The sequence below is a fragment of the Thioclava kandeliae genome (assembly GCF_040297545.1).
In the GTDB taxonomy this organism is placed as follows: domain Bacteria; phylum Pseudomonadota; class Alphaproteobacteria; order Rhodobacterales; family Rhodobacteraceae; genus Thioclava; species Thioclava kandeliae.
The window spans coordinates 172,016-228,246 of sequence record NZ_JAYWLC010000004.1; the positions used below are offsets into that span (position 1 = coordinate 172,016).

56 protein-coding genes and 1 other RNA gene (1 of these 57 cut by a window edge) are annotated in these 56,231 nt (G+C 61.2%); 31 read left to right on the plus strand and 26 right to left on the minus strand.

Annotated features, from left to right (window positions below; genetic code table 11):
- Positions 1–392, plus strand: partial view of a DMT family transporter gene (locus tag VSX56_RS06945; RefSeq protein ID WP_350935903.1) — the 3' end only. It extends 523 nt beyond the left edge of the window; only the last 392 of its 915 coding nucleotides appear in the window; its start codon lies beyond the left edge, outside the window; its stop codon occupies positions 390–392.
- Positions 389–814 (plus strand): cupin domain-containing protein, encoded by a 426-nt coding sequence (locus VSX56_RS06950; protein WP_350935905.1) that lies wholly within the window; start codon positions 389–391, stop codon positions 812–814. Before VSX56_RS06945 ends, VSX56_RS06950 begins: the two co-directional genes overlap by 4 nt.
- Here the strand turns inward: VSX56_RS06950 and VSX56_RS06955 are convergent, their stop codons facing one another.
- Together VSX56_RS06955 and VSX56_RS06960 are read right to left on the minus strand one after the other, a co-directional pair.
- On the minus strand, positions 815–1,132 hold the full coding sequence (locus VSX56_RS06955; RefSeq protein ID WP_350935907.1) for a hypothetical protein: 318 nt from the start codon (positions 1,130–1,132) through the stop codon (positions 815–817).
- Between the two features lie 124 nt (positions 1,133–1,256).
- Positions 1,257–2,354 (minus strand): anhydro-N-acetylmuramic acid kinase, encoded by a 1,098-nt coding sequence (locus tag VSX56_RS06960; RefSeq protein ID WP_350935909.1) that lies wholly within the window; start codon positions 2,352–2,354, stop codon positions 1,257–1,259.
- Between the two features lie 59 nt (positions 2,355–2,413).
- Here VSX56_RS06960 and tyrS point away from each other — a divergent pair, with 59 nt between their 5' ends.
- Entirely contained in the window at positions 2,414–3,664 is a 1,251-nt protein-coding gene (gene tyrS, locus VSX56_RS06965; RefSeq protein WP_339112712.1) for a tyrosine--tRNA ligase, read from the plus strand.
- Positions 3,665–3,868: 204 nt separating this feature from the next.
- On the opposite strand, the gene VSX56_RS06970 is transcribed toward tyrS, so the two are convergent.
- A complete protein-coding gene (locus tag VSX56_RS06970) occupies positions 3,869–4,771 on the minus strand; it encodes a fructose bisphosphate aldolase (RefSeq protein ID WP_339112713.1) in 903 nt (300 codons plus the stop codon).
- A 218-nt stretch (positions 4,772–4,989) separates the two neighbouring features.
- Positions 4,990–6,180: a phosphoglycerate kinase gene (locus tag VSX56_RS06975; protein ID WP_350935913.1), complete on the minus strand. Its 1,191-nt coding sequence runs from the start codon at positions 6,178–6,180 to the stop codon at positions 4,990–4,992.
- Positions 6,181–6,393: 213 nt separating this feature from the next.
- Between VSX56_RS06975 and VSX56_RS06980 the strand changes: the two genes are divergently transcribed.
- From VSX56_RS06980 to VSX56_RS07010, 7 genes are all read left to right on the plus strand, one after another.
- Entirely contained in the window at positions 6,394–6,900 is a 507-nt protein-coding gene (locus VSX56_RS06980) for a peptidylprolyl isomerase (RefSeq protein ID WP_339112715.1), read from the plus strand.
- Positions 6,893–7,486 carry a peptidylprolyl isomerase gene (locus VSX56_RS06985; protein ID WP_434096013.1) on the plus strand — a complete coding sequence of 198 codons (594 nt, stop codon included), beginning with the start codon at positions 6,893–6,895 and terminating at the stop codon, positions 7,484–7,486. The genes VSX56_RS06980 and VSX56_RS06985 overlap by 8 nt, the downstream gene beginning before the upstream one ends.
- Before the next feature lie 199 nt (positions 7,487–7,685).
- The gene (locus VSX56_RS06990) at positions 7,686–7,982 is read left to right on the plus strand and encodes an FtsB family cell division protein (RefSeq protein WP_339112716.1); all 297 of its coding nucleotides are present in this window, start codon (positions 7,686–7,688) and stop codon (positions 7,980–7,982) included.
- A 186-nt stretch (positions 7,983–8,168) separates the two neighbouring features.
- Positions 8,169–9,194, plus strand: coding sequence for a pyruvate dehydrogenase (acetyl-transferring) E1 component subunit alpha (gene pdhA / locus VSX56_RS06995; protein WP_339112717.1), 1,026 nt, complete (start codon positions 8,169–8,171; stop codon positions 9,192–9,194).
- A 14-nt stretch (positions 9,195–9,208) separates the two neighbouring features.
- Positions 9,209–10,582: a pyruvate dehydrogenase complex E1 component subunit beta gene (locus VSX56_RS07000; protein WP_350935916.1), complete on the plus strand. Its 1,374-nt coding sequence runs from the start codon at positions 9,209–9,211 to the stop codon at positions 10,580–10,582.
- Positions 10,583–10,594: 12 nt separating this feature from the next.
- Entirely contained in the window at positions 10,595–11,896 is a 1,302-nt protein-coding gene (locus VSX56_RS07005; RefSeq protein WP_350935919.1) for a pyruvate dehydrogenase complex dihydrolipoamide acetyltransferase, read from the plus strand.
- Between the two features lie 273 nt (positions 11,897–12,169).
- A complete protein-coding gene (locus VSX56_RS07010; protein ID WP_350935921.1) occupies positions 12,170–13,936 on the plus strand; it encodes a purine-cytosine permease family protein in 1,767 nt (588 codons plus the stop codon).
- A gap of 599 nt (positions 13,937–14,535) precedes the next feature.
- On the opposite strand, the gene guaA is transcribed toward VSX56_RS07010, so the two are convergent.
- The 3 genes from guaA to VSX56_RS07025 form a co-directional block, all read right to left on the minus strand.
- Positions 14,536–16,098, minus strand: a complete 1,563-nt coding sequence (gene guaA, locus VSX56_RS07015) for a glutamine-hydrolyzing GMP synthase (protein WP_339112721.1) — start codon at positions 16,096–16,098, stop codon at positions 14,536–14,538.
- Positions 16,099–16,248: 150 nt separating this feature from the next.
- Complete coding sequence (aroB, locus tag VSX56_RS07020) at positions 16,249–17,358, minus strand: 3-dehydroquinate synthase (protein ID WP_350935924.1); 1,110 nt, start codon at positions 17,356–17,358, stop codon at positions 16,249–16,251.
- Positions 17,351–17,869, minus strand: coding sequence for a shikimate kinase (locus VSX56_RS07025; protein WP_406871147.1), 519 nt, complete (start codon positions 17,867–17,869; stop codon positions 17,351–17,353). The genes aroB and VSX56_RS07025 overlap by 8 nt, the downstream gene beginning before the upstream one ends.
- Positions 17,870–18,183: 314 nt before the next feature.
- On the opposite strand from VSX56_RS07025, the gene VSX56_RS07030 reads away from it, so the two are divergent.
- From VSX56_RS07030 to VSX56_RS07045, 4 genes are read left to right on the plus strand one after another with little or no spacing between them, the layout of a single operon-like run.
- The gene (locus tag VSX56_RS07030; RefSeq protein WP_339112723.1) at positions 18,184–18,333 is read left to right on the plus strand and encodes a hypothetical protein; all 150 of its coding nucleotides are present in this window, start codon (positions 18,184–18,186) and stop codon (positions 18,331–18,333) included.
- Between the two features lie 22 nt (positions 18,334–18,355).
- The gene (locus VSX56_RS07035) at positions 18,356–19,972 is read left to right on the plus strand and encodes a hypothetical protein (protein WP_350935929.1); all 1,617 of its coding nucleotides are present in this window, start codon (positions 18,356–18,358) and stop codon (positions 19,970–19,972) included.
- Positions 19,969–20,916: a site-specific tyrosine recombinase XerD gene (locus tag VSX56_RS07040; RefSeq protein WP_339112725.1), complete on the plus strand. Its 948-nt coding sequence runs from the start codon at positions 19,969–19,971 to the stop codon at positions 20,914–20,916. Before VSX56_RS07035 ends, VSX56_RS07040 begins: the two co-directional genes overlap by 4 nt.
- 30 nt (positions 20,917–20,946) lie before the next feature.
- Positions 20,947–22,272, plus strand: a complete 1,326-nt coding sequence (locus VSX56_RS07045; RefSeq protein ID WP_339112726.1) for an HlyC/CorC family transporter — start codon at positions 20,947–20,949, stop codon at positions 22,270–22,272.
- Positions 22,273–22,327: 55 nt separating this feature from the next.
- Here the strand turns inward: VSX56_RS07045 and VSX56_RS07050 are convergent, their stop codons facing one another.
- Together VSX56_RS07050 and VSX56_RS07055 are read right to left on the minus strand one after the other, a co-directional pair.
- Complete coding sequence (locus tag VSX56_RS07050; RefSeq protein ID WP_350935932.1) at positions 22,328–23,806, minus strand: trimethylamine methyltransferase family protein; 1,479 nt, start codon at positions 23,804–23,806, stop codon at positions 22,328–22,330.
- A gap of 78 nt (positions 23,807–23,884) precedes the next feature.
- Positions 23,885–25,516 (minus strand): alpha-amylase family glycosyl hydrolase, encoded by a 1,632-nt coding sequence (locus VSX56_RS07055; protein ID WP_350935934.1) that lies wholly within the window; start codon positions 25,514–25,516, stop codon positions 23,885–23,887.
- 234 nt (positions 25,517–25,750) lie between these two features.
- Here VSX56_RS07055 and VSX56_RS07060 point away from each other — a divergent pair, with 234 nt between their 5' ends.
- The 9 genes from VSX56_RS07060 to VSX56_RS07100 all read left to right on the plus strand — a co-directional run bounded on the left by VSX56_RS07060 (position 25,751) and on the right by VSX56_RS07100 (position 32,896).
- A complete protein-coding gene (locus VSX56_RS07060; protein WP_350935937.1) occupies positions 25,751–26,776 on the plus strand; it encodes a LacI family DNA-binding transcriptional regulator in 1,026 nt (341 codons plus the stop codon).
- An 81-nt stretch (positions 26,777–26,857) separates the two neighbouring features.
- The gene (locus VSX56_RS07065) at positions 26,858–27,835 is read left to right on the plus strand and encodes a glucokinase (RefSeq protein ID WP_350935939.1); all 978 of its coding nucleotides are present in this window, start codon (positions 26,858–26,860) and stop codon (positions 27,833–27,835) included.
- Positions 27,836–27,957: 122 nt separating this feature from the next.
- Positions 27,958–28,233, plus strand: coding sequence for an STAS domain-containing protein (locus VSX56_RS07070; RefSeq protein WP_339112731.1), 276 nt, complete (start codon positions 27,958–27,960; stop codon positions 28,231–28,233).
- Positions 28,230–28,595, plus strand: a complete 366-nt coding sequence (locus tag VSX56_RS07075) for a response regulator (RefSeq protein ID WP_339112732.1) — start codon at positions 28,230–28,232, stop codon at positions 28,593–28,595. Before VSX56_RS07070 ends, VSX56_RS07075 begins: the two co-directional genes overlap by 4 nt.
- Before the next feature lie 11 nt (positions 28,596–28,606).
- Positions 28,607–30,793: a chemotaxis protein CheA gene (locus VSX56_RS07080; protein ID WP_350935942.1), complete on the plus strand. Its 2,187-nt coding sequence runs from the start codon at positions 28,607–28,609 to the stop codon at positions 30,791–30,793.
- Positions 30,794–30,798: 5 nt separating this feature from the next.
- Positions 30,799–31,266, plus strand: coding sequence for a chemotaxis protein CheW (locus VSX56_RS07085; protein ID WP_339112734.1), 468 nt, complete (start codon positions 30,799–30,801; stop codon positions 31,264–31,266).
- Positions 31,263–32,108 carry a CheR family methyltransferase gene (locus VSX56_RS07090; RefSeq protein WP_350935944.1) on the plus strand — a complete coding sequence of 282 codons (846 nt, stop codon included), beginning with the start codon at positions 31,263–31,265 and terminating at the stop codon, positions 32,106–32,108. Before VSX56_RS07085 ends, VSX56_RS07090 begins: the two co-directional genes overlap by 4 nt.
- Before the next feature lie 12 nt (positions 32,109–32,120).
- Positions 32,121–32,507 carry a response regulator gene (locus tag VSX56_RS07095; RefSeq protein WP_339112736.1) on the plus strand — a complete coding sequence of 129 codons (387 nt, stop codon included), beginning with the start codon at positions 32,121–32,123 and terminating at the stop codon, positions 32,505–32,507.
- Entirely contained in the window at positions 32,504–32,896 is a 393-nt protein-coding gene (locus tag VSX56_RS07100) for a DUF8776 family protein (protein ID WP_339112737.1), read from the plus strand. The genes VSX56_RS07095 and VSX56_RS07100 overlap by 4 nt, the downstream gene beginning before the upstream one ends.
- 28 nt (positions 32,897–32,924) lie before the next feature.
- On the opposite strand, the gene VSX56_RS07105 is transcribed toward VSX56_RS07100, so the two are convergent.
- The 5 genes from VSX56_RS07105 to speB form a co-directional block, all read right to left on the minus strand.
- On the minus strand, positions 32,925–35,240 hold the full coding sequence (locus VSX56_RS07105) for a Tex family protein (RefSeq protein WP_350935947.1): 2,316 nt from the start codon (positions 35,238–35,240) through the stop codon (positions 32,925–32,927).
- Positions 35,241–35,367: 127 nt separating this feature from the next.
- Positions 35,368–35,763, minus strand: coding sequence for a VOC family protein (locus VSX56_RS07110; RefSeq protein WP_350935950.1), 396 nt, complete (start codon positions 35,761–35,763; stop codon positions 35,368–35,370).
- Between the two features lie 121 nt (positions 35,764–35,884).
- Positions 35,885–37,114, minus strand: coding sequence for an MFS transporter (locus VSX56_RS07115; protein ID WP_350935952.1), 1,230 nt, complete (start codon positions 37,112–37,114; stop codon positions 35,885–35,887).
- Positions 37,115–37,348: 234 nt separating this feature from the next.
- Complete coding sequence (locus VSX56_RS07120; RefSeq protein ID WP_339112741.1) at positions 37,349–38,965, minus strand: FMN-binding glutamate synthase family protein; 1,617 nt, start codon at positions 38,963–38,965, stop codon at positions 37,349–37,351.
- Positions 38,966–39,045: 80 nt separating this feature from the next.
- Positions 39,046–40,017 carry an agmatinase gene (gene speB / locus VSX56_RS07125; protein ID WP_350935955.1) on the minus strand — a complete coding sequence of 324 codons (972 nt, stop codon included), beginning with the start codon at positions 40,015–40,017 and terminating at the stop codon, positions 39,046–39,048.
- 170 nt (positions 40,018–40,187) lie between these two features.
- Here speB and VSX56_RS07130 point away from each other — a divergent pair, with 170 nt between their 5' ends.
- Positions 40,188–40,673 carry an RrF2 family transcriptional regulator gene (locus tag VSX56_RS07130; RefSeq protein ID WP_339112743.1) on the plus strand — a complete coding sequence of 162 codons (486 nt, stop codon included), beginning with the start codon at positions 40,188–40,190 and terminating at the stop codon, positions 40,671–40,673.
- A gap of 79 nt (positions 40,674–40,752) precedes the next feature.
- Here the strand turns inward: VSX56_RS07130 and ndk are convergent, their stop codons facing one another.
- Positions 40,753–41,175, minus strand: a complete 423-nt coding sequence (gene ndk, locus VSX56_RS07135) for a nucleoside-diphosphate kinase (protein ID WP_339112744.1) — start codon at positions 41,173–41,175, stop codon at positions 40,753–40,755.
- Between the two features lie 170 nt (positions 41,176–41,345).
- Between ndk and ssrA the strand changes: the two genes are divergently transcribed.
- The 4 genes from ssrA to fumC all read left to right on the plus strand — a co-directional run bounded on the left by ssrA (position 41,346) and on the right by fumC (position 44,444).
- Positions 41,346–41,701, plus strand: a transfer-messenger RNA (tmRNA) gene (gene ssrA, locus VSX56_RS07140).
- Between the two features lie 182 nt (positions 41,702–41,883).
- Positions 41,884–42,312 (plus strand): nuclear transport factor 2 family protein, encoded by a 429-nt coding sequence (locus VSX56_RS07145; protein ID WP_350935958.1) that lies wholly within the window; start codon positions 41,884–41,886, stop codon positions 42,310–42,312.
- Between the two features lie 104 nt (positions 42,313–42,416).
- Positions 42,417–42,890 carry an SspB family protein gene (locus VSX56_RS07150; RefSeq protein ID WP_339112746.1) on the plus strand — a complete coding sequence of 158 codons (474 nt, stop codon included), beginning with the start codon at positions 42,417–42,419 and terminating at the stop codon, positions 42,888–42,890.
- Between the two features lie 159 nt (positions 42,891–43,049).
- On the plus strand, positions 43,050–44,444 hold the full coding sequence (fumC, locus tag VSX56_RS07155) for a class II fumarate hydratase (protein ID WP_350935960.1): 1,395 nt from the start codon (positions 43,050–43,052) through the stop codon (positions 44,442–44,444).
- Between the two features lie 49 nt (positions 44,445–44,493).
- On the opposite strand, the gene VSX56_RS07160 is transcribed toward fumC, so the two are convergent.
- From VSX56_RS07160 to VSX56_RS07185, 6 genes are all read right to left on the minus strand, one after another.
- Positions 44,494–44,952 carry an NUDIX hydrolase gene (locus VSX56_RS07160; RefSeq protein ID WP_339112748.1) on the minus strand — a complete coding sequence of 153 codons (459 nt, stop codon included), beginning with the start codon at positions 44,950–44,952 and terminating at the stop codon, positions 44,494–44,496.
- A gap of 92 nt (positions 44,953–45,044) precedes the next feature.
- Positions 45,045–45,155: a cytochrome bd-I oxidase subunit CydX gene (gene cydX / locus VSX56_RS07165; protein ID WP_339112749.1), complete on the minus strand. Its 111-nt coding sequence runs from the start codon at positions 45,153–45,155 to the stop codon at positions 45,045–45,047.
- Between the two features lie 15 nt (positions 45,156–45,170).
- A complete protein-coding gene (gene cydB, locus VSX56_RS07170) occupies positions 45,171–46,331 on the minus strand; it encodes a cytochrome d ubiquinol oxidase subunit II (protein ID WP_350935963.1) in 1,161 nt (386 codons plus the stop codon).
- A gap of 6 nt (positions 46,332–46,337) precedes the next feature.
- Positions 46,338–47,948 carry a cytochrome ubiquinol oxidase subunit I gene (locus tag VSX56_RS07175; RefSeq protein WP_350935965.1) on the minus strand — a complete coding sequence of 537 codons (1,611 nt, stop codon included), beginning with the start codon at positions 47,946–47,948 and terminating at the stop codon, positions 46,338–46,340.
- 120 nt (positions 47,949–48,068) lie between these two features.
- Positions 48,069–49,709, minus strand: a complete 1,641-nt coding sequence (locus VSX56_RS07180; protein WP_350935967.1) for an amino acid ABC transporter ATP-binding/permease protein — start codon at positions 49,707–49,709, stop codon at positions 48,069–48,071.
- Between the two features lies 1 nt (position 49,710).
- On the minus strand, positions 49,711–51,396 hold the full coding sequence (locus tag VSX56_RS07185) for an ABC transporter ATP-binding protein/permease (protein WP_350935969.1): 1,686 nt from the start codon (positions 51,394–51,396) through the stop codon (positions 49,711–49,713).
- 151 nt (positions 51,397–51,547) lie between these two features.
- Between VSX56_RS07185 and VSX56_RS07190 the strand changes: the two genes are divergently transcribed.
- Positions 51,548–51,748, plus strand: coding sequence for a DUF4169 family protein (locus VSX56_RS07190; RefSeq protein WP_350935971.1), 201 nt, complete (start codon positions 51,548–51,550; stop codon positions 51,746–51,748).
- The gene (locus VSX56_RS07195) at positions 51,745–51,972 is read left to right on the plus strand and encodes a ribbon-helix-helix domain-containing protein (RefSeq protein ID WP_350935973.1); all 228 of its coding nucleotides are present in this window, start codon (positions 51,745–51,747) and stop codon (positions 51,970–51,972) included. Before VSX56_RS07190 ends, VSX56_RS07195 begins: the two co-directional genes overlap by 4 nt.
- On the opposite strand, the gene olsA is transcribed toward VSX56_RS07195, so the two are convergent.
- From olsA to VSX56_RS07210, 3 genes are all read right to left on the minus strand, one after another.
- Positions 51,961–52,797 (minus strand): lyso-ornithine lipid O-acyltransferase, encoded by an 837-nt coding sequence (gene olsA / locus VSX56_RS07200; RefSeq protein WP_350935975.1) that lies wholly within the window; start codon positions 52,795–52,797, stop codon positions 51,961–51,963. The two genes, VSX56_RS07195 and olsA, sit on opposite strands and share 12 nt — an antisense overlap.
- Positions 52,794–53,561 carry an L-ornithine N(alpha)-acyltransferase gene (olsB, locus tag VSX56_RS07205; protein ID WP_350935977.1) on the minus strand — a complete coding sequence of 256 codons (768 nt, stop codon included), beginning with the start codon at positions 53,559–53,561 and terminating at the stop codon, positions 52,794–52,796. The genes olsA and olsB overlap by 4 nt, the downstream gene beginning before the upstream one ends.
- A 135-nt stretch (positions 53,562–53,696) precedes the next feature.
- A complete protein-coding gene (locus VSX56_RS07210; RefSeq protein ID WP_339112758.1) occupies positions 53,697–53,870 on the minus strand; it encodes a DUF3553 domain-containing protein in 174 nt (57 codons plus the stop codon).
- Here VSX56_RS07210 and VSX56_RS07215 point away from each other — a divergent pair.
- Positions 53,869–54,507, plus strand: coding sequence for a histidine phosphotransferase family protein (locus VSX56_RS07215; protein ID WP_350935979.1), 639 nt, complete (start codon positions 53,869–53,871; stop codon positions 54,505–54,507). The two genes, VSX56_RS07210 and VSX56_RS07215, sit on opposite strands and share 2 nt — an antisense overlap.
- A 77-nt stretch (positions 54,508–54,584) precedes the next feature.
- Here VSX56_RS07215 and VSX56_RS07220 read toward each other — a convergent pair whose 3' ends face one another.
- Together VSX56_RS07220 and VSX56_RS07225 are read right to left on the minus strand one after the other, a co-directional pair.
- Complete coding sequence (locus tag VSX56_RS07220) at positions 54,585–54,818, minus strand: putative antibiotic biosynthesis monooxygenase (protein ID WP_339112760.1); 234 nt, start codon at positions 54,816–54,818, stop codon at positions 54,585–54,587.
- A 122-nt stretch (positions 54,819–54,940) separates the two neighbouring features.
- Positions 54,941–56,206, minus strand: a complete 1,266-nt coding sequence (locus VSX56_RS07225) for a glutamate-5-semialdehyde dehydrogenase (protein WP_339112761.1) — start codon at positions 56,204–56,206, stop codon at positions 54,941–54,943.
- Between the last annotated feature and the right edge of the window lie 25 nt (positions 56,207–56,231).

Consider the following 56,231-nt stretch of genomic DNA (forward strand, 5'->3'; position numbering starts at 1 on the left):
GGGGCTCCTCCCCGCTTGCCACAACAAGCTGGACGATGGTTTTCGGCACCCTCGCCCTGATCGGAACGAGCCTCCATGAGGGCAATCTTGTCACCCTCGCACGCGCCGCGACGCCGCCCAGCCTGATCGCCTCTCTGTGGATGGGTATCCTCGGCTCAATGCTGGCCTATATCTTCTGGACGGCGGCGATCGCCGCGCGCGGCGTGGCAAAGACCGCCATCCTGTTCAATCTCGTGCCGGTCTTTGCGGTGCTGATCGGCTGGGCGCTCGGACAGACACCTGCCCTCCTGCAGATCATCGGCACGGCTCTGACACTCCTCGGGGTCAGCCTGTCCCAGATCACCAGTCCACGCTTGACACTGCGCCGCCAACCAACGCTCAATGCGCCATGAGCACTGCAGATGATATCATCGAAACACTCCAGCTGGCCCCCCATCCCGAAGGGGGCCACTATCGCCAGACATGGATCGCCGAAGGCGAAGGCCGCACAGCGGGCACCTGCATCTATTTCCTTCTGAAAGCAGGTGAAGCCAGCCATTGGCACAAGGTCGATTCGACCGAGATCTGGCTCTGGCATGCCGGCGCGCCGCTGACCCTGTCGCTTGCACCAAGCGATACGGGGCCGGCTAAGGACTACCGGCTCGGCCCCGATATCCTCGCCGGAGAGCGCCCGCAGGTGATCGTGCCGCCCCATCACTGGCAGGCAGCCTGTAGCACGGGGGAGTATAGCCTCGTCAGCTGCACCGTCTCGCCCGGCTTCCGGTTCGAGGGCTTTACCCTTGCACCGAAAGGCTTCGACATTCCGCGCGGCTGATCAGTTGCTACAGAAGAAGCGCTGACCGTTTTCGGTTACGCCCCAATATTCAACAAAATCAAAGCCGTGATCCGTGCAGACACCCTGCGCCTGCGCGTAATTACGCCCAGCAGGCGCATCATCGTCAAAGGTCGGATCAACCTGCGTGAAAGTAATCATCTGGCCGTTATAGGTGTAATCGGGTGCCTTCTGGCGCATCAGAGCCGCGGGAGAGGGCAGATCCGGGACGAATTGGATCGCAGGCAGCCGTGACGCGATGTCGGGCGTATGACCACAGCCCGCCATCATCAGGGGCAGGACAAGAATAAGCGCTTTCATGATGCTCGGCCTCGTTTTTATCGTTATCGGCATGAGCGAAATTACGCGCACCGCCAGACATCACAAAGTTGCGAGCGCCAAAAGGTTAACAATTGATTAATGCTGTTGCGGAAAGAACGCGATGTCAGGCAGGCCGGCTGATCTGCCCCCCGCCCACCTGCGCAGCCACACCCGTGGTCGACGGTCCCGAGGTGGGCAATCCACGCGCCACCCGCACTGCCAGATAGGCGAATGCCTGCGCCTCCAGCATATCGCCATCAAGCCCGATATCCTCGACAAGCTCCACGGGGCACGGCACGCGTTTTGCGATCTCGGCCACGAGTGCTGCATTGAGCCGGCCACCCCCACAAAGATAGAGCCTCTCGGGCGGGGTCGCAAAATGCTCGAACCCGCGCGCCACCGACGCCGCCGAACAGGCGGTCAGCGTTGCCGCCGCATCGGCATCTCCCATGCCGGAGACCAGTTCGAGCACCCCGTGGAAATCGTTCCGGTCCAATGATTTGGGCGGCATTTTCAGGAAATAGCGATGCTCCAGAAACCGCGCGACCACAGCCTCGTCGACATTCCCCTGCAACGCCAGCGCGCCTCCCTCATCCTGCGAGAGATTGAACCGCAGACGCATCAGATCGTTGATCGGTGCATTGGCCGGACCTGTGTCAAAGGCCAGAACCGCCCCGTCGGCCTCTGGTCCGGTCAGACGCGGATCGACCCATGTCACATTGCCGACCCCGCCGAGATTGAGAAAAACGCAAGGCGCGGTGAGCCCCGCCCATCTGGCACAGGCGAAATGGAAATAGGGCGCAAGCGGCGCGCCCTGCCCGCCAAGTGCGACATCCGCCGTGCGGAAATCCCAGACCACAGGCTTGCCCAGCACCTCCGCCAGCACCGCGCCATCGCCCGCCTGATGGGTGCCGCGCCCGCCCGGATCATGCGCCAGTGTCTGACCATGGAAGCCCACAATCTCGGCCTCGGAAAAGCCCGAGAGGATTTCGGCATGCACCGTCTCGACGACCTCCGCCGCAGGCTCGACCGCAGGCTCGCCCTGCCACAGCCCGAGTGCCGCATGCAGGATACCGCGCTCCTCGTCACTATAGCCACGATAATCCACGCGCCCGAAATCGAGAATCCGCTCACCATCCGTCAGCACGACAGCCGCATCCACGCCATCGAGCGAGGTGCCCGACATCGCGCCAACTGCCCAGACAGGTCCTGCTTTCAACATGGCTTCCCCTTTACCTGACCAAGCGATATACGCATGCCTATCAGAAAGGAACAAGCCAGATGACATACCATCCCAAATCGGATTTCCTGCGCATCATCACCGAGCGCGGATTCCTGGCCGACTGCACCGACCTGCAGGAGCTGGACCAGAAACTCTATTCCGGGACGGTCACTGCCTATATCGGCTATGACGCGACGGCCGCCTCGCTGCATGTGGGTCACCTGCTCAACATCATGCTGCTGCGCTGGTTCCAGAAATGTGGCCATAAGCCGGTCACGCTCATGGGTGGCGGCACGACCAAGGTGGGCGATCCCTCCTTCCGTTCGGATGAGCGCCCGCTTTTGGGACCCGAGCAGATCCAGTCGAATATCGACGGCATGCAGCAAGTCTTCGACCGCTATCTCGACTATAGCGAGGGCGGCAATGGCGCGCTCATGCTCAATAATGCCGAATGGCTCGACAGCCTGAACTATCTCGACTTCCTGCGCGATATCGGGCGGCATTTCTCGGTCAACCGGATGCTCTCCTTCGAGAGCGTGAAATCGCGTCTGGACCGCGAACAGTCGCTGTCCTTCCTCGAATTCAACTACATGATCTTGCAGGCCTATGACTTCCTCGAGCTGAACCGCCGCTATGGCTGTGCGCTCCAGATGGGTGGCTCGGACCAATGGGGCAATATCATCAACGGGATCGACCTGACCCGTCGTGTGCTCGATAACGAGATCTATGGCCTGACCACGCCACTGCTGACCACCTCGGATGGCCGCAAGATGGGCAAGTCCCAAGGCGGCGCGATGTGGCTCAATGCCGAGATGCTCAGCCCCTACGAGTTCTGGCAGTTCTGGCGCAACACCACGGATGCCGATGTAGGCCGCTTCCTCAAACTCTATACCGAACTGCCGGTCGAGGAATGCGACCGCCTCGCAGCCCTTCAGGGCTCGGAGATCAACGAGGGCAAAATCATCCTCGCCCGCGAGGTCACCACGCTTCTGCATGGTGCCGAGGCGGCCGCCGCCGCCGAGGCCACCGCGCGTGAGGTCTTCGAAAAAGGCGGCACCGGCGAGGATCTTCCGACCCTCAGCCTCTCGGCCGAAGAATTGGGCGATGGCATCAGCCTGGCCCAACTCGTAACCCGTTCGGGCCTTGCCAAAACCGGTAAGGATGGCAAACGCCTGATCGGTGAAGGCGGGCTGAAAGTGAATGACGAAACCTGCACCGAAGCGGGCCGTATGTTCACCGCCACCGATTTCGAGACACCGGTCAAACTCTCAGCTGGCAAGAAACGCCACGCGCTCGTGCAACTGGGTTGATCCCCACAACGCCAGATCCGAGCCATATCCATCTTGAAGGGGCGCCCTCACCGGCGCCCTTTTGCAATTCCAGCGTCTCTAAATATCCTCGGGGGTGAATTTGCGCGCAGCGCAAAGAGGGGGCGCGAGCGTCCCCTTACCCCGCATGCCAAAAGGAAAAGGCGGAGCAAACGCCCCGCCTTCCCAACTCAGTTCCGGATACAATCAGGCGGGCTCATGCGCCAGGGACGCCGCATGGATATCGTCGATCGCCTTCGCCAGTGCCGCATCGAATTCCTCGTCCGTCTGCTTGTCCGACATGCCTTCGGTCAGCGCGCGGGAGAAGGAGGCGATCATGCCATCATTCTTTGCCAAGATCGCATTGGCCTCGTCACGCGAGTAGCCGCCCGACAGGGCCACCAGCTTCAGCACACGCGGGTGATCGACCAGCGGCTTGTAGAAATTCGGCACGCTCGGCAGCGAGAGCTTCAGCATCACCTGCTGGTCTTCCGGCAGGGCGTCGAGCTGCTTGAGGATCTCCTCGCGCAGGATCGCTTCAGCCTCGACCTTATCGGCGATCGAGATGGTCACTTCCGGCTCGATGATCGGCATCAGACCGTGCTTGATGACAATCGCGCCCAGCTCGAACTGTTGTGCCACCACGGCGGCAATCCCCTCGGGGTTGGCGGCCGAGACGACCGAGCGCATCTTGGTGCCGAAGATACCGGCAGCCGCCGCGCGGTCCAGAAGATCCTCGAAGCCCGGGATCGGCTTGAGAAGCTGGCAACCGTTCTCCTCGTCGAGCATCCCCTTATCGGTCTTCAGGAAGGGCACCACACCGCATTTCTCGGCCAGATAGGTGGCGGTCGGGATGCCGTCGATCTCGCGATCCATGGTCTGCTCGAACAGGATCGCCCCGATCACCTTGCCGTTGGAGAAGGCCGGCGATTTGATGATCCGCGTCCGCATCTTGTGGATCAGGTCGAACATTTCGGCATCGTTGGAATATTCGCTCTCCTCGATACCGTAAAGGCGCAGCGCCTTCGGAGTCGAACCGCCCGATTGGTCAAGCGCGGCGATAAACCCGTCACCTTTTGAAATCTGTTCGGTTTGTTGCGCGTTCGGCATATGTCTCTCCCTCCAGCACGGAGTATGAATAATGGGCTAAGTCCAGACCTAGCGCGACGGAGGGGCTTAGACAATCTTGATGGCGCTAACCTTTTCGGATTCTTTCATTTTGTCATGAAGCTTGGCGCAATGCTGCCAGTATTCGGGCATCTTTCACGCCAGATGGCAAAAGGGGCAGCCCTCAGGCCGCCCCTTCGCGTCATGTTTACAAGGACCTGTTACGCGCCAAGCGCTGCCACGCCGGGCAGGGTTTTACCTTCCATCCATTCGAGGAAAGCACCGCCTGCGGTTGAGATATAGCTGAAGGTCTCTGCAGCGCCCGCCTTGTTGAGCGCCGCAACCGTATCCCCGCCACCGGCGACCGAAATCAGCCGGCCCTCCGCCGTCAGTTCGGCGGCCTTGGCGGCGGCGGCATTGGTGGCCGCATCGAACGGCGCGATCTCGAAGGCCCCAAGCGGTCCGTTCCAGATCAGCGTGCGCGAGCCCTCGAAGGCCTTGACGATCTGCGCCACGGCCTCGGGACCGGCATCAAGGATCATCGCATCCTCGGGGCAGGCATCCGCCGCCACGGTCTCGCTCTCGGCATTGACCTTGAACTCGCGCGCCACCACCACATCCGCAGGCAGGATGATGGTGCAGCCTGCCGCTTTTGCCTTCTCGAGAATCTCAAGCGCGGTGTCGGCCATATCCCGTTCCGCGAGCGATTTGCCGACATCGATGCCTTGCGCCACGAGGAAGGTATTGGCCATGCCCCCGCCGATCACCAGATTATCGACCTTGCTGACAAGATTGCCCAAGAGGTCCAGCTTGGTCGAGACCTTCGCCCCACCCACGACCGCCGTGACCGGACGTTCAGGCTCGCCAAGTGCCGCCTCGAGCGCCCTCAGTTCGGCCTCCATCAGCCGACCCGCCGCGCAGGGCAACACATGGGCTAGCGCTTCAGTCGAGGCATGGGCACGGTGCGCGGCCGAGAAGGCATCATTGATATAGACAGACCCGAGCGCGCCCATGGCAGCGGCCAGCTCGCGGTCGTTCTTTTCCTCGCCCTCGTGGAAGCGGGTGTTTTCCAGCAGCAAAACCTCGCCCTCGGGCAGTGCCGCCACCGCGCGTTTGGCCGGACCGCCGATGCAATCCTCGGCGAAATGCACCGGCACGCCGAAGGCTTCGGCCAATGCGGGCACCAGCGGCTTGAGGCTCATCTCCGGCACGATTTTGCCCTTGGGGCGGCCGAAATGCGCCAACAGAACGGGTTTTCCGCCTTTGGCCAAGATGTCCTTCACGGTCGGCACGATCTTGTCGATGCGCGTGGTATCGGTCACGCGCCCGTCCTCGACGGGGACATTGATGTCGACGCGAACCAGAGCAACCTTGCCCTCCAGGTCCAGATCATCAAGGGTTTTCCAAGCCATAGGGTGTCTCCTCATTCCGGCGCCTTGGCTCATATAGACGGCGCCTCTTTGGCGGCAACTTGCACTGCGGATCGGGGGCCGTCAACAGAGGCGATCACCCGCCCTGAACACCCCGTGACGGGCTGTGACAGGCTGTGAGAGCGAAAAACTCAGGTTTCGGCTTTCCATGGCGGCATGGTCGTGTAGATTGCAGGCCAGATTCAGGAGGACCTTATGGCCGAATATAAAGATCCCGAAAACACCATCATCATCGAGCTGAAGGATGGTCCGGTTGTCATCGAACTGATGCCCGAGATCGCGCCGAAACATGCCGAGCGCATGAAGCAGCTGGCCCGCGACGGAGCCTATGACAACGTGGCCTTCCACCGCGTGATCGACGGCTTCATGGCGCAGACCGGCGACGTGGAAAACGCGAATATGGAAAAAGACTACAATCCGGGCCGCGCAGGCACCGGCGGGTCGCAATATGATGATCTTCCCGCAGAATTCTCGCGCATCCCGCATGATCGCGGCACGCTGGGTGCTGCGCGTTCGATGAACCCGAACTCGGCCAACTCGCAGTTCTTCATCAACTTCTCGGACAACCACTTCCTCAACGGCCAATACACCGTTTATGGCCGCGTGATCGCAGGTATGGACAATGTCGACAAGATCGTGCGCGGCGAGCCCCCGAAAAACCCCGACCGTATGATCAAGGTCACGGTGGCTGCCGATGCGTAATCTTGTTGCGGCAGCCCTGTTTGCAATGGGCGCCGGGGCGATGACCACCGGAGCCTGTGCTCAGGACACGGCCCCTGACGGGCCCGGTCCGAATCTTGTGCTCGAGATCGGCGGATCGGTTCAAGGCGAGGTGGTCATCGACCTCCTCCCTGATGTGGCTCCCAAAGCCGCCGAACGTCTGGAAGAGCTGGCCGAGAAAGGCGAGTATAATGACGTAGTCTTCCACCGCGTCATCGACGGATTCATGGCACAGACCGGTGACGTGCAGTTCGGAAAGCGCGGATCATCGCAGATTTCGATGGCCGGCATGGGCGGTTCGACCGAACCAGACCTTCCGGCAGAATTCTCGAACCGGAAATTCGTGCGCGGCATCGTCGGCATGGCCCGCTCGCAAAACCCGGATTCGGCCAATTCGCAATTCTTCATCATGTTCGCCGATGCGCCCCATCTGAATGGCCAATACACCGTTGTGGGTCATGTCGTAAAAGGCATGGACATCGTCGACCAGATCAAGAAGGGCGACAGCGCCAAGAATGGTCTGGTGGATGAGCCCGATTATATCGTCTCGGCCAAGGTCGAGAAGTAATCCGGCCTCTGGCTTCCATAAAAGGCGCCCCCGCGGGCGCCTTTTTCATTTTCGGCCCTCGGCCCCGCCAGAAATAGCTAGGCGTAAAGCTCCCTTCATGCCATAATTCGTCCATTGCCCGACAAGAGGCATCGCGAGTTTCGCACCATATTTGGCAGAGCAGTGAGGCGCGTGTCCCCGCGCCCGACATAGGCAGAACATGCAGCAGAAAAACCGGGCGGTCGGGCCGCTGATCTTCTTTTCCATCGCCTTTGTGCTTGCGGCGTATTTCACCTTTGCGGCTGTGCAGGGGTCTTACGGGATCTTCAAGCGCGTCCAGATCGAGGCGGAGATCACCGATATGACCCAGAAGCGCGACACGCTGCGCGACGAGGTGACGAGGATGGCGAATCTCACGCACCGGCTTTCGGATGACTATCTCGATCTCGACCTCCTCGACCAGCAGGCCCGCAATATTCTCGGGCTGGTGCGCGGCGACGAGGTCGTCATCCGCTGAGCCTTTCCACAGTGGCGCCACATCCGGACCCGCAGGCAAGGCTTGCGGGTTTTTGCATTACCCTGTCTGACATAATCGTGTCGCTCGCCCTTTTTTCATTGGCAGGCAATGCGGTGATTGTGTTCCTGAAAGCTTTCCGCTAGAGATGGTTTAATACTGAACTATCCGCTTTTAGGGAGGATGCCTATGGCTGCTCGCAAGAGTTCGGGGACTGCACCGAAGGCCGGTGCCAACGTCTCCAAGGACGAGCTACTCAGCTACTACCGTGACATGCTGCTGATCCGCCGCTTCGAAGAGAAGGCAGGCCAGCTTTATGGTATGGGTCTGATCGGTGGTTTCTGCCACCTCTATATTGGTCAGGAGGCTGTTGTTGTCGGTCTCGAGGCCGCCGCGAAAGAGGGCGACAAGCGCGTCACCTCCTATCGCGATCACGGGCATATGCTTGCCTGCGGCATGGACGCCAAAGGCGTGATGGCCGAGCTGACGGGCCGCGAGGGCGGCTATTCGAAAGGTAAAGGCGGCTCCATGCACATGTTCTCGAAAGAGAAACATTTCTATGGTGGCCATGGCATCGTGGGCGCACAGGTACCGATCGGTGCGGGTCTGGCCTTTGCCGACAAATACAAGGGCAATGACAATGTGACCTTCGCCTATTTCGGCGATGGCGCGGCCAACCAGGGCCAGGTCTATGAGACCTATAACATGGCGCAGCTATGGGATCTTCCGGTCGTCTTCGTGATCGAGAACAACCAGTATGCGATGGGCACGAGCGTCCAGCGTTCGACCAAATCCCCGGCGCTCTGGAAGCGCGGCGAGGCCTATGGCATCGCGGGTGAGGAAGTTGACGGGATGGATGTTCTGGCCGTGAAAGCCGCAGGCGAAAAAGCCGTGGCGCACTGCCGTGCGGGCAAAGGCCCCTATATCCTCGAAGTTAAGACCTATCGTTACCGCGGTCACTCGATGTCGGACCCCGCGAAATACCGGACCCGCGACGAGGTGCAGAAGATGCGCGAAGAGCGTGATGCCATCGAGCATGTGCGCCAGCTCCTGCTGACCGGCGAGCACGCAACCGAAGATGACCTGAAGGCCATCGACAAGGATATCAAGGCGATCGTCAACGAGTCGGCCGAATTCGCGAAAGAAAGCCCCGAGCCCGCGCTCGAAGAGCTCTGGACCGATATCTACGCCGAAGTCGCACCGCAGAACGCCTGAGAGGGAATACACGAATGGCAACTGAAATCCTGATGCCCGCCCTGTCGCCCACCATGGAAGAGGGCACTCTGGCGCGCTGGCTAAAGAAAGAAGGCGATACCGTCTCCGCAGGAGACATTATCGCCGAGATCGAAACCGATAAGGCGACGATGGAGTTCGAAGCGGTCGACGAGGGCACGCTGGGCAAGATCCTGATCGAGGAAGGCACCGAGGGCGTAAAGGTCAACACGCCCATCGCCGTGCTGCTCGAGGAAGGCGAATCCGCCGATGATATCGAGACGGCTTCGGCACCTGCCGCAGAGGCCGCCCCTGCCCCCGCATCGGTTCCTGCAACCGCCAAATCCGATGAGCCCCCCGAGGCACCGCTGGCGCCGAATACCGCCGCAGACTGGCCCGAAGGCACCGAGATGAAGACCCAGACGGTCCGCGAAGCCCTGCGCGACGCGATGGCCGAAGAGATGCGCGGCGACGAGAACGTGTATCTGATGGGTGAGGAAGTGGCCGAATACCAGGGCGCTTACAAGATCTCCCAAGGCCTTCTGGACGAGTTCGGCTCGAAGCGCGTGATCGACACGCCGATCACCGAGCATGGCTTCGCCGGTATCGCGGTCGGCGCGGCCTTTGGCGGCCTGCGTCCGATCGTCGAGTTCATGACCTTCAACTTCGCCATGCAGGCGATCGACCAGATCATCAACTCGGCTGCCAAGACCCTCTACATGTCGGGCGGCCAGATGGGCGCACCGATGGTGTTCCGTGGCCCGAACGGCGCCGCCGCCCGTGTGGGCGCGCAGCACAGCCAGGATTACGCCGCATGGTATGCGCAGATCCCGGGCCTCAAGGTCGTGCAGCCCTACTCGGCAGCCGATGCGAAGGGTCTCTTGAAATCGGCAATCCGTGATCCGAACCCCGTCATCTTCCTCGAAAACGAGATCCTCTACGGGAAATCCTTCGAAGTGCCGGTGATGGACGATTTCACGGTTCCGATCGGCAAGGCAAAAGTCTGGCGCGAAGGCACCGATGTGACCATCGTCTCCTTCGGGATCGGCATGACCTATGCGCTGGAAGCGGCCGAGAAGCTCGCGGCAGATGGCATCTCGGCAGAGGTCATCGACCTGCGCTCAATCCGTCCGCTCGATTATGACACCGTGCTGGCTTCGGTCATGAAGACCAACCGCTGCGTCACCGTCGAAGAAGGCTTCCCCGTCTGCTCCATCGGCAACCACCTCTCGGCTGTCATCATGGAACGCGCCTTCGACTATCTCGACGCGCCCGTGATCAACTGCACCGGTAAAGACGTGCCGATGCCCTATGCCGCCAACCTCGAGAAACTGGCTCTTGTCACCACCGATGAAGTCATCGCTGCGGTGAAAAAAGTCACCTATCGCTAAGGAGATCCAGAGATGGCAACTGAAATCCTGATGCCGGCCCTTTCTCCGACGATGGAAGAAGGCACGCTGGCGCGCTGGCTTAAGAAGGAAGGCGACACCGTCGCCTCCGGCGACATCATCGCGGAAATCGAGACCGATAAGGCGACGATGGAATTCGAGGCGGTGGATGAAGGTGTTCTGGGCAAGATCCTGATCGCCGAAGGCACCGAGGGCGTGAAGGTCAACACGCCCATCGCTGTTATGCTCGAAGAGGGCGAGGATGCCTCGGCCATCGAGACTGCCTCTAATCCGGCAGCGCCCGCGAAATCCGAGGCGCCCGCAGAGGCGCCCAAGGCAGAGGCCGCGCCTGCTGCCGCAGCCCCTGCCCCCGCTGCGCCCTCCAAGGATGGCAAGCGTCTCTTCGCCTCGCCTTTGGCCCGCCGTATCGCGGCCCAGAAAGGCCTGGATCTGGCGACCATCGCAGGCTCCGGGCCTCGTGGCCGGATCGTGAAGGCCGATGTCGAAGGTGCAAGCGCAGCTCCCAAAGCCGCGGCTGCAGCTCCGGCCAAAACCGACGCGCCTGTCGCCAAAGCTGCACTTGCTGGCCCCTCGGCCGATGCCGTCATCAAGATGTATGAGGGCCGCGAGTTCGAAGAGGTCAAGCTGGACGGGATGCGCAAGACGATTGCCGCGCGCCTCTCGGAAGCCAAGCAGACGATCCCGCATTTCTACCTGCGCCGCGACATCAAGCTGGATGCGCTGCTGAAGTTCCGCTCGCAGCTGAACAAGCAGCTGGAAGGCCGTGGGGTCAAACTGTCGGTGAACGACTTCATCATCAAGGCCGTGGCGCAAGCGCTGCAGGCCGTGCCGGACGCTAATGCCGTCTGGGCGGGCGACCGGGTGCTGAAGCTGAAACCGTCGGATGTGGCCGTGGCCGTGGCGATCGAGGGCGGCCTCTTCACGCCGGTGTTGAAAGACGCCGATATGAAGTCGCTTTCCGCGCTCTCTTCCGAGATGAAGGATCTGGCCAAACGTGCCCGCGATCGCAAACTCGCGCCGCATGAATATCAGGGCGGCTCCTTCGCAATCTCCAACCTCGGCATGTTCGGTATCGACAATTTCGATGCCATCGTGAACCCGCCCCATGCTGGTATCCTTGCCGTCGGTGGTGGTGTGAAAAAGCCGGTGGTGAATGCCGAAGGCGAGATCGAAGTGGCCACCGTGATGTCGGTCACCATGTCGGTCGATCACCGTGTGATCGACGGGGCGCTTGGTGCGGACCTTCTGAAGGTTATCGTCGAGAACCTCGAGAACCCGATGACCATGCTGGCGTAATTGCCTCTCGAACCGGTTTGAAAGGCGCCCGGCACCGGGCGCCTTTTTCTATTTACCCTCGGGAGATAGGTCACGCAGCTTGCTGCGCTTCAAGATTGCTTCATGATTTTTGCACTCGCGACAACATCCTGCAAAACGCCGTCGGATTCACGTCATTTTGAGGTAAACTCACAAAAGCTCACGGATCTGCGAAACCTTGTCATGCTCTAAGGGTTTAGTTGCATGGGATGGTCTGAAAGGCTGTCCGCTCCATGCAACAACATCTGGAAAAAGATGACACTCTCGAACGACCAGAGCCTGGCTTCCTCCGTTCCCTCGCCCCAAAAACATCGTAAACACCTGCGCGGTGCCATTCCGCCTGCGGCTCGCCATGTGCGCGGCTGGCGCTACTTCGCCGGCCTTTTCGGCGGTGAGCATATCGCCGCGACCGAATTCGTCATCGGCGTCACCTTCGTGATGATGGGGGTCGGCGCCAAGGAAGTCCTGATCGGCCTCCTGATCGGCAACGCGCTGGCGGTGGCCAGCTGGACGCTGGTGACCACGCCGATCGCTGTCGAGACACGCCGCTCTCTCTTCTCCTATCTCGAACATATCGCGGGGCCCTACTTCACCAAGGTCTACAATATTGCGATCTTGCTGTTTTACGGCTCTCTTGCAGCGGCGATGATCACTATCTCTGCCTATGCGGTACGCTTCGCTTTCGGTCTGCCGGTGCAGACGGAATGGTATCCGACCTCCGGAACCTTCGTTCTGATCACGCTTCTGGTGGGCGCGGTCGTTGTGGCCGTGGCGGCCATCGGTTTCGAGGCCATGGCGAATTTTGCAACGATCTGTGCGCCCTGGATGCTGGCCTGTTTCATCTGCGGCGGAGCCATTGCCCTGCCGATCCTTGCCTATAACGCCACCGGTTCGGTGGACTTCGGCGGTTTCAGCGGCTTCCTGCAAGCAGCACAGGACACGATCTGGACCGGTCGCACCCCTACTGGAGATCCCGGGATCAGCGTTTGGGAAGTGGCAGCCTTTGCCTGGGCGAATGGCGCAATGGTCCATCTGGGCCTCATCGACATGGCGATCTTCCGCTTCGCCAAACACAAGAGCTATGGCCTCTTCTCGGGGATCGGGATGTTCCTCGGCCATTATATTGGCTGGATCTCGGCAGGTCTGATGGGCGCCGGTGCCGCTTTGATTGTCAGCGCCAGCCTGACCAGCCTCGATAGCGCCGATGTGGCCTTCGCGACACTGGGCGTCATCGGCATCCTTGTTGTGGTGTGTGCCGGTTGGACAACGGCCAATGCCTGCCTCTACCGTGCAGGGCTTGCAGCAACCTCCCTTTTCCCGGGCAAATCGCGGGCAAAGGTCACGCTCGGCGTTGGTATCTTCATTGCGATTGCCGCGTGTTTCCCCTTCGTGGCGCAATCCATCATGCCACTGACCGTATACGGCGCGATGCTCCTCTCACCGATCGGCGCAATCGTGGTGGCTGAACACTGGTTCTTCCCCAAATTGGGCCTGACCCGCTACTGGTCACGCTATCTGGGCAAAAAGCTGAACCCTGCCGCGCTGGTGACATGGATGATCGCTCTCGCTTTCGCCATCACCCTGCTGGTGACCGAAGCCATCAGCTTCTACTTCATCTTCCTGCCGGAATATATTCTGGCGCTGGTCTCCTACCCGATCCTCGCCTCCTTCATGGGCGCGAAAGGAAACTGGCCCAAGCGAGAAGCCCAGCAGGCCGAGCGCGAGGAATATCTCGCGGCCTTCGAGGAGCGCCGTGATGCGCAAGCCCAGATGGATGACGAGGAAGAGGATCCATCGAACGAGCACACGGCCAAGATCGCCAAATGGCTGCTGGGCGGTGCAGGAATTATGCTCCTGTCGATGTTGGGACTGGCACTGCAACTGGCCTTTACGGCACCCGATCTCGGGGCCTATGAGCTTTTGCGCACCAATTTCCACTCGATCGCAATGGCGCTGACGCTGTGCTATTTCATCCTTGCCGCGCTTGCGATGCGTGTCACGGATGCCAATCAGAGCAACTGACGACCCGCGATCCGGGAAGTGAGCACCAGACCTGCCGCGCCATGCGTGGCGGGTCTTTTCTGCGCAGATGCCAGACTGTCCCAACACGACGGGGCGCTATTGCCGGAAAACTCCGTCGAAGCAGCCGACGTTGATACTCTTTGTCGCCGAGCGGATTCGCTGCATTCGAGCGTTCGTCCGTCTCTCTGCCTCAAGAGGATGAGGGCGCCGTTCAGCGCGTGGCGGAGCGTCATTTTGAATAGTTCGCTGTCAATCAGGCGCTGGTTCCGCAGGTCGCTAGGGCTTCGCGTTCACAACGTGACCTTGGCGCTAAAACTGCCCGGGCGATCACAGCATATATTGGCGGTAAGGTTGACTGATCCAGAAAGCTTCTGGGACAAAGGTTCCGGTGTATCGCCTTTTCAAATCCTGTGAACTGATCTGCATCGTGGTCAAGTGCACGGTCGGACGCCAGCATCGGAACTCGAACAACCACCGTTCCGACGATCAGCGCCAGACCATCCCGGTCGATACAGCACCAAAATACAAAAAAGCCCGCAGTGACGCGGGCTTAGATGTGGTTTTCTGCCGCTGGCTACCGGTCGGTTCCAGACCTCAAGTCATTCCCACTCGATCGTGCCCGGGGGCTTCGAAGTGATGTCATAGGTCACACGGTTGATGCCTTTGACTTCATTGATGATCCGCGTGGCCGTCTCGCCGAGGAACTCGTGGGTGAAGGGATAGTAATCCGCCGTCATCCCGTCCACCGAAGTGACCGCACGCAGCGCGCAGGCGAAATCATAGGTGCGGCCATCGCCCATCACACCTACGGTGCGCACCGGAAGGATCGCAACGAATGCCTGCCAGATCTCGTCATAGAGCCCGTGCTTGCGGATCTGGTCGATATAGACCGCATCTGCCTTGCGCAGGATCTCGAGCTTCTCGCGGGTGATCTCGCCGGGGCAGCGGATCGCCAGACCCGGACCAGGGAACGGATGACGACCGATGAAGCTGTCGGGAAGACCGAGTTCGCGGCCAAGCTCGCGGACCTCGTCCTTGAACAGCTCGCGCAGCGGCTCGACCAGTTTCAGGCCCATTTTCTCCGGCAGACCGCCCACATTGTGGTGCGATTTGATGGTGACCGAAGGACCGCCCGAGAAACTCACGCTCTCGATCACGTCGGGGTAAAGCGTGCCCTGAGCGAGGAATTCGGCGCCTTCGATTTCATTAGCGTATTTCTGGAACACATCGATGAAGAGCTTGCCGATGGTCTTGCGCTTGACCTCGGGGTCCGACACGCCTTCCAGCGCACCGATAAAGAGATCGGATTCATCTGCCGCGATCAGTTTGATATTGTAGTTCTCGCGGAACATGGTCTTGACCTGTTCGGCCTCGTCGAGGCGCAGGAGGCCGTGATCGACGAAGACGCAGGTCAGCTGGTCACCGATGGCTTCGTGCAGGAGGATCGCGGTGACCGAGCTGTCGACGCCACCCGAAAGACCGCAGATGACCTGCTTGTCGCCCACTTGCTCGCGGATCGTCTTGATCGCTTCCTCGCGATAGGCCGCCATGGTCCAGTCGCCGGTGAAGCCTGCCTTGCGCAGGAAGTTCTCGATCAGCGCCTTGCCATTGGGCGTGTGGTGCACCTCGGGATGGAACTGCACGGCGTAGAACTGGCGGCTCTCGTCGGCGGTGATCGCATAGGGCGCGTTGGGCGAGGTGCCGATCACCTCGAAGCCCGGAGCCAATGCGGTCACGCGGTCGCCATGGCTCATCCAGACCTGCTCGCGGCCGTCATCGAGGAAGAGACCGGCGAAGATGCCATCGAGCTTGTGGCCATCGGCGGGAGTGACGAAGGCGCGGCCATATTCGGCATGGTGGCCCGCTTCGACGCGGCCGCCGAGCTGTTCCATCATGACCTGCTGGCCATAGCAGATACCGAAGACGGGAAGGCCCATCTCGAAAAGGGCTTGCGGCGCGCGGGGGGAGCCTTCGCGCGTCACGCTGTCAGGACCGCCCGACAGGATCACGGCCAGAGGCGCGATCTCGCGGATCACCTCTTCGGTGACGGACTGGTAGGGACGGATTTCGCAATAGACGTTCAGCTCGCGCAGGCGGCGCGCGATCAGCTGCGTCACCTGGGATCCGAAGTCGATGATAAGGAGGGTCTGATGCTGTGCCATATGCGAGCCTTTAAGGGGGCAGGATTACAAAGGCAATAACTTTGCAGCCCTGCCCGATGCAAGAGTGGAGATGGGGATGGGGGCGCTGCCCCCTCTTGTGCCTCTGGCACAATTCACCCCCGGGATATTTGGGGACGCTGGAAGCGGATCTCAGGCTCTGCTGGCCAGCGCATCCTGCAGGAGGGTTTTCAGGGTGTCGGCGGGCACCTCGGAGGTCACGAAGGCCTGGCCGATGCCGCGGGCGAGGATGAAACGCAGCTTGCCGTCGAGCACTTTCTTGTCCTGTGCCATGAGGGCTACGAGACCATCGGCATCGGGCAGATCGCCCGCAATATCGGAGAGGTCGGTTTTCATGCCCATGGCGCGCAGATGCGCGCGCACCCGCGAGGGGGCTTCTTGCGCGCACAGGCCCAGACGCTGGCTGAGCTCGAACGCCAATGCGCAGCCGATCGAGACGCCCTCCCCATGGAGAAGCCGGTCGGAATAGCCGGTTGCGGATTCAAGCGCATGGCCGAAGGTATGGCCGAGATTGAGAAGCGCGCGGTCGCCTTCCTCTGTCTCGTCACGCTCGACGATATCGGCTTTCATCTGTACCGAGCGGCGCACGGCCTCCTGGCGCAGGGCCGTGTCGCCTTGCGCCAGTGCAGGACCATTGCGCTCGAGCCAGTCGAAGAAACTGGCAGATCCGAGAAGCCCGTATTTGGCCACCTCGCCATAGCCTGCCAGAAAATCGCGCGGCGCGAGCGTGCCCAGAAGATCGATATCGGCCAGCACCCGGGTGGGTTGGTGGAAGGCGCCGATCAGGTTCTTGCCCACCACGGAGTTGATCCCCGTCTTGCCGCCGACCGAACTGTCGACCTGTGCCAGAAGCGTCGTCGGGATCTGCACGAAACGTACGCCGCGACGCAGGACCGAGGCCGCGAAGCCCACCAGATCCCCGATCACTCCGCCCCCGAAGGCGATGACGATATCCTTACGCTCGACTTTCTGTTCCAGAAGCCATTCGACCGTGCGGGTAAAGTGCGGCCAGCTTTTGGTCGATTCGCCCGCAGGCAGGGTCAGCGAGACCATTTCGATCTGCCCGAGCCCTGCGCGCAGCGCGTCGAGATGCAGCGGGCCCACTGTCTCGTCGGTGACGACCGCCACGCGGGGGCGGCGCAACAAAGGCGCGATCTGGGCCTCGGCACGGGCCAGAAGCCCCGTCCCGATACAGACCTCATAGGATCGCGCACCTAGATTGACGGAAACGATATCATCCATTCTGGCACTCCGTTCTGAACAGTCCCGGCTGTTGGTGAAGCGCGGCGATCACGCGGTCGGTCATCGCATGCACGCCGGTCTGGGGGCCCGCTTCGACATGGACCTGCGCCATGGCATAAACCGGCAGGCGGGTCTCGAGCATGTGACGCAGGGTCGCTTTGGGATCGGCGGTTTTCAGTAACGGACGGTTGCTTTTGGCTTTTACCCGCGTCCAGAGCGTTTCCACATCGGCCTTCAGCCAGACCGACATGCCACGCTCGGCGATCATGCGACGATTGGCCTCGGAGAGAAACGCCCCGCCACCGGTGGAGATGACCGCAGGTGCCCCGCGCAGCAGCCGCTCGATGATCTCGGATTCGCGGGCACGGAAGAACGCCTCGCCATCACGGGCGAAGATTTCCGTCACACTCATCTGCGCGGCCTCCTCGATGGCCTCGTCACTGTCCAGAAACGGCACGCCCAAAGCCTGTGCCAGCGACTGACCGATCGTGGTCTTGCCGCATCCCATCATACCCACCAGCACGATGCTCTTCTGAAGCCGCTCTCTTGCTCGTCCGCCCACGCGTTCCTCTTGCCTTTTCCTGCATCACTTCTGTGCGCAATCGCACCAAATGGCGCAATTCTCCAGAGAAGCTGCTTGCTTGGCGCAATCGTGAAGATTTCCCCCCTCAATGGCGTGAACTTCCCAAAAATGCCAGTTATAATGTGCAGGATTTCGCGGGGGCCGTGGGGTTTTGCAGCAAACCGACCGCTTGCACCTTGCATCTGCCCCATGCGCGATCATACGAGCAGAACGAGAAAAACACTAAGCAGACGTGGGGATCCATGGGGCGCATCTTCAAGGTAATTCTGATCCTTCTGGTATTGGGCGCATTGGGCGTGATCGGCTATGCCTATATCGGCGATATGGCACCGCGGCAGGAACCGGCCTCGGTCGAGGTCACCCTGCCCGACCAACCCGCCGCGCAACAGTAACGGGGCGCTGATGGTGGGAGGCGTGGGCGACAAGCGTGTCATCGTGGCGGCCGGTCTGTGGGCTGTCACCGTCTCGGGCGCGCTTGCGCAGGGGGCGGCCCCGATCTCTGCCATCGACTGGCTTTCGAATTCCATTGTCACGCCCTCGGCCATGCCGGCCAATCCGACCTTCGGGACGGCGCGTCCTGTTGTGCCCGGTAGCACGCTCTCGGTGATGCCACCCGTGCCGGGCGAGCCGCCGGTGAGCAAGGGTGTGGGCACGGAAGATATCAGCGTGCTGGATCTGGGCGGTCCGGACCCCAATGGGATCGGGCTCCTGCCTGCCAAGCGTGCGGGCCTTCCGAAAGCGCTTTGGGGCAAAACGCCCGAAACCGAGTTGATCGATCTGCTGCGTCAGGCGCAGGTCGTGAACGCCCTGCCCGCGATCCAGCAACTGATGCAGAAACTGATGCTGGCCGAGCTGGACCCGCCCGAGATCTCGGATCCGAGCCGGACCGACAGCCTGTTTCTGGCGCGGATCGACAAGCTGCTCGATCAAGGCGCGCTGGAACCCGCGCTGGCCATGCTCGAGCAGGACCATAGCGATGATCCGCAGGTCTTCCGCCGCCGTTTCGATGTGGCGCTGCTTTTGGGGGAGGAAGATACCGCCTGCAAGCTGATGGACGAGATGCCGGATGTGGCGCCGTCTTTTAGCGCGCGGATCTTCTGTTTCGCGCGCAATGGTGATTGGGATGCGGCGGCGCTTTCACTCGGGAGCGGCGAGGCACTGGGCCAGTTCGACCCCGAGACGGCGACCCTTCTGGAACGGTTCCTCGAACCGGAGCTGGGCGAGGATGCGGATGATCTGCCTCCGCCCACCCGCGTGACACCGCTGAATTTCCGTATGATGGAGGCGATCGGCCAGCCGCTGCCCACAACGGGGCTGCCGTTGGCCTTTGCCCATGCCGATCTGCGCTCGAATAATGGCTGGAAGGCGCAGATTGAGGCGGCCGAGCGGCTGGCCCCGCATGGCGCCATCGACCCCAACCAGTTGCTTGGCCTCTATACCGAGCGGCGCGCCGCCGCCTCGGGCAGCCTGTGGGACAGGGTTTCGGCGGTATCGGCGCTGGATCGGGCAATTACCGATAACGATATCGACACAATCGAGACCGACCTTCCCGAAGCCTATCAGGCCATGGAACGGGCGGAGCTGGAACCGGTTCTGGCAGAGCTTTACGGGCCGGTGCTGGCAGCGATGGATCTCAAGGGGGCGGCCAAGGAGGCCGCTTTCCGGCTGGGGCTGCTGTCGCAGGATTACGAGAATGTCGCTCGCAATGCCGATGACGAGGCGCCTGATGACGCGCTGCTCATCGCTATCGCTCTGGGCAATACCGAGGCAGTGCCTGCCCAGGACCAGCTGGGACTGGCGCTTAAACGGGTTTTCGATGCGCCCCAGACAGCGACGCCCGCCCCCTATCGCGAGCTGCTGCCCGACCAGCTGGGTGCGGCGATCCTGCAGGCGGTAAACGATATCGACAATGGCGCGCGGGGGGATTATCCGCGTATGGTGAACGGGTTGAACCTGCTTCGTTTCGTCGGACTGGAAACCGTCGCGCGGCGCACGGCGCTCGAAATGATCATACTGGAGCGGCGCGGATGAACGATCCGGTCCCGAGCGACCCCAACTGGCTGTCCATCTTTCTCGAAGCACAGGCCGCCGAAGCCGGTGCCGCGCGCAATACCGTGCTGAGCTACGGACGGGATCTGAGCGACTTCATGGGCTTTGTCACAGCAAAGAACCTCGCCTTCGGCACGCTTACGCAAGACGATATCGAGACCTATCTCATCCGCTGCGAGGCGGAGGGGCTGGCGCAATCGACCCGCGCGCGCAGGCTCTCGGCGATCCGCCAGCTTTACCGCTTTGCCTATGAGGAAGGCTGGCGCGAGGATAACCCCGCGCTGCGGATCTCGGGCCCCGGCCGTGTGAAGGCGCTCCCCAAAGTGCTAAGCATCGAGGAGGTGGACCGGCTGCTGGCGGTTGCGCCGCATTACGGGCGCACCGCTCTCGATCACGGGCGCAACCGCTGTCTTATGGAGCTGCTTTATGCCACAGGCATGCGCGTGACCGAGTTGGTCACCCTGCCCGTCTCCGGGGCGCGCGGCAATCCGGCGATGCTTCTCGTCAATGGCAAGGGCGGCAAGGACCGGATGGTGCCCTTGTCGGACCATGCCCGTCAGGCATTGGCGGACTGGATCGTGCTGCGGGACGCCGCCGAGGACGAGGCCCATACCAAGAAGCGCAAACCACTCTCGCGCTTCCTGTTTCCCTCCTCGGGCAAGGACGGGCATCTGACGCGGCAGGCTTTCCATCGACTTCTGAAGGAATTCGCGGTCGAGGCGGGGATCAGCCCCGCAAAGGTCACGCCCCATGTGCTGCGCCACGCCTTTGCCACCCATCTGCTGCAAGGGGGCGCGGATTTGCGCGCGATCCAGATGCTTCTTGGGCATGCGGATCTTTCAACGACAGAGATCTATACCCATGTGCTTGACGAGCGGCTGAAAACTCTGGTCATGCAGCACCATCCGCTCGCAAAACGGTCTTGAAGCACGGCGAAAGCGATATAGAACACGGTTATGGACAGCAATTTTCTCGATGCGGCCTTTTTCGGCTCGGCAATCACCATCCTGATCCTTCTGGCCTTCTCGGCCTTTTTCTCGGGCTCCGAAACGGCGCTGACCGGCTCGAGCCGCGCCAAGCTGCGCTCGCGAGCCGATAAGGGCGACAAGGGCGCTGATATCGCCCTCGATGTCACCGAGGATAGCGAGAAGCTGATCGGCGCGATCCTTCTGGGCAATAACGTGGTCAATATTCTGGCGACCTCGCTGGCCACCGCCCTGCTCACGCGGGTCTTCGGCGATTCCGGTGTGGCACTGGCAACGCTGGCGATGACCGTCCTAGTGCTGATTTTCTCGGAAGTGCTGCCCAAGACCTATTCGATCAACAATCCCGAAACCGTGGCGAGCAAAGTCGCGCGTCCGATCAAGCTGATCACCATTTTGCTCGCCCCTGTCGTGTCGGTGGTGCGTCTTCTGGTGCGCGGCATCCTCCGGCTTTTCGGCCAGCATACCAATGCGGACACCCATATGTTCTCGATCCACGAGGAGATTGCGGGAGCTCTGGCACTGGGGCAATCGGAAGGCACGGTAGATAAGGAAGACCGCGACCGACTTCTGGGCGCGCTCGATCTGGGCAACCGCACGGTTGAAGAAATCATGCTCCACCGCAGCCATATCGAGATGATTGATGTGAAGGCGGATCCGAGCGAAATCCTGACCGCCGTGCTCTCCTCTCCCTATACCCGTCTGCCGCTTTATGACGGCGAGCGCGAGAATGTGGTGGGCATCATTCACTCGAAAGACCTGCTGCGCGCGGTGGAGAAACTCCTGCGTCAGGAAGGCTCGACGCTGGAAAGCATCGCCAAGCTGGATGTGACGCAGGTGATGATGAAGCCCTATTTCATCCCCGAGACCTCGCCGCTCGACGAACAGATGCGCGAATTTCTCAAGCGCCGGACCCATTTCGCGCTGGTGGTGGATGAATATGGCGACCTGCGCGGGCTGCTGACACTGGAAGACATCCTCGAGGAAATCGTGGGCGAGATCACCGACGAGCACGATCCGACCGCGCCCTCGCGTCTTCTGCCGAATGCGGCGGGCGATTACATCGTCGATGGTGGCATGACGATCCGCGACCTCAATCGCGAGACGGACTGGCAATTGCCCGATGACGAGGCCCATACGATCGCCGGTCTGGTGATCCACGAGGCCCAGACCATCCCGACCACGGGTCAGGTCTTCAGCTTCCACAACTTCCGCTTCGAGGTTCTGGCGCGCAAGGACAACCGGATCACGCGGCTGAAGATCCGGCAGCTGCGTCCTGTAACAGGCGAAGAGGAATAACAAAAAGCCGGTCGGGCTCTCCCGACCGGCTTTCTTCTGGCAAAGCCTCCGGCGTTCAGAGGCCCGCGATCTCTTTTTTCCGGCGGGCGACAAAGGCCTCGAGCGCCGCGCGGCGTTCGGGCGCAAGGCTCGGCGGCTGGGAAGCGTCGAGCAGCCTGTTCACGCATTGGCGCGCATGCCAGACCGTATCGGGACGATTGGCCGCCTCCCAGGCATCATGGGTCCTGTCCTCCAGCACAGCGCTTTTCCAGAGCCGCGCCTCGCCCTCACGCAGCGTTTCCTCGGCGCCGAGGAAATGCCCTCCCGGCCCGACCTCGCGCAGGCTGGCCAGCGGATCGCCCGAAGCACTTTGAAGGCCGTCATACTGGCGCAGGGTCGCCGAGATCTGGTCGGTATCGAGGACGAATTTCTCGGGCGAGGCCACAAGCCCGCTCTCCAGCCAGCCTGCCCCGTGCAGCATGAAATCGACGCCCGCCAGCTGGCTGGCCCAAAGCGAATTGGCCGCCTCGTATCCGGCATGGGCATTGGGTTCGAATGCCGCCGTCAGACAGCCGCCCGCGCGGTAGGGCAGCCCCATGCGGCGCGCGAGCTGCCCTGCGGCCAGCGTCAGCTGCGTCATCTCGGGAGAGGAAAAGATCGACGCGCCGGTCTTGGTGTCGAGAGCATTGGCGTAGAGCCCAAAGACCACCGGCGCGCCGGGCCGCACGAGCTGGGCGTAGGCCGTGCCCGCCATCACCTCGGCCAGCGCCTGCGCGAGCGTCCCGATCACCGTCACCGGCGCCGTGGCCCCCATGATCGCATAGGCCGAGATCACGCAGGCCTGCCCCGCGCCGGCATAGACTTCCAGACACTCGCTCATCGTCGCGTCGAAACTCAGCGGCGAACCGATATTGATCAGCGCGCTCAGCAGCACCGGCAGGTCATCCCCCTCGAGCCCGAAGAGCGTTCTGGCAAAGGCGACAGAGTCACGGGCACGCTCGGGGTCGGTGGTCGAGCCCATGAAGGGCTTGTCCGACAACAGCGCATGCGCCATCAGCATATCCAGATGACGCGTCTCGAGCGGCAGATCGGTCGGCTCGCAGAGCGTGCCACCGGCATGGGAGATGGCCTCGCTCGCATGCGCCAGCCGCACCAGCATCTGGAAATCGCCAAACCGCGCGGCACGGCGGCCCTCCACCGGATCGAGCACGAAGGGCGGTCCATAGACCGGTGCGATCACGGGTTTGCCACCGCCGATCGTCACGCTACGGGCCGGATTGACGGCCTGCTGCACGAAGGAGGCGGGTGCTGTGGCGCAGAGCCTGCGCGCGAGACCACGCGGGATATAGACCCGCTCGCCCTGCACTTCGGCCCCCGCCTCCTGCCAGCGCGCCAGTGCGGCGGGGTTGTCGGTGAAATTCACACCGATCTCGGCAAGGATGGTTTCTGCCAGCCCCTCGATCTCTGCCGCGCGCGCCTCGCTGAGGATCGTGCAGGGAGGTATCCGCCCTATCGACTGCGCGGCAATCTGATGCGAAAGAACGGATGAAGGCATTTATATCTCCGTGGGTGGGGCATTGGGGGGCGATCTTGCCCCTGATCGGGGCAGGAAGGCAACCACCTGCCCCGAGTTTCACGCCTGCAGGATCAGGATGCTTGCCTGCCACGGCCCCAGATGGAGACTATGATCGGGATCAGGCCGGATCGATCCCAGTTCGCCCGCGATGGTGACCCAGCGCCCCGCAGGCACCGTGACCCGCGCAGGGTGCCCGGAAAGATTGAAGTAGCACTGGATCTGCTCCCCGTTGCCGCTACGCTTGAACGACAGGACCTGTTCGCCCGCCGCGATCTCGTTCATATCCCCCTTGCGCAGGGCAAGATGCGCGCGACGGAAGGCCAGCGCACGGCGATAGTGATGCAATAGCGCGGCAGGATCACGCTCGGCCGCATCCACCGCGAGCCGCGCATGGGCCCGCGGGACCGGAAGCCAGGGCTTGGCCTGCGAGAACCCCGCATAGGGCGCCTCCTCTTCCCAGACCATCGGCGTGCGCGCGCCGTCGCGGCCCTTGAATTCGGGCCAGAATTCGATCCCGTAGGGATCCTGCAGATCCTCGTAATCGAGATCGGCCTCCGGGAGGCCCAACTCCTCCCCCTGATAGAGGCAAAGCGAGCCGCGCAAACAGACCATCAATGTTGTATAGACCCGCGCGGCCTGCGGGCTCAGGCCCCAACGGCTGATATGGCGAGCCACATCATGGTTGCTGAAGGCCCAGCAGGCCCAGCCATCGGCAGCCACTTCGGCCACCTTGTCGAGCACCGTCTTGAACGTCTGCGGCGAGAGCGGCGCATGCCCTGCCAGAAACTCGAAGGCATAGGACATCTGCACCTTGTCCTCGCCCGAGGTATATTCGCCCAGGAGTTCCAGCCCGCGCTGAGCGTCTCCCACCTCGCCCACCGCGGCGGCATTATAGCCGTTCATCAGGGTGCGCAGCTTGCGCAGGAATTCCAGATTGCGCGGATGGTTCCTGTCATAGAGATGCAGCTGATAGTTATAGGGATTCACCTTGGGCGCGGCGACATCATTGCGATCTGCCAGTGGCAGCGCGGGGTTGTCGCGCAGCTTCTCGTCATGCATGTAGTAGTTGATCACATCCAGCCGGAACCCGTCGACCCCGCGATCGAGCCAGAATTTCGACACATCCAGAAGCGCCTGCTGCACCTCGGCGCTGTGGTGGTTGAGATCGGGCTGCTGGGTCAGGAAGTTGTGCAGGTAATACTGCTCGCGGCGGGTGTCCCATTGCCATGCCGAGCCGCCAAACATTCCCAGCCAGTTATTGGGTGCCGTGCCATCGGGTTTGGGATCGGCCCAGACATACCAGTCGGTTTTCGGATTGTCGCGGCTCGCACGGCTTTCCTTGAACCACGGATGCTGGTCGGATGTATGGGAGAAGACCAGATCGATCATCACCTTGATCCCCAGCGCATGGGCGGTCTCGATCACCTGATCGAAATCGGCTAGCGTGCCGAACATCGGATCGACATCGCAGTAATCGGCCACATCATAGCCGAAATCCTTCATCGGGCTGGTGAAAAAAGGGGAGATCCAGATGGCATCCGCCCCGAGCCGTGCAATATGGGGGAGCCTGCGCACGATCCCCAGAAGATCGCCCACACCGTCGCCATTGCTGTCCTGATAGCTGCGCGGATAGATCTGGTAGATGACAGCGCCACGCCACCAGTCGGGGTCTTTTCGCATCACGCTCATGCGTCGGTCTCCTTCTGATCGGTATACCCTTTGCCTGCCCCGAGGATAGGAGGGGATACCCCCGAGCGAAACCCCGATGACAAAAAGCTGAAACCGGGGACGGGCGACGCGCGATTGCAACAGCCCGCGCCCCTCGGCCTTTACCCTCTCCGAAATCGGTTTGGAACCGGACCAAAGCGTTCTAGCGTTATCCTTCTATCGCAAAGACTTTCAGGTAGGATCTCAGGTAACCCGATGACGCTCAAAGAACTTGCCCGCCAGCTTGGGCTCTCTCCGACCACCGTCAGCCGTGCATTGAACGGGTTCCCCGAAGTATCCGAAGCCACGCGGATCAAGGTCCGCGAGGCGGCGCAGGCCAGCGGATACCACCCCAATCTGCAGGCCCGCAGGCTGGCGACGGGCCGCGCCATGGCAATCGGGCATATCCTGCCAATGGCGCCTTCCCATGATCTGGTGAACCCGATCTTTGCCGATTTCATTGCCGGCGCGGGCGAGATCTATGCCCTGCGCGGCTACGACCTGATCATGACCTTGGTGAAAGAGGGCGACGAGGACGCCGCTTACCGTGCGATGGCGGCCAAGCGCAATGTAGACGGCGTCATACTGCATGGCGCGCGCGATCTGGATCTGCGCCCCGACCTGTGCCGCGAACTGGGCCTGCCCTTTGTGATCCACGGTCGTGTCGAGACGCCTGCATCGGGGGATCTGTGGATCGACACCAGCCACGAGAGCGCCTTCGAACAGCTGGTGCTGCTCTTGATCGATCAGGGGCATCGCGACATCGCGTTGATCAACGGCCCCGAGGGATTGCGCGCCTCGGCCCACCGTCGCGCGGGGTTCGAGAGAGCATTTCTGGCGCGCGGGCTGGAAGTGCCGCGGCTCTACATGGTGTCGGGCGAGGTTTCGGACGAGACGGGACGCGATGCCGCAGCCGAGATGCTGAGCTGGCGAAGCCGCCCCAGTGCCTTTGTGACCGCCTCACTGATGGGGGCGATGGGCGTGCGTCGGGCCGTCGAGGATGCGGGGCTTGCATTGGGGCGCGATATTTCTCTGGTGACATGGGATGACGGGCTGTCCTTCGTGACCAACCGCGGCCTGAACCCGATCTATACCGCAATGAAATCTCCGGTCCGCGAGGCGGGCCAGCGCGCCGCACAGATGCTGATCGACCGGATCGAGACGCCCGATATCGCGCAGACCCCACTTCTTCTGGAGCCCGCCCTGCTCATGGGCCAGTCCCTTGGCCCGCTGAAAATGTGAGAGCGGTCAGGTGTACCCTGCCCTTGCCCAAGCCCTCGGGCCAATCTATCAGGGAGACCGAGCACTGTGGAGGAGACAGAGATGACCATGACCAGCCGCTATACCCTACTGGCCGATATCGGCGGGACCAATACACGGGTCGCTCTGGCACAAGGTGCGCAGCTGGTGCCTGCCTCCATCGCGCGTTTCCCCAATAAAGGGCGCGCCACGCTCGAGGAAATCATTCGCGAATACATGGTGGCCGAACGGATCAGTGATCTGGTGGGTGTCTGCGTGGCCGTGGCAGGTCCGGTGTCCGTTGACGGGACCCATGCGCGGATGACCAATCTCGACTGGACGATCCGTGCGGAGGCGCTGGCCGAGGTGACGGGCGCGGCGCATGTATCGCTCCTCAACGATCTGCAGGCGCAAGGCCATGCACTCGCTGGGCTCTCGCCGGAAGTGCTGCGCGAGGTGCAGGCGGGCGAACCCGCGCCTGCCTTGTCGCCCAAGCTGGTGGTCGGTGTCGGGACCGGTTTCAATGCGGCTCCCGTCCATCACGCGCCCGGCGGGCTGATGGTTGTGCCTGCCTCGGAATGCGGCCATATCACCATGCCCGTCCGCTCCGAGATCCACACCGAGGTCAAGCGCTATTTCGAGCGTAAACACCGCTTTGCGAGCGTCGAACATGCCTGTGCGGGTCGGGGCCTCGAGCGAATCTATGCGTTCGTGACCGGGCGCGAGGACGCCACTGTAACCGGCGAAGAGATTCTTTCGCTAATGCACGGTAAAGATGAGGACGCTCTGAAGGCGGCCCAGATCTTCGTAACTCTCCTTGGGGGTGCATTGGGCGATCTGGCCCTAACCCATCTTCCATTTGGCGGAATTTATTTGATCGGGGGGGCGGCGCGCGCGGTCGAGCCTTGGCTCGAACAGATGAATTTCAAGCAAGCCTTTATGGATAAAGGATCTTTCTCTGATTACATGACGAAATTCCCGATCCATGTAGTTGAGGATGACTTCGCCGCACTCGCGGGATGCGCGAATTATATCGCCACCCACAAGCTCGGTCTGTCGTAAACCTCTCACGGCCCCTGCGCCGTCAAGTCTATGTTAATAGACCTGCGCTAAACCCGTTTCATTACCGAATGAAAGGGGAACTAGGTGCAGTTTTCTCACTCAGACATCCCTGGGGGCAGCCAATGACGGTTTTGCCTCTGGACCCGAAGCTGGACCTGACCAAGGTCGCGGCTCTTACAGATACCATCCGCTCCCATAAAGGAAGCGATCTGGTGATTGACGCGACAGAAGTGACCCATCTGGGGGCCCTTGGCCTGCAGGTGCTAGTCTCTGCCGCAAAGAGCTGGCGTGACAGCGGTCACTCGCTGACGATTTCGCCCCGCTCCGAAGCCTTCGATGAAGCGCTTGGGCTCTACGGGGTTTCCCTCGACGATTTACAATCCACGGAGGCCGCATGAGCCTGACAGTTCTGGCCGTCGATGACAGCCGCACCATTCGCGACATGCTCAAACTTGCATTGAAAGACGCGGGCATGGAACTCCACGTTGCCGAAGACGGCGTGCATGGGCTGGAGGTGCTGGAAGGCATCGAACCCGACGCCATCATTTCCGACATCAATATGCCGCGCCTTGACGGTTTCGGCTTCATCGAGGCCGTTCGCGGTCAGGAAAAGCACCGGGCGACCCCGATCCTTGTCCTGACCACCGAATCCGCCCCCGAGCTGAAAGCACGGGCACGTGCCGCAGGGGCCAGCGGCTGGATCGTCAAACCGTTTGATCCGCCGAAGCTGGTCAAGGCATTGCAGATGGTTGCTGGCTAAGGGAGGGATCTATGTCTGATCCGATGGCAGAAATCAGAGCCAGTTTCTTCGTTGAATGCGAGGAATTGCTCGAAAGTCTTCAGGATGCCCTCATCGAAATGGATGAAGGCGCCTATGATAACGAAACGATCAACGTCGTTTTCCGGGCGGTGCATTCCATCAAGGGCGGCGCTGGTGCCTTCGGACTGGACGCGCTCGTCGCTTTTGCACACCGTTATGAAACGGTCATGGACGAGGTCCGCTCCGGAAAATTGCAGCTGTCTCCGGAGGCAGTGAAACAGTTCTTCCAATGCGCCGATTTCCTATCGGATCATGTTCGTGCAGCCCAGGCCGGCGACCCGCCTCCCGAGGGTGCAGAGCAGGCGCTGTGCGAGCTGGAAGCCCTAATGGGAATGGCTCCGGGCGGAGCGACAGAAGAGAGTGAAGAAGTCTCGGCGGACGACTTCCAGCCGATGGGTCTGAGCTTCGATCTGGATCTCGGGACGACCGATGACGTCAGCGAGACCCGCATTGAGATCAAATTCGCGCCCAAAGCGGAACTTTTTGCGTCAGGCAACGAGCCTTTGCATCTCTTCCGTGCGCTTCATGAACTCTGTCCCGAAATCGAAGTCTCTCTCGATCTGGATGCGGTTCCTGCGCTCGATGACCTCAGCCCCGAAATTCCCTACCTTTCGTGGCATGCCGTTCTGACTGGCGATGTAAACGAGATGGATGTTCGCGAGATCTTCGATTTTGTCGAAGATGTTAGCGAGCTCGAGATCCATCAGGACTCTGATGCCGAAAATAGTTTTCTCCCTTTTGCCAATGACGGTGCGGAGGCATCTTCTGACGCCGTCATGAACAGTGATTTCATGGATGCCCCGCACCACATAGCCGCACCGGCGACTCAGGTCGCACAAGCACCGATGCCGAGCGCCGCAGGCGCGGACATTCCGGCACCGAAGGAGACCGAGGGAGGTGCGGCCAATACAGGCGGCGCGGCCAAACATGGCAGTGATCCATCGCCGACGGTGCGTGTCGATCTCGATCGTATCGACCGGCTGGTGAACCTAGTGGGCGAGCTGGTCATCAACCAGGCCATGCTTGCGCAAAGCGTCGCGGAAGCGGGCCTACCGCCGAACTCGGCAGTCATGACAGGTCTTGAAGCATTCATGATGCTGACGCGTGATATCCAGGACTCGGTGATGATGATCCGCGCCCAGCCCGTGAAACCGCTCTTCCAGCGGATGGGCCGGATCGTGCGCGAATCCTCCGCCGCGATCGGCAAGGATGTGCGTCTGAAAGTCGAAGGTGAAACGACCGAGGTCGACAAGACCGTGATCGAGCGTCTCGCCGATCCGCTGACGCATATGATCCGGAACTCGGTTGACCATGGCCTGGAGACCCCTGACAAGCGCCGCGCGCTTGGCAAACCGGAAGAAGGTGTTATCACACTTTCGGCGCAGCACCGCTCCGGCCGTGTGGTCATCGAGATCGAGGACGACGGTGCAGGCATCAACCGTCCCAAGGTTCTGGCAAAAGCCATCGAGAAAGGTCTTGTCGCACCCGATGCACAGCTGACCGATGCGGAGATCGATAACCTCCTGTTCCTGCCCGGTTTCTCCACGGCAGATCAGGTCTCCGCTCTGTCGGGCCGAGGTGTCGGAATGGATGTGGTGCGCAGTTCGATCCAGTCTTTGGGCGGGCGTATCACCATCCAGTCCGAACCTGGCAAAGGCACGATTTTCTCAATCTCGCTCCCGCTTACGCTCGCTGTTCTGGACGGAATGGTGGTGACGGTCGCTGGCGAAACGCTCGTTGTTCCGCTGAATGCGATCCTTGAGACTCAGACGCTAACCGCCGAGGATCTCCGCAAGCTTGGACCGACAACGAATGTTATCCATGTTCGTGGTGAATTTGTACCCCTCTACGACCTGGGTGCAGAGCTCGGATATCGTGGCGCCAAGAGCAACTACGAAGGCTGTATCGTGTTGCTGACAGCCCAGGAAGACGGCCGCCGCAACGCCCTGATCGTCGATCAGATTATGGAGCAACGTCAGGTAGTGATCAAAGGTCTGCAACAAGCCTATGGCCACATTCCCGGCATTGCCGCCGCAACTATCCTTGGTGACGGTCAGATTGCGCTGATTCTCGACCCCGCCGACCTTGTCCAAAACGCAACCGGCCACACCCGGTCCGACTTTGCTCTAGCAGGATGATAAAGATGACTGACGTAGCATCGACCCAAACCTCGTCCGAAATTGAACTTCTGTCTTTCCGCTTGGCAGACGAAGAATATAGCGTCGACATCATGTCGGTTCGTGAGATCCGTGGCTGGACGCGAGCAACCCCGCTCCCGCACGCACCACCCCATGTCCGAGGTGTCATCAACTTGCGCGGCACCGTTCTGCCGGTCGTTGATCTCTCCATCCGCCTAGGTATGGATCCGGTCGAAGGCGACGCGCGTAACGTGATTATCGTTGTGCAGTTCGGCAATCAAACTGCAGGACTTCTCGTTCATGCTGTGTCGGACATTCTCTCCATTCCGCGCGAAGAGCTTCAGCCTCCGCCGGATCTCGCTGCGGATCTGTCACACAGCTTCATCTCTGCCCTAACGATCGTAGAAGGCCGCATGATCCGTGTGCTGGATCTCGCAACTGTTCTGCCTGAAGACACTGCGGAAGCTGCATGAACGCCCTGACCCCAAATATCTCCCAGATGTCACCAAGTGACCGCGAACTCTCCGAGATTGCTGCGATCCTTATGACACATGCAGGGATCGTTCTGGCACCGGGCAAGGGATCAATGGTCCAGTCCCGCCTCCAGAAACGGCTTCGTGCTTTGGGGCTGAGCTCCTATCGCGCCTATATCGATCTGGTAAATAGCGTTGACGGTCTCCCCGAACGGCAGGAAATGATTTCCGCGCTCACAACCAACGTCACCAACTTCTTCCGGGAGAACCATCACTTCGAGACGCTGCAAAAAGAGGCTCTGCCAAAGCTCATTGCCGCGCGCGGAAAACGGCTGCGGATCTGGTCGGCCGGCTGCTCCAACGGGCAAGAAGCCTACTCGATCCTGATGACGGCCGCTGAAACAGTGCGAGAATTCGATCAGTCCGACATCAAGCTTCTGGCGACCGATATTGATCCGGTCATGATACGTCGCGGCACTCAGGGGGTATACTCAAGCAGTATCCTTGAAGCCGTGCCGGCGCCGCTCCAGAAAAAATACTTCCAAGCGGCCGGGGCAGATCAGCAGGTCGTAGATCGCCTACGTAAACGGGCCACGTTTCGCGAACTCAATATTCATTCCGATTGGCCCATGAAGGGCCAGTTCGACATCATCTTCTGCCGGAACATGATGATTTACTTTTCCCCTGAGGCGCAAAACCTCCTGTGGAAGCGCTTTGAGAAAATTCTTGCCCCGGGTGGATGGCTGTTTGTCGGACATTCGGAGCGGGTTCCGCTCGATACCGGTAGTAAACTCGTGCCGGCCGGAATCACCACTTATCGACTCCCCGCAGAGGGACAATGAAGGAGGCCACAAATGGCATTGCGAGACCAACTTAAAGTTTTGGTGGTCGATGACATGTCCACGAGCCGCGGCCTGATTTTGCAGGCGCTGGACGCGATGGGTATTCGCCAAGTCGGATATGCTGTCGACGGTCAAGGCGCGATGGGTATTCTGGAAAAGACGCCGGTTCACCTGGTCATCTCCGACTATAACATGCCTGGCATGGATGGGCTGCAGCTGCTCCATGCGATGCGCAAGAACCCGAAGACGCAACGTAGCGGTTTCATCCTGATCACCGGCCGGGCCGATAAGGAAATCATCGAGAACGGCAAAAAGCTGGGAATGAACAACTTCATCAAAAAGCCGTTCCAACCGCAGGACCTTCGCAACTGCATCGAGGCGGTCGTGGGGCGCCTATGATTGTAAGCACCGCACAGGAAACAATCCCGCCAAAGCATCAAGACCTGCCTCTTGATGCGCTGGCCGCCCGCGTGGGGGACGAGCTCGAGACACTGGCTCGCCTCTCCGCCGACGTCCAGAAAGCGATTTCAGCCTGCGAATTCGCGGAACATACGCAGGCCGAAGCGATCCGTGGTATGCAGGGTATCGACCGGATCACTCAGTCCCTAGAGGATCTAGGCCGCCTCATGGCTGCGGTTTCGGGAGAGATGCCCCAAGGTGTGAAACTGCATGCCGTTCCGATCCTCTCGCGCCTTCGCCTGCATGAACTCATCACGAATCTGAACCCTGCAGAAGAGCGGATAGTGCTGAGCCACGATGAAGCGGATGGGGAGATTGAATGGTTCTAAGCGGGTTACCCGCTCAGAACCTGACAAATCATCTGGTTTTGTTGAGTGCCTGCGCGAGCGCGGAGCCCAATGCACTATTGGTACCGGACACGGCAGAAGCCCCGGTTCCGCTTTTTTTATGCTGCAATGATTTCGACTGACCTTTTGATGCAGGACCTCGGCTCGGCTCGGGCCGCTCGGTCTTTCCATCTCGACGCATCGAGAGCCCGATGCGCTTGCGCGGCACATCAACTTCCGTCACCACGACTTTGACCACATCACCCGCTTTGACGACCTCATGCGGGTCCTTGACAAAACGGTCCGCCATTTGGCTCACATGGACAAGCCCATCCTGATGGACGCCGATATCGACAAAGGCCCCGAAAGCCGCGACATTGGTTATGGTTCCCTCAAGACGCATACCGGGACGAAGATCGGATATCTCTTCCACCCCTTCGGTAAAGCTTGCAGTTTTGAAATCAGGGCGCGGATCTCGTCCAGGCTTCTGAAGCTCTGCCAGAATATCACGAATGGTCGGGAGACCGAATCCGTCGCGCAGAAAATCCTCCGCCCGTAAATTCTGCAATGCTGTATCATTCCCCATCACCGACCGCAGATCGCGCCCACAGGATTTCACGATATCCCGAGCGATTTCATAGGCCTCCGGGTGGACCGCTGATGCGTCGAGGGGCTCCTTCCCGTCACGGATACGCAGGAATCCAGCGGCTTGCTCGAAGGCGCGCGGACCCAGACGGCTGACCTTTAAGAGCTCCTTGCGGGTCGCAAACGCCCCGTTCGCCTCACGATGGGCCACGATCGCTTCTGCGAGGGCCGGACCGAGGCCCGAAACATGGGACAGTAGCGCCGAAGAGGCTGTGTTGAGATCGACCCCCACCGCATTTACCGCATCCTCGACCACACCCTCGAGGGATCGGCCCAGCTTGTGCTGATCGACATCATGCTGATACTGCCCGACGCCGATGCTTTTCGGCTCGATCTTTACCAGTTCCGCCAAGGGGTCCTGCAGACGGCGCGCAATCGACACGGCCCCGCGCAGGCTGACATCCAGATCGGGAAATTCGCGGGCGGCGAGTTCTGACGCGGAATAGACCGAGGCTCCCGCCTCGGAAACGATCACCTTGGTCGGAATGGCAACGCCCTTGGGCAGCCGTTTGAGCACATCCACGACGAGGCGTTCGGTCTCTCGGGACGCGGTGCCATTGCCGATAGCGATCAATTCGATCCGGTGTTTCGCAATCAACGCAAGTAGCGCCGCCTCCGATCCGCGCAGATCGTTCTTGGGCTGGAACGGGTAGATTGTGGTCGTTTCCAAAACCTTCCCAGTCGCGTCGATGGCCGCCACTTTCACACCCGTTCGGATCCCCGGATCGAGACCGAGCGTCGCCCGCGCACCAGCCGGAGCTGCCAGAAGCAAATCCTTCAGATTGCGGGCAAAGACCGCAATCGCCTCCTCCTGCGCGCGCGCGCGTAGATCACCGAGCAGATCGAGCATCATAGACAGCGACAGTTTCACCCGCCATGCCCATGCCGCGGCCTGCCCCAGCCAACGGGCACCCGCACCCTGCCCGCGCAACCCCAGCGACGCGGCCACGATCTCGGCCGGCCGTCCCGCCATCTCTTCGGCGGGGGCGATATCGAGCGTGATGATCCCTTCATTCGAGGCGCGCAACAATGCCAGCGCCCGATGGGAGGGCGCACTCTGCCACTTTTCGCTATGATCGAAATAATCCGAGAATTTGGCACCTTTTTCGGCCTGCCCCTCGATCAACTTTCCACGCAGGATCGCATTCTGCTGCATCCATTCGCGCAACCGGCCCAGCAAAGCCGCATCCTCGGTGAGGCGCTCGCCCAGGATATCACGCGCGCCGGTCAGCGCATCTTTCTCGGTCGGCACGGCTTCGGAAAGATAGCTGGAGGCCAGCCCTTCAGGATCTGCCCCGTGATCAGCCAGAATCGCTTCGAGGAGCGGTTCCAGCCCGTTCTCGCGCGCGATCATCGCTTTGGTACGCCGCTTTTTCTTGTAGGGGAGATAGAGATCTTCCAGCTCGGCCTTTGTGCCTGCCCTGGTAATCTGCGCCGCAAGGGCGTCAGTCAGCTTGCCCTGCTCCTCGATGGATTTGACAATCGCGCTGCGCCGCGCTTCCAACTCGCGCAGATAGACCAACCGGTCCGAAAGCAGACGCAACTGGCTGTCGTCCAGCCCCCCCGTCGCCTCCTTGCGGTAACGCGCGACGAAAGGAACCGTGGCCCCTTCATCCAGAAGTTTTACCGCCGCAACCACCTGATCGGTGCGGGCGGAGATATCTGTGGCAATCTGACGGGATATGCGGAGATCGGGGTCCAAGGCTTCCTCCATGCGTCTCGGGCAGTCGTCGGAAACACGGGTCTACCCCTGTTCCCGCAGCCCGCCAAGAGCCTATCTCCGCACAAGCCCTTGAGGCATGTATCACATCGGTCAGCTTCAGCCGATATCAGCCGAAACGGCCCGAGCGCTCCAGCACCTCGATCTGGTAACCATCAGGATCGGCGACAAAAAAGAACCGCGCGATCCTGGTGCCTGCCGGTGCGAATTCGACGATCTTGCGCGGCGCCAGGCCTGCAGCCTCGAAACGGGCATGTTCGGCATCAAGATCGGCGACCGAAACCGCAAGGTGCCCATAACCATTGCCGAGGTCATAGGGCGTCGTCTGCCCCTTGTTCACGGTCAGCTCCAGCTCGAATCCGGTCTCGGAGTTCGAGAGGTAGACAAGCGTGAAGTCGGGAAAATCGAGGCGTTCGGCCACCTCGAGACCGAAAGCGGTTTTGTAGAAGGCACAGGCTTTGGTCTCGTCCAGCACACGGATCATCGAATGAATCATCTTGGCCATTAGGCATCCTTTCGCAAATGGAACTCCGGGGCGAAAGGACCATTCCAACGCGAAGGACGCAAGCACCAGACATGAAAAAGCGGCCCCGAAGGGCCGCTTTGATCCACGGTATGTCTGGGGTTCAGGCGTGGCCCAGACGGGTGCGGCGGCGCCAGTCGAGGATTGTCACCCCGAAAATCGCCAGACCGATGATGCTGAGCACCGCGCCGACATGGCCGGAGACCGGATAATCATACCCTGCCCCGATCGCCTTCGCGGCAAGGAACGGCCCCAGCGCATTGGCCACGTTGAAGGCTGCATGATGGAGCGCCGCTGCAAGCTGCTGCGATTCCTTGGCCACATCCATCAGGCGGATCTGAAGCGGCATCGAGACACCGCTGAGAATCCCCAGCAGGAACACCACCGCCGCAAAGGTCACGACATTAGCAGTTGCCCAAGGATAGGCGATGAGCAGGATCGTTCCGACGATCAGCGCAAAGAACGTGGTGGCCGTGTAGCTGCGGTCAGATGCCCAACCGTAAACCATCGTGAAAACAGTCATACCAACGCCTGCAAGCATCAGGATGAAGGGCTCGTAGGACGCCGGCAGGTTCATGGACTTGGTCGAGGTATCCACGAGATAGGTATAGACCGCGAAGAAACCGCCATAGCCGATCGCGCCGGTTGCCAGCGTCAGCCAGACCTGACGGTTCTTCAGCGCACCCAGTTCTTTCAGGGGGCTTGCCGTGGGATCAACCGGCACGCGCGGTGCCGTCAGGAAGACAGAGATCGCCGTCAGAAGCGACATCAGCCCCACCAGCCCGAAGGTCCAGCGCCAGCCCACTGTCTGTCCCAGCACGTTGGCCATCGGCACCCCCAAGGTAGTGGCGATGGTCAGTCCGAGGAACATCTTCGAGACCGCCGCCGCGCGTTTCCCCTTGGGCACAGCGGCCGCGATCACAAGCGCACCCACGCCGAAATAGGCACCATGCGGCAGCCCCGACAGGAAACGCATTGCCATGAAGCTGCCGAAGGTCGGGGCGAAGGCCGAAAGGATATTGAAGACCGCAAAGGCGACCATCAGCCAAGTCAGCATCAGCCGACGGCGCACTTTTGCGCCCAGCACGGCAAGTGTCGGCGCACCGATGACCACCCCTAGGGCATAGGCGCTGATCGCATCGGCCGCACGGGCCGAATCAACACCCAGTTCCTGGGAGAAATATGGCAGCACCGCCATAGAGGCGAATTCCGTCGTACCGATCGCGAATCCACCCAGCGCCAGCGCCAGAATGATCAGGCGCGACGAAGCATTGATAACGGGAGGCTCGATGCCTTGCACCGTAGCCCCGTGGGGAGTGTTTTCGATTGTCATAGGGTAGTTCCTAGCGTTCGGGGGGTCGAAACCCCGTTGGCCTCTTTCGCCCAACTAGGGAGAGTTTCCCAAAAGAACAAGCGCCGTAAATCATTTTCTATATGCACTTACTGCAAGCCCGCTTACATCCAAGCGCAGAGCTGTTATTTTTTAATATAAAACGGCGACTTAACAGCCGCCGTTTTTATACTCAGCTACTGCGACACGCCGCCGCAGAGCTATTTAAGCGGCAAATCACACGCCGTCATCGATCGGGAAGAAGCTGTCGGCCCGTGCACGGTGCCAGCGGGCCAGATAGCCGAAGCGGTCCTCTTCCTCGCGCAGCAGGAAACCTATAGGCATATAGGGATAGACCTCGCTGCCCACGACCATCTGACGGTCCTTCTCCCGCATCATCAGATGGTGTGGCAGGAATTTCGAGGGATGATCCAGCCCGGCAGCCCCCGTCATCTCCTTGAGCGCCTTCATCGTGTTTCGATGGAAATTGGCCACGCGGGTCGCCTTATCCTCGACCACCAGCGCCTTGGAGCGGCGCGGGTCTTGGGTGGCAACGCCCACGGGACAGCGGTTGGTGTGGCAAGCCTGTGCCTGAATGCAGCCAATGGAGAACATGAAGCCGCGCGCCGAATTGCACCAGTCTGCGCCGAGCGCCAGCACCCGCGCGATATCGAAGCTCGAGATGATCTTGGCCGAGGCCCCGATCTTGATCTTCTCGCGCAAGCCCGCCCCCCTAAGCGCATTGTGGACAAAGGTAAGCCCTTCAACAAGCGGCATACCCAGACGGTTGGCAAATTCCAGCGGTGCCGCCCCCGTGCCCCCTTCCTTGCCATCAACTACGATAAAATCGGGGGTAATGCCGGTTTCGATCATCGCCTTCAGCATGCACATGAACTCGCGGCGGTGACCGACGCAGAGCTTGAAGCCCACTGGCTTGCCACCCGAAAGATCCCGCAGCTGTTTGATAAAATGGCACAATTCCAGCGGCGTCGAGAAAGCCGAATGCGAGGCGGGCGAGATACAGTCCTGATCCATCGGGATGTCACGCGCCTCGGCGATCTCGGGCGTGATTTTGGCCGCAGGCAGCATGCCCCCATGCCCCGGTTTCGCGCCCTGGCTCAGCTTGATTTCGATCATCTTCACCTGCGGCTCCTGCGCGCGCTGCGCGAAGGTCTCGGGATTGAACGAGCCGTCATGGTTGCGGCAACCGAAATAGCCGGACCCGATCTCCCAGATCAGATCGCCCCCGCCCGCGCGGTGGTAGCGCGAGATGGACCCCTCTCCCGTATCATGGGCAAAGCCGCCCAGTTTGGCACCGGTATTGAGCGCCTGAATTGCATTGGCAGACAGAGCCCCGAAGGACATGGCCGAGATATTGTAGATCGAGGCGGAATACGGCTGTTGGCAATCCGGGCCGCCAATGGTGACGCGGAAATCATGGCTTTCGATATGGCGCGGCTGGACCGAATGGGTCAGCCATTGATAGCCCGAATCATAGACCCGCTGTTTGGTCCCGAAGGCACGCGCATCCTCGACATCCTTGGCGCGCTGATAGACCAGCGTCCGCTCCTCGCGCGAGAAGGGCTCCTCGTCCTGATCGGCCTCGATCAGATATTGCCGGATCTCGGGGCGGATGCTTTCCAGCAGGTAGCGCATATGCCCCATGATCGGATAGTTGCGCAGCACCGCGTGGCGGGTTTGACGGACATCGTAGAAGCCAACAAAGAAGAGTGCACCAAAGATCAGGAATGTGAGCCAGAAGATGCTGTGGAAGATGACACCGAGTAGCGATAACAGCGCCAGCACCCCGCATAGGATCATGGGCATAAAGCGGCTAACATCTTTTGAATGCATGGCTTTCTCCTCTAAAGCGCATTTCGACGGGCTAGTAGCGAGTTTAGCTCCCTAATGTAACCGGAAACTTACCCGACGTATTAAAGACTTGTTCCGGCATCCACGAGCCCGCGCAGCGCGATCAGTTCGCTCAATACATGGGCGCCTGCGATGGCCGTGGCACCCGTCGTGTCATAGGGCGGCGAGACCTCCACCACATCGCCACCGATCAGCGTCACACCGCGCAGGCCGCGCAGGATTTCGGCAGCCTGCCAGCTGGCAAGCCCACCCCAGACCGGTGTGCCCGTCCCCGGCGCGAAGGCCGGATCGAGGCAATCGATATCGAAGGTGATGTAGCAGGGCCGTTTACCGACAAGCTGTTTGACCTTCGTCACCACCGCATCCACCCCGTTGCGATGCACGGAGGGCGCATCGAGGATAGTGACCCCGAGCGTGTCGGGGTTATCGGTGCGGATACCGATCGAGGCCGAGGCCTTGGGGTCGACGAGCCCTTCCTTGATGGCTTTGTAAAGGAATGTGCCGTGATCGATCCGCGCCGGATCATCATCGGCCCATGTATCGGAATGCGCATCGAACTGGATCAGCGCCACGGGGCCGAACCGCTCGGCCACGGCGCGCAAGATCGGCAACGTAATATAATGATCGCCCCCCATGGAGAGCGGCGTCACGCCGGCCTGTACGATCTGGCGCAAGTGCTCGGTGATCCGCGACGGAGTCTCGGCGACATTGGCGTAATCGAAGGCCAGATCACCGTAGTCTATGATATTGAGTGCCGAGAGCGGATCGTAGCCCCAGCCATAGGGCGCGTCAAATGCCTGAAGGGTCGAGACCTCGCGGATCGCGCGCGGCCCGAACCGCGCGCCGGGACGGTTGGTGACGGCCTGATCGAAGGGAATACCGGTTACGGCGATATCAGCCCCCACCAGCTCCTTGCTGTAGCGCCTGCGCAGGAAACTGGTCGCGCCGCCAAATGCGTTCTCGTAGCTGAGCCCGCGCCGGTTCTGTCGGGTAAAGGCCTCGTCTACCTGATGTTTTGCATCCTCAAGCGCCATGATCCGCCTCCCATGCGAAACCCCGATACGCAAGCCGTGACGCGAAGGCCGCTAAGCGTCAACCCCCAATTGTGGAGCGGGAAAAGTCCAAACATGGATTTTCGCTACATGATCTATGTCAAATCCCTCTTTTCACAGCAGGCGTAGGATAGCCGAAACGAGGAGATCCCATGCGACTTACCATCCGAACCAATCTCGCCATGCGCAGCCTGATGTTCTGTGCCATCAATGCGGGCCGCACGGTCCGCAAATCCGAGATCGCCGAGAACTGCAATGCGTCGGAAAACCATCTGGCGCAGGTGATCAACACACTTTCCCAGCGTGGATATATCGAGACCCGCCGCGGGCGCGCGGGCGGCATGCAGCTGGCGCGAGCCGCCTCGGAAATCTCGGTGGGCGCGGTATTTCGCGATTTCGAGGGCGGCCTGCCCTTTGCCGAATGTTTCGACGCCGAGGCCAACACCTGCCCTCTGGCGCAGGGCTGCATGTTGCGCACAGCCCTTGCCAAGGCGCTGGAGGCCTTCTTCGGCGAGTTGGACCGCTACAGCCTCGCCGATCTCGTCGACAATAACGACCGGCTTGAAGAGATCCTGCTTCTGCCTGAAGGGATACCGCCTGTCTCGGCCTGTAGCCACCGGATCTCGGCACGCGCCTGATCGCCTATGCGCCAAATTGAAAAAGCCGCCCCCTGAGGGGCGGCTTTTCCATGTTCTGACCTTCCGGAATAACCCGAAATCAGCCGACCAGCTCGAGGCCCGAGAAGAAGAAGGAGATTTCTTCCGCTGCGGTTTCCGGTGCGTCCGAACCGTGGACCGAGTTCTCGCCGACGGACAGAGCGTATTCCTTGCGGATGGTGCCTTCTGCCGCATCTGCGGGGTTGGTTGCGCCCATGACTTCACGGTTTTTCAGGATAGCGCCTTCGCCTTCCAGAACCTGCACGACAACCGGCTCGGAGGCCATGAACTCGCACAGTTCGCCGTAGAAGGGACGCTCTTTGTGGACTTCATAGAACTTGCCGGCTTGTTCCATCGACAGTTTGATGCGCTTTTGTGCGACGATGCGGAGACCCGCTTCCTCGAACTTGGCGTTGATCTTACCGGTCAGGTTGCGGCGGGTTGCGTCGGGTTTGATGATCGACAGCGTGCGTTCGGTAGCCATGCTAAGCTCTTTCTTTTGCGTCTTGCCCGCGCGGGTGATCCTGCGGGCACGGGAGAATGAATATCGTTCGCCTGCTAGCATGCGGTCGCGGGGTTGAAAAGCCCCGCGCTGCGTTCTTGCGCCCCATCAGGCGGCGTTTTGTAACCTTTTTAGGCGACAGATCGCGTAGAGAGCTTGAAACCCGAAAAATGGCGGCCTATATCCAATCCTGTTCGGGGCTTGCCTCGGACTATGGACATAAACGCGCATGTAATACACGGATCGGACCCGGGGGCGGTACCCGGCGGCTCCACCATATATCCTTTCGTTTGGGATCATGGGGCCGAAATAGGATCGACGAACGTCTAAAGATGTAGCTTTGTCTCGGTGAGATACCACCGTTATCGGTTCAAAAAGTACAATTGCAAACGACAATCGTGCTCCGGTAGCTCTGGCTGCGTAAGCAGCTTAAGCTCCGAAACCTAACTCCTTGCGCTTAGCAGCGTAAGGCGGGGCCCGCAGGAGCCTTGCAACAGAATCCTGCACCTTTTCCCCATCCTCTCCGCTCTTTCGGCACGCGGCGCTTGCATGAGGCCACAAAGCCGTGCAGTCTGATCCGAGGTTGTCACGACTGCGTTGTGAAACTGGTTGTTATTCATCGACATAGTGCCATTGACGCAGGCCGAGCCTGCCCAAGACCACCTGTAGCCAAGATAACACCGAGGTCTCATGTCCGATAAGCTCAGCTTCTATAAAGAATTCCTTCAGGAAGTCTGGTCCAATGGTCGGGCCGAATGCTTGTCGCTTTATGTGTCTGACTGTTCCCATGCCACCGGACTGATCAGCGATGTCGAGATGACGCGGGAGGATATGGAAGAGCTCGTCCCCGCCCTGCGTGCCCATCTCGACCATATCCGTCATGACATCCGGCATAGTTACGAGAGCGGGGATATCCTTCATGTGCTGATGACGGTTAGCGGCACGTCGAAAGTATCGGGGAATCACGTCGAATTCAGCGGGCAGTCGCTTCTGCGTTTTCGCGATGGCAAGATCGTGGCCATGCATGACCATTACGATCTTATCGGTCTGTTTAGCCAGCTAGGATTTTTGCCTGTGGATACGGTTGCCCTATGCCTCTCGAGCGAAAAGATTTCGTAACGTTTCTACGATCTAGAAAACCTTCAACAGAAAAGTGCCCCTTTCCAAAGGCATGAAAACCCCTATGGTGAGGGAACACCTGCTAAGGTATGGAAGGACAAGGAATGACCCGCAGCATCGATTACGGAAACCTGATGCATCGCGCGATGCGCAGCCTGATTCAGGATGTGCTCTCAGACGTGGCCGAGAACGGACTTCCCGGCGCGCATCATTTCTTCATAACCTTCGACACGCAGGCAGATGGTGTCGAGATGGCCGACTGGCTGCATTCGCGTTATCCCGAAGAGATGACGGTGGTGATCCAGCACTGGTTCGACAATCTCAATGTCGATGATGACGGCTTCGGCGTGACGCTGAATTTCGGCAACAATCCCGAGCCGCTCTATATCCCTTATGATGCGATCCAGACCTTTGTGGATCCTTCCGTTGAGTTCGGCCTCAGATTCGAGACGCAGGATTCGGACGAGGATGGCGACGATCAAACCGATGATACCGAGAATGATGACGACGATCCGCCCCCCTCGGGCGTGCGGCCCGAGGCCGAAGTTGTCAGCCTCGATAAATTCCGTAAATCCTAACTGTTGCAGCGACCGCCCCTCGGGGCGGTCTTTTACTGTGTTAGCGCCCGTATACATGCGTATACCGTTTGCATTCCCGCGCCCTACCGCTTAGACAAAAACACGTTCACGGCTGGCCCGATTTTTAGCGGCCAGAGCTGGTTATTACGGAGGCCCACTATGACCGCGACCCGTACCGAGACCGATAGCTTCGGTCCGCTGGAAGTTCCCGCAGACAAATACTGGGGCGCGCAGACGCAGCGCTCGATACTGAATTTCCCCATCGGCTGGGAAAAGCAGCCGGTGCCGATCATCCGCGCCCTCGGCGTGATCAAGAAAGCCTGCGCGATGGCCAACAAGGCCAATGGCGCGATGGATGCGAAAATCGCTGATGCGATCATCGCGGCAGCAGGCGAAGTGATCGACGGCAAGTTCGATGACAACTTCCCGCTGGTCGTCTGGCAGACGGGTTCGGGCACCCAGTCCAACATGAACGCGAACGAGGTGATCTCGAACCGCGCCATCGAGATGCTGGGCGGCGAGATGGGCTCGAAAAAACCCGTCCACCCCAATGACCACTGCAATATGGGTCAGTCCTCCAACGACACCTTCCCGACCGCGATGCATGTCGGTATCGCCATGTCGGCACGTGATGTGCTGATCCCGGGCCTCACCAAGCTGGCCGAGGCGCTCGAAGCGAAATCGGAAGCCTTCAAGGACATCATCAAGATCGGCCGCACCCATACGCAGGATGCGACCCCTCTGACCCTTGGTCAGGAATTCGGCGGCTATGCGCATCAGGTCCGCAAGGGCATCGCGCGCGTCGAGGCCTGCCTTGGTGACATCTACGAGCTGGCACAGGGCGGCACCGCCGTCGGCACCGGCCTGAACACCAAGAAAGGCTGGGGCGAGGCGGTTGCGGCAAATATGGCCGAGATCACCGGCCTGCCCTTCGTTACCGCCCCCAACAAGTTCGAGGCACTTGCAGCCCATGACGCGATGGTCATGTTCTCGGGCGCGCTCAACACGGTTGCGGCCTCGCTCTTCAAGATCGCCAATGACATCCGTCTTCTGGGCTCGGGCCCGCGTTGCGGTCTGGGCGAGCTGATCCTGCCGGAAAACGAGCCGGGCTCCTCGATCATGCCGGGTAAAGTGAACCCGACGCAGGCCGAAGCACTGACCATGGTCTGTGCCCATGTCATGGGCAACAATGCCGCTGTCGGCTTCGCAGGAAGCCAAGGCCATTTCGAGCTGAACGTCTATAACCCCATGATGTCCTATAACGTGCTGCAATCCATGCAGCTTCTGGGCGATAGCGCCTCGGCCTTCACCGATAACATGGTGGTGGGCATCGAGGCCAACGAGCCGCGTATCGAGAAGCTCCTGCACGAGTCGCTCATGCTGGTCACTGCCCTTGCGCCGACCATCGGGTATGACAACGCCACCAAGGTTGCCAAGACCGCGCATAAGAACGGCACCACGCTGAAGCAGGAAGCCATCGCGCTCGGCTTCGTGGACGAAAAGACCTTCGACGAGGTCGTCCGCCCCGAGCTGATGATCGGCCCCAATGACTGATCTGCCCGTCAAAGGGTAACGGAAAGGCCAGCCCTCGGGCTGGCCTTTTTCATGATCCCAAGCGTTTCAAAAGGGCTTTCAGGCCGTCGGGAAAAAGCTTCGGACCACCGTCCTGATCAAGCGTCGCTGGATCGAACCACTGGGCAAAGCACACGACACCGCTATCCTCGTGGAACTGTAGGCGCGTCTCGCCCTCGAACGCGCCCTCCGGCAGAGTGATCTCGTAAAGCGCGAGGATCTCGTGCCCCTGATGGCCTTCATGATGGTAGAGGTTCTCGATGAAAACCGGCGCTCCCCGTAGGCCAATCTCGACCCCCAACTCCTCGTGGAATTCGCGCCGGAGCGCGGCCTCGGCCGTCTCGCCAAATTCGACTGTGCCCCCCAAGGGCCGAACACCTTTGACCCGACCGGCATCATCGGGCACCTCGGCGGCCAGAAGCCGCCCGTCGCGCCAATGCAGGCCAAGCACTTTGAACCGGATACGGGGAGCGGGACGCCACTGTGTCATAGCCCACCCTAACCTGCCCCCGAGACCGCCTCAAGACAAAGGGGCGGCATCCCTGCCGCCCCTCGCCCGCACAAGTCGTTTTGGGCCTATGCCTATTTACCGTCGATCCGCTTCTGGTCTTCCTTCAGCTCAAGCCACATCGCGTTCATGACGGCGAAGATGGCGGCCAGCGGAAGGCCCAGAATCCATGCGAAATACCACATCTGTCGTTCCTTTCCTCAATAGACCGAATGGGAGTTGCCGGTGATGTCATCCTCGGTGACCTTGCCCCAGAGCACCTTATAGACCCAGCTCGTATAGGCGAGGATGATCGGGACAAAAATCACCGCCGAGACCAGCATGATAAACAGCGTCAGATGCGAGGAGGACGCGTTCCAGACAGCAAGCGAGGAGTTGAGCGCCGTGCTCGAGGGCATGATGAAGGGGAACATCGTGAGCCCGACCGAAGAGATCACGCCGAGCACCGCGACACCCGAGAGGATCATCGTCGAGCCCTCGCGCCCCGCTTTCAGGCCCAGATGGGTCAGGAGCGCGCAGACGATGCCCAAGGCCGGTGCGATCACGATCCACGGGCGGTCAGCATAGGCCGAAAGCCATGTGGCCGAGCGGATCACCGTGAAATGCAGCGGGTTCGAGGGGCCATCGACCGGCACATCACCGCTGAAGGCATAGCCCGGGATGAAGGCCAGCCAGATCCCGGCCAGCACATAGGCCGCCACCGCGACGAGGGCTGCCTTGGCGCCGATAGCACGGGCGCGCGCCGCCACGATCCCTTCGGCCTTCAGGTTCACCCATGCACCACCATGCATGACGAGCATCGAAAGCGAGACCACCCCTGCCAGCAGCGAGAAGGGATCGAGAAGCCCGATGAATTTCATATACCAAGCGCCCTCGTAGACGGTGTGCAAATCATCGGTCAGATGGAAGGGCACGCCCTGGATCACATTGCCCACGGCCACGCCGAAGAGAAGCGCCGGAACCGCCCCCGAGAGGCACAAAGCCCAGTCCCAGTTGCGCCGCCAGACGAGACCCTCGCGTTTGGAGCGGTATTTGAACGCCACCGGACGCACGATGAAGGATGCAAGCACCACGAACATCGCCAGATAGAAGCCGGAGAAGCTGACCGCATAGAGCGGCGGCCAGGCCGCGAAGATCGCGCCACCGCCGAGGATGAGCCATACCTGGTTGCCTTCCCAGACGGGGCCGACGGTGTTGATCACCACGCGGCGTTCGGTGTCGGTGCGGCCGATGAAGGGCATCAGGGCGGCAGTGCCCATGTCGAACCCGTCGGTCGCGGCGAAGCCGATCAGCAGGATGCCCAGGAGCACCCACCAGATCACCCGCAGCACGTCATAGCTGATAAGGTCATGAAGGATCATAGCAATTTACTCCGCAGGTTCCGCGATGGCATCGGCTGCCGCCTTGCCGCTCAGACGGGTCTTGTGGCTGGCCATCCAGCTTTCGGTTTCCGCCACATCCTCGAACGGGCCCTTGTTGATGTATTTCAGCATCAAACCCATCTCGATAATGAAGAGCACGGTATAGAACAGGATGAAGCCGATGATGGTCATCAGGACTTCGGTGGCCGAGAGCGCGGAGACCGAAAGCGCCGTCGGCAGGATCCCGTCTACCGTCCATGGCTGACGCCCGAATTCCGCCACGAACCACCCCATCTCGGCGGCGATCCACGGCGCAGGCATCATCCAGACCGCCAAACGCAGCATCGGGCGCGGATAATGCATGCCCTTGAAGGACGAGCGGTAGAACATATAAGCCATCGTGCCGATCATCAAGAAGCCCAGAACGGCCATGATGCGGAAGGCCCAAAAGAGCGGCCAGACCTGCGGCACGGTGTCCGCCGCCGCCTGCTTGATCTGCGCATCGGATGCCTCGCGCGGATCCTCGACATATTTCTTCAGCAAGAACGCATAACCCAGATCGCCGGAATGGTCCTCGAAGGTTTTCATTACCTCGGGCGCGGTGGCTGCACGGTCCTGACGGAAGGTCATCAAGGCGTCATAGGCGATCAGACCATTGCGGATACGGGCCTCTGATTCCTCCACCAGATCGTCAATCCCGGGGATCGAGGTGGTCAGAGAGCGCGTACCGATCAGCCCCATCAGATAGGGGATATGGATCGCGTAGCGGTTCTCGCGCGCCTCCTGATCGGGGATGGCGAAAGCGGTGAAGGGCGCAGGCGCGGGCTCGGTCTCCCACATCCCCTCGATGGCGGCAAGTTTCATGCGCTGCGTATGGGTCGCATTATAGCCCGACTCGTCGCCCAGAAGCACCACAGAGAGCGCCGAGGCCAGACCGAAGGCTGCGGCGACGGTGATCGAACGGCGCGCAAGCTCGGTATGACGCCCGCGCAGCAGGAACCATGCCGAGACGCCGATCACGAAGACCGAAGCGGTCACATAGCCTGCCGAAACGGTATGGACGAATTTCGCCTGCGCCACCTCGTTGAAGAGCACAGCGAAGAAATCCACCATCTCCATGCGCATGGTCATCGGGTTGAACTCGGCCCCCACGGGGTTCTGCATCCAGCCATTGGCGATAAGGATCCAGAGCGCCGAGAAGTTCGAGCCGATAGCCACGAGCCACGCCACGACGCAATGCGCGGTCTTCGACATCTTGTCCCAGCCGAAGAAGAACAGCCCCACGAAGGTCGCCTCGAGGAAGAAGGCCATCAGCCCCTCGATGGCCAGAGGCGCGCCAAAGATGTCGCCCACATAATGGCTATAATAGCTCCAGTTCATCCCGAACTGGAATTCCATCGTGATGCCGGTGGCGACCCCGATGGCAAAGTTGATCCCGAACAAAAGGCCCCAGAACTTGGTCATCTGGCGCCAGATGGGGCGGTTGGTCATCACATACACCGTCTCCATGATCGCCACGAGGATCGACAGACCCAGCGTCAGCGGCACGAAGAGGAAGTGATACATCGCAGTCATGGCAAATTGAAACCGTGACAGCTCGACGATACCGAAATCCATATCCTCAGCTCCTAGCGGGAAAGATGAGTTTCCCATTCGCGTTTTCTTATGCGACCCGAGTAAGCCTGCACTCGCGCGGCCTCCTTGATCTGGGTCAAAAAGTAGAAATCAAATGCGCAATTACAGGATTATCACCCTATCAGATATCTCAACCTCTACGTGTTTATGCGAGGCGGAAAGAATGGCGGACTGCGGCAGGATGGCACGGATTTCCCTTAGCACATGGAGTGCGGTGGCGTCGTCGAGCCCCTCGGTCGGCTCGTCGAGGAGCAGGAGATCGGGACGGCGCAGGAGTAACCGCGCCAAAGTGACGCGCCTTGCCTCGCCGCCCGAAAGCCCTTCGCCACGCGGACCGATGACCATATCGAGGCCACCGCGCAGGCGGATCACCTCCCGCAAAGCACAGGCGTCGATAACCGCGTCCAGATCGGCATCGGTGATCCGGTCATCGCCAAGACAGAGGTTTTCGCGCAGGGTGCCCGCCATCAGGGCGCTGCGCTGGGGCAGATAGGCCACCCTCTCGCGCAGGGACGCCTCGTCGAGCGTGGCGATCGGGATCTGCCCGAGCCTGATCTCGCCGTCAAAAGGCATCAACCCCGCCAGCGCCAGCAGGAGCGTGGATTTGCCCCGACCGCTCGCTCCGGTCACGGCAAGCCACTGCCCCGGTCCGAGATCGAAGGACAGATCCTCGATAATGGGCTGTGCGGTATCGGGCCGGCAGAGCGACAGATGCGACACCGTCAATTGCGCGCTGCGCGGTGGTGTAACGGCGGGGCTGGCCGGTGCCTCGGGACCGGGCAGATGGCCGCGCACCCGCGTGGCCGCCATCCGCATCCGCCCCAGATCGGGCGCAAGGCGGCGCAGCGGCGCGATCGTCTCTGCCAGCCCGAGCGCCGCAAAGAACCCGAGCGCGGCATAGGACGGCGCAAAGCCGCCCGCATTCACCGTGGCAATCCCGAGCCCGAGCGCCCCTGCCGCAACCAGCTGCAGGAGCAGGTTGAGCGTCAGCCCGACCCTGCGTTCGGCGGCATCCTGCCGCTGGCTAAACCCGTCGTGCAAGTCTTGGGCGGCCTGCACCTGCACGGCCTGCCCCGCAAGGCGCCCGTAGACCGCCAGATCACGACGGGCACGGATCATGTCGATCAGGCCCGTGCGGAAAGACTGGGCCGCCTCCTCGCGCGCACGCGCCACGCGGGCCGAGGTCCGCGCGGCCCAAATCAGGATCAGCGCCCCGCCCAAGGTATAGCCCAATCCGATCCATGCGGCGATCATGCCGCCCAACAACCAGTGAAGCACCAGATAGACCAGCGCATGGGTGCCAAGCGCCGCCATCACCGGCAGGAACAGTCGCAGCGAGACACCGTCCAGCGCATCGACATCGGCCGTCAGCCGATTGAGCGCCTGCGCGCCACGGATGCGGGTCATCGTCCGGTATCCCGCCCCCAGATAGCCGCGCAGAACATCGGCCCGCAGCGCCTCGAGCCCGCGCAGGGTGGCATCATGGGTCAGAAGCCGCTCGCCATAGCGCCCCGCCGCCCGTCCGAGCGCCAGAAAACGCACCATGGCCGAGGGGCGGAACACGTCGAAGACCGAACCCATCCCGATCAGCCCCGCAGCAGCCGCCGCCACGATGAACCACCCCGACAGCCCCAGAAGCGCGGCTCCCATGACCAGCACGGTCAGGCTCAGCGCCCAGCCCCGCGCCATCGCCCAGGAATTGGCCCGCAGAAGACGCAGGAATATCGCGAAAAGGTCTCTCATCTTACGCCTCCAGCCGGATGATCCGGTCCATTTTCTCCGCCAGCGCCATGTCATGGGTCGCGATAACCAGCCCCATGCCGCGCCCGTGGGCCGCCAGCAGCCCGGTGGTAACGGCGGCTGCAGTCTCGGTATCCAGATCGGCAGTGGGTTCATCAGCCAGCAGCAGATCGGGACGGCGCGCCAGCGCCCGCGCCAGCATGATCCGCCGCGCCTCGCCGCCCGACAGACCACCTCCCGTCTCGCCCAGAGGCGTCTCGAGCCCTTCGGGCAGCGCGCGCACGACCTGCGCCACACCCGCCTGTGCCAGCGCGGGCCAAGGATCTGCCCCCTCGGGCAGCATCAGGCTCTCGCGCAACGTACCCGAAAGGAAATGCGGGGCCTGTGGCATCCAGCCCAGACGCGCCCGCCACGCATCGGCGGTCTCGGGCACAAGCGGTTGCCCCCCCACACGGACATATCCTGCCTCGGGCGTGAGCCCCCCTGCCAACAGGCGCAAAAGCGTGGTCTTGCCCGCCCCGGAGGGCCCGACCAGCGCGATACTCTCTCCTGCATCGACGCTCACATCCGGCAAGGCACGACCATGGATCACGAGCCCGCTTGCCTGCACAGTGCACAGCCCTGCCAGCGGTGCGGCCTGCGCGCCTTTCCCCACGAGAGGCGCGGCTTGGCCGTTCTGCCAGTCCTCGAGTTCGGCGCCCACCGCTTCTGCCGATGCACGGTCATGCCATGCCGCCGACAGATCGCGCAAAGGCTGGTAGAATTCCGGCGCGATCAGCAGAAGGAAAATCCCCGCCTCGGGCGAAAGCCCCGCCCCCCAAGTGCCGAAAGAGATCTCGCCCAGAAGCGAGAAGCCCACGAATACGGCGACCATCGCCACCCCGATGGCCGAGAAGAGTTCCAAGACCGTCGAGGACAGGAACGCCACCCCGAGCACCGCCATCGTACGCTGGCGCAGCCGACCGGTCTGGACGACAAACCCCTCCATCACGCGGTCCTGTGCGCCCAGCACGCGGATATCGAGCACCGCCCCCAGCCGCTCGACCAGCATATCGTTGAGCGTGCCGATCTCGCCCAGCTGGCGCATGGAAGCCTCTTTCGCGGCCATCCCCACAAGTGCCATGAAGACCGGAATCAGCGGGCCTGAAACCGCGAAGATCACGGCCACCGCCCAGGACTGCCAGAGCGCCACCCCGAGAAACAGGAGCGGCACCACCCCCACGCGGAACTGTGCGGGGCGGTAGCGGGTGATATAGGGCCGCAACAACTCGGCCTTCTCGCCGGCAAGGGCGGCGATGGCCCCCGCCCCGCCAAAGCGGTTCTCCTCGCCCGACGCGGCTTCCTGCGCCACGATCCGCGCGCGCAAGCACCCGACCGTGCGGTTGGCCGCCCCTTGCGCCAGCCCCTCCGCGCCCCAGTTGAGCGCCGCCCTGAGCCCCCCGAGCAAGCCGAACACGAGCGACGGTATCAGCGCCCCGGCGTTCTGTCCCGCAAGGAGCGCGCCCAGAACATGCGCCACACACCACGCCTGCAAGGGCCAGACCAGTGCCGCGAGAACCGACAGGCCCGAGGCGCCGCGCAACCGTCCCGCCTCGGGCGCCATCAGAGAGTTCAGCACCCTCCGCCCGCGTTTTGCGCGCGATAGCGCCTCGTCCTGCGCCGCTTGGTTTGCGCTGCCATGGCCTGTCATGATGCACCCCGTCCTACTCTTTGCCGTCCCTCCGTAACCGCATCGGCAAAAAGCTCATTTGATCTGCATCATATCGGCGCAGAAAACGCGCAGTCCCGATATATGTTTGCGGGGTCTTTTCAGCCTGCCTCTGTCATGGCAAAATCACGCAATGAGCAATGTGACCAATCTCAACCAGTTCCGCAAAACCAAGGCCCGCGCCGAGAAGCGCGCGGCGGCTGACGCCAATGCTGTGAAATTCGGCCGCACCAAGGCCGAGCGCGCGCGCGACGAAGCGGACGATCTGGCCGCCAAGCGCCATCTCGACGCTCATCGTCTGGACAAGGATGATGGGGAGCAGAGCGAGACATGAGCCGCCCGCGCAAACATTCCCTGACACTCGGCGGGCACCGCACCTCGGTTACGCTGGAGGACGAGTTCTGGCAGGCCTTCCGCGACATCGCGCGCGAACGCGATATGGGGATCAATGCGCTGGCCGCGGAAATAGATGTGGCCCGCGGGGTCGAGATGGGGCTGGCCACCGCCATCCGTCTCCATGTGCTGCGCTATTACCGCGCGCAGCTTTTACAGGGCTGAGAAGCCGTCCCTGACTGCCGCCTCACAGGCCGCGGCCAGCGCCTTGCGGTCGCGATGCGCGGCCACGGCCAGAGGCGGATGAAAGACCAGCGTGATCCGTCCCCCGCGTCTTGCCTTCAGAAGCTTCTCGAGATGCGGGGCAAAGGCCATATCGCCCCACCATCCGTAAAAGCGCGGATCCTCGCCTGAAGGGGCATGATAGCGCAGGCTGACCGGCTGGACCCACATCCGCGCGCGCAGATCCTCGGTGAAAAAGGCCTGAAACAGGGTCGATTTGAATGGCAGAACCCGACGCGTATCGCTGGAGGTGCCTTCGGGGAAGAACAGAAGCCTGTGGCCTGCGCGGATCCGGGTCTCGAACAGGCGGGCCTGGGCGGCCGCCTCGCGCGGGTCACGACGGATAAAGACCGTCCCCGCGATCCGTGCCAGAAGCCCGATCCCCGGCCAGCCGGCCACCTCGGATTTGGCCACGAAAAACACATTACTCGCGGCATTGAGCGCGAGAATGTCGAACCATGATCCGTGATTGCATACCACCGCCCCCGCATGACGCATCGGTCGGCCCCGGATCGTGAGGCCGATCCCCAGGATTGCGACGGTCGCCCGCGAGACCAGCCGCGGGATATGCACCGAAAGCGGCCGGTCGGACCGACGCAGAACGGTCTCGATCAGCCGTGAGACGCCCATCGCCCCGAGCCCGCACAGGAACACGAGCACCACACAGACACACCGAACGCTTAGCCGGAGCCTGTCGCCCGAACGGGGTGTGGGCGGCGCTGGGGGCGCCTCACCCATCCAAGTGGGCGACGGTACGGGGCGGGTCATACCTCGACCCTGCGGGTATAGAAGCTGCGATGTTTCGCACTCATGGCGGTCGTGTCCATCATCACCAGCACATCGGTCGTGTTGAAATCATGATCGATAAAAGCACCCTCGCCCACGAAGCCACCGAGCTTGAGGTAGGACTTGATCAGATTGGGCATGGCTGCCATCGCCGCGCGCCGGTCGAGCGCCTCGGGCGGCACCAGATCCATCGGCTGGAAGACGCGTGCCCGCGCCCGCAGCGCGTCTGGGGCGCGGTGATGATGGTGGAGCCACGCAAGAGGCATCTTCAGCGCCTGCAGGTCGGTGCCATGGAAAGAGGCCACCCCGAACAGGATCTCGATCCGGTTCGTGAGCACATAGTCTGCCAGCCCGTTCCAGAGCAGGAACATGGCCGCGCCTCCGCGATGATCGGGATGGACGCAGGAGCGCCCAAGCTCGAGCATCGGGCGGTTCAGGGCCTTGAGCGGCCCGAGATCGTATTCCTCATCGCAATAATAGCGCCCGAAGGCCGCCGCACGATCCGAACGTAGGAGACGATAGACTCCCACCACATGGCTGAGCGTCTCAGGATCGATGGCGGGATCAACCAATAGAAGATGATCGTAAACGGGATCGAAGGCATCGCATTCGAGTTGGGCTGCGTGATTAACCATCGCGCCACCCCCGCCCAGCTCGGCCACGAAGACCTGATAGCGCAGCCGTTGCGAGGCCAGAAGATCTTCCTCGCTCGCCGCAAGACGAACCTCTAAACGACTGGATTCCATGGCATTTCAATCCACTTTTGCAAGCATGTCGCACGCTCTTGCCGAGTTTGTGGCAAGAGAGCGCTCAAAAGGCAAGCAGGTTGGGAGGCGCCGATTGACCCGCGTGGCAAAATCGGCGTTAACCTTTCCTCAACTTTAATCTTCAATAACGAGAGTCAACGCGATCACCCGACCGTCAACCACCTGTTTACCCGCCTCGCGGAAATTGACGGTGATCTTGTCGCCCACGCGCGATTGCACCTGACCTACACCCCATTCCGGCGCTTTCGGGTTCCGGACCAACATACCCGGCTCGAGGAATTCGTTCATGACTGCCCTGTCTTCTCAATTGCTTCCTTCTGACGCCAATACCGAGGCTTCCGAGGCCGATCTGGTGGCCCTTGTCGGTTCGCGTCTGTGTCATGACCTTATCAGCCCTTTGGGCGCAATCAGCAATGGGGTAGAGCTTTTGGCGATGGCAGGTGGCGCGATGAGCCCCGAGATGCAGTTGATCGCCGAGAGCGTGAACGCGGCCAATGCGCGGGTGAAGTTCTTCCGCGTGGCCTTCGGACAATCGAGCACCGAGCAGCGCGTCAGCCAGAACGAGATCCGCAACCTTCTGGCCGAGATGTCCGCGACGGGCCGGATGAAATATGAATGGCAGGCTGAAGGCGACCAGCCCCGTCATTTCGTGAAGATGGCCTATCTGGCGATGCTCTGCATGGAAACCGCGCTGCCCTTCGGCGGGCGGCTGGTGATTACAGAGATCAATGGCGAATGGCATCTGGTGGCCGAAACGCGGCGCACCAAACCCGACGAGGCACTGTGGAATGCGCTGAACGGACAGGCGCCCGAAGACCTCCGTCCGGCGCAGGTCCAGTTTCTGCTGCTACCGCGCGAGGCGGCACTCCACGGACGCCATATCGCATGGGAGATCGGCGAGACCGAAGCCCGTATCGGCTTCTGATCCATGCGCGAGCAGCAAACAGAAAACCGGCGCAAGACGCCGGTTTTTTATTTTTTGCAAATGGTTGGAATATGATCTTAAAGTAGATGCCCAAGACGGCGATGGATGGTGGGGATGATCGCATAGACCATCGACAGCACGACAATGGGACAGACCACGGCAGTCACCGTAAAGAGCGGATGCCCGTCCATCAGCGGCAGCACCACATAGAGGAGCGCCGTGACCAGCGGGTAGATAGCACAAAGGACAAAGAAACTCAGACGCAAATTGCGCGAGAACAGACGGCGGCCGGGGGGGATCTGGGCGGTCATGGGAATTCTCCGGAAGGGCGGTTGGCACGCAGGAAATATAGAAAGCATGCCTATCTTATGTCAAAGACACAAAAAGCCGCAGCACATGCTTTCTGCACTGCGGCCTTTAAATCGGGCGATACTCAGGCGCGGGTCGCGCCATCCCCCGTGACAAGATACTTGAACGAGGTCAGTTGCTCGGCCCCCACGGGGCCGCGCGCATGCATCTTGCCGGTGGCAATCCCGATCTCGGCACCCATCCCGAATTCCCCGCCATCGGCGAATTGGGTCGAGGCGTTATGCATGAGGATCGCGCTATCGAGCCGCTGGAAGAAGCGTGCCACAGGCGCCTTGTCCTCGGCCAGGATCGCTTCGGTATGGTTGGAGCCGTAGCGGCGGATATGGGCAATGGCCTCATCCACCCCCTCCACGATTTTGGCCGCGCAGATCATATCGAGGAATTCACGCCCGTAATCATCCTCGGCGGCCTCGACCACGCCCTCGGTGCCCAGCAGATCACCCTGCCCGCGCACCTCGACGCCCTTGGCCAGAAGATCGCGGATCAGCACATCACCATGCCTGTCCCAGAAAGCGCGGTCGATCAGCAGGCATTCCATTGCCCCGCAGATCCCCGTCCGGCGGGTCTTGGCGTTGATCACGATACGGCGGGCCTTGTCCAGATCGGCGCTGCCATCGACATAGATATGGCAGATCCCTTCCAGATGCGCGAAGACCGGCACGCGCGCCTCGCGCTGGACGAGCCCTACGAGCCCCTTGCCCCCGCGCGGAACGATCACGTCGATATATTCGACCGCCTGCAGCATCGCGGCCACGGCATCACGGTCACGGGTGGGCACCAGCTGGATCGCCGCCTCGGGCAGACCTGCGGCTTTCAACCCCTCGACCAGACAGGCATGGATCGCCCGCGAGGAATGGAAGCTCTCCGAGCCACCACGCAGAATCACCGCATTGCCGGATTTCAGGCAGAGTGCACCGGCATCGGCAGTCACATTGGGACGCGATTCGTAGATCACCCCCACCACACCGAGCGGCGTGCGCACACGCTGGATATGCAGCCCCGTGGGGCGGTCCCATTCGGTGATCACCGCGCCCACAGGATCCTCTTGTGCGGCGATGGTGCGCAGGCCCTTGCAGATCCCCTCGATCCCCGCCTCGTCAAGCTTCAGACGGTCCATCATGGCAGGCGTGAGCCCCTTTGCCTCGCCATAGGCCAGATCCTCGGCATTCGCGGCAATGATCTCGGCGCGCTGCGCCCAGACAGCATCGGCGGCCGCTTCGAGCGCACGGGTTTTCTGAGGCGCTGGTGCGAAGGCCAGCTCTGCTGCTGCCTCGCGGGCAGCGGCACCGAGGGTGTCGATCAGCTGCTTTGCATCCAACGCGTCTTTCATCCGTCTACTCCTTATGTGACAGCCC

Bases quoted from the DNA above. Each gene is read 5' to 3' on its own strand.
- VSX56_RS06950 (WP_350935905.1), top strand. From the start codon at position 389: ATGAGCACTGCAGATGATATCATCGAAACACTCCAGCTGGCCCCCCAT.
- VSX56_RS06955 (WP_350935907.1), bottom strand. From the start codon at position 1,132: ATGAAAGCGCTTATTCTTGTCCTGCCCCTGATGATGGCGGGCTGTGGT.
- VSX56_RS06960 (WP_350935909.1), bottom strand. From the start codon at position 2,354: ATGTTGAAAGCAGGACCTGTCTGGGCAGTTGGCGCGATGTCGGGCACC.
- tyrS (WP_339112712.1), top strand. From the start codon at position 2,414: ATGACATACCATCCCAAATCGGATTTCCTGCGCATCATCACCGAGCGC.
- VSX56_RS06970 (WP_339112713.1), bottom strand. From the start codon at position 4,771: ATGCCGAACGCGCAACAAACCGAACAGATTTCAAAAGGTGACGGGTTT.
- VSX56_RS06975 (WP_350935913.1), bottom strand. From the start codon at position 6,180: ATGGCTTGGAAAACCCTTGATGATCTGGACCTGGAGGGCAAGGTTGCT.
- VSX56_RS06980 (WP_339112715.1), top strand. From the start codon at position 6,394: ATGGCCGAATATAAAGATCCCGAAAACACCATCATCATCGAGCTGAAG.
- VSX56_RS06985 (WP_434096013.1), top strand. From the start codon at position 6,893: ATGCGTAATCTTGTTGCGGCAGCCCTGTTTGCAATGGGCGCCGGGGCG.
- VSX56_RS06990 (WP_339112716.1), top strand. From the start codon at position 7,686: ATGCAGCAGAAAAACCGGGCGGTCGGGCCGCTGATCTTCTTTTCCATC.
- pdhA (WP_339112717.1), top strand. From the start codon at position 8,169: ATGGCTGCTCGCAAGAGTTCGGGGACTGCACCGAAGGCCGGTGCCAAC.
- VSX56_RS07000 (WP_350935916.1), top strand. From the start codon at position 9,209: ATGGCAACTGAAATCCTGATGCCCGCCCTGTCGCCCACCATGGAAGAG.
- VSX56_RS07005 (WP_350935919.1), top strand. From the start codon at position 10,595: ATGGCAACTGAAATCCTGATGCCGGCCCTTTCTCCGACGATGGAAGAA.
- VSX56_RS07010 (WP_350935921.1), top strand. From the start codon at position 12,170: ATGACACTCTCGAACGACCAGAGCCTGGCTTCCTCCGTTCCCTCGCCC.
- guaA (WP_339112721.1), bottom strand. From the start codon at position 16,098: ATGGCACAGCATCAGACCCTCCTTATCATCGACTTCGGATCCCAGGTG.
- aroB (WP_350935924.1), bottom strand. From the start codon at position 17,358: ATGGATGATATCGTTTCCGTCAATCTAGGTGCGCGATCCTATGAGGTC.
- VSX56_RS07025 (WP_406871147.1), bottom strand. From the start codon at position 17,869: ATGATGGGATGCGGCAAGACCACGATCGGTCAGTCGCTGGCACAGGCT.
- VSX56_RS07030 (WP_339112723.1), top strand. From the start codon at position 18,184: ATGGGGCGCATCTTCAAGGTAATTCTGATCCTTCTGGTATTGGGCGCA.
- VSX56_RS07040 (WP_339112725.1), top strand. From the start codon at position 19,969: ATGAACGATCCGGTCCCGAGCGACCCCAACTGGCTGTCCATCTTTCTC.
- VSX56_RS07045 (WP_339112726.1), top strand. From the start codon at position 20,947: ATGGACAGCAATTTTCTCGATGCGGCCTTTTTCGGCTCGGCAATCACC.
- VSX56_RS07050 (WP_350935932.1), bottom strand. From the start codon at position 23,806: ATGCCTTCATCCGTTCTTTCGCATCAGATTGCCGCGCAGTCGATAGGG.
- VSX56_RS07055 (WP_350935934.1), bottom strand. From the start codon at position 25,516: ATGAGCGTGATGCGAAAAGACCCCGACTGGTGGCGTGGCGCTGTCATC.
- VSX56_RS07060 (WP_350935937.1), top strand. From the start codon at position 25,751: ATGACGCTCAAAGAACTTGCCCGCCAGCTTGGGCTCTCTCCGACCACC.
- VSX56_RS07065 (WP_350935939.1), top strand. From the start codon at position 26,858: ATGACCATGACCAGCCGCTATACCCTACTGGCCGATATCGGCGGGACC.
- VSX56_RS07070 (WP_339112731.1), top strand. From the start codon at position 27,958: ATGACGGTTTTGCCTCTGGACCCGAAGCTGGACCTGACCAAGGTCGCG.
- VSX56_RS07075 (WP_339112732.1), top strand. From the start codon at position 28,230: ATGAGCCTGACAGTTCTGGCCGTCGATGACAGCCGCACCATTCGCGAC.
- VSX56_RS07080 (WP_350935942.1), top strand. From the start codon at position 28,607: ATGTCTGATCCGATGGCAGAAATCAGAGCCAGTTTCTTCGTTGAATGC.
- VSX56_RS07085 (WP_339112734.1), top strand. From the start codon at position 30,799: ATGACTGACGTAGCATCGACCCAAACCTCGTCCGAAATTGAACTTCTG.
- VSX56_RS07090 (WP_350935944.1), top strand. From the start codon at position 31,263: ATGAACGCCCTGACCCCAAATATCTCCCAGATGTCACCAAGTGACCGC.
- VSX56_RS07095 (WP_339112736.1), top strand. From the start codon at position 32,121: ATGGCATTGCGAGACCAACTTAAAGTTTTGGTGGTCGATGACATGTCC.
- VSX56_RS07100 (WP_339112737.1), top strand. From the start codon at position 32,504: ATGATTGTAAGCACCGCACAGGAAACAATCCCGCCAAAGCATCAAGAC.
- VSX56_RS07110 (WP_350935950.1), bottom strand. From the start codon at position 35,763: ATGGCCAAGATGATTCATTCGATGATCCGTGTGCTGGACGAGACCAAA.
- VSX56_RS07115 (WP_350935952.1), bottom strand. From the start codon at position 37,114: ATGACAATCGAAAACACTCCCCACGGGGCTACGGTGCAAGGCATCGAG.
- VSX56_RS07120 (WP_339112741.1), bottom strand. From the start codon at position 38,965: ATGCATTCAAAAGATGTTAGCCGCTTTATGCCCATGATCCTATGCGGG.
- speB (WP_350935955.1), bottom strand. From the start codon at position 40,017: ATGGCGCTTGAGGATGCAAAACATCAGGTAGACGAGGCCTTTACCCGA.
- VSX56_RS07130 (WP_339112743.1), top strand. From the start codon at position 40,188: ATGCGACTTACCATCCGAACCAATCTCGCCATGCGCAGCCTGATGTTC.
- ndk (WP_339112744.1), bottom strand. From the start codon at position 41,175: ATGGCTACCGAACGCACGCTGTCGATCATCAAACCCGACGCAACCCGC.
- VSX56_RS07145 (WP_350935958.1), top strand. From the start codon at position 41,884: ATGTCCGATAAGCTCAGCTTCTATAAAGAATTCCTTCAGGAAGTCTGG.
- VSX56_RS07150 (WP_339112746.1), top strand. From the start codon at position 42,417: ATGACCCGCAGCATCGATTACGGAAACCTGATGCATCGCGCGATGCGC.
- fumC (WP_350935960.1), top strand. From the start codon at position 43,050: ATGACCGCGACCCGTACCGAGACCGATAGCTTCGGTCCGCTGGAAGTT.
- VSX56_RS07160 (WP_339112748.1), bottom strand. From the start codon at position 44,952: ATGACACAGTGGCGTCCCGCTCCCCGTATCCGGTTCAAAGTGCTTGGC.
- cydX (WP_339112749.1), bottom strand. From the start codon at position 45,155: ATGTGGTATTTCGCATGGATTCTGGGCCTTCCGCTGGCCGCCATCTTC.
- cydB (WP_350935963.1), bottom strand. From the start codon at position 46,331: ATGATCCTTCATGACCTTATCAGCTATGACGTGCTGCGGGTGATCTGG.
- VSX56_RS07175 (WP_350935965.1), bottom strand. From the start codon at position 47,948: ATGGATTTCGGTATCGTCGAGCTGTCACGGTTTCAATTTGCCATGACT.
- VSX56_RS07180 (WP_350935967.1), bottom strand. From the start codon at position 49,709: ATGAGAGACCTTTTCGCGATATTCCTGCGTCTTCTGCGGGCCAATTCC.
- VSX56_RS07185 (WP_350935969.1), bottom strand. From the start codon at position 51,396: ATGACAGGCCATGGCAGCGCAAACCAAGCGGCGCAGGACGAGGCGCTA.
- VSX56_RS07190 (WP_350935971.1), top strand. From the start codon at position 51,548: ATGAGCAATGTGACCAATCTCAACCAGTTCCGCAAAACCAAGGCCCGC.
- VSX56_RS07195 (WP_350935973.1), top strand. From the start codon at position 51,745: ATGAGCCGCCCGCGCAAACATTCCCTGACACTCGGCGGGCACCGCACC.
- olsA (WP_350935975.1), bottom strand. From the start codon at position 52,797: ATGACCCGCCCCGTACCGTCGCCCACTTGGATGGGTGAGGCGCCCCCA.
- olsB (WP_350935977.1), bottom strand. From the start codon at position 53,561: ATGGAATCCAGTCGTTTAGAGGTTCGTCTTGCGGCGAGCGAGGAAGAT.
- VSX56_RS07215 (WP_350935979.1), top strand. From the start codon at position 53,869: ATGACTGCCCTGTCTTCTCAATTGCTTCCTTCTGACGCCAATACCGAG.
- VSX56_RS07210 (WP_339112758.1), bottom strand. From the start codon at position 53,870: ATGAACGAATTCCTCGAGCCGGGTATGTTGGTCCGGAACCCGAAAGCG.
- VSX56_RS07220 (WP_339112760.1), bottom strand. From the start codon at position 54,818: ATGACCGCCCAGATCCCCCCCGGCCGCCGTCTGTTCTCGCGCAATTTG.
- VSX56_RS07225 (WP_339112761.1), bottom strand. From the start codon at position 56,206: ATGAAAGACGCGTTGGATGCAAAGCAGCTGATCGACACCCTCGGTGCC.